This window comes from Stutzerimonas stutzeri KOS6 (assembly GCF_000307775.2).
GTDB lineage: Bacteria > Pseudomonadota > Gammaproteobacteria > Pseudomonadales > Pseudomonadaceae > Stutzerimonas > Stutzerimonas stutzeri_B.
Genome location: NZ_KK020676.1, coordinates 646596 through 704266 on the forward strand (window position 1 = coordinate 646596; position 57671 = coordinate 704266).

Here is a 57671-nt window from a genome sequence, read left to right on the forward strand (position 1 = left end):
CTACCTGGCACCGGATGCGGCGCGCCAGGTCGTCCATCTGGTAGCGCGTGACGAGTTCCGTCGAAATTTCGCGCTCAATGGCGTTTCCCCGCCGCACCGGGAAATCGTATTGCCTGGTGCCCACTCGGATCTGGGCGGGGGCTACCAGCCGCAGGCCAACGAGCGTCTCTATCTGACGCGGCCATACAGCAACTGGGTCTACCGCGATACCGATCCATACCGCACCGAAGCCTACCGGCACGCACGACTCGACACCGGATATGCTCGTCAAGCCAGCCTGCTGGATCCGGAGGACGCCACGGCCCGGCTGGATACGGATGTCTGGGAGTATTTGCCTCCATTCAGCGGCGGGCGTGGCGACCAGATGAAATACGTGCTGGCGGCTCCCTATCTGGAGCGCCGGGTCTATGGACATCTCTCGCGAGTGTATCTGCGGGTGATGCATGCGCTGGCGCTGGAAGCAGACGTCCCCTTCAACCGCATTCAGGAAAAAGATCCAGCTCTAGCGCTTCCGGAAGAACTGATGCCCATCAACGACAAGCTACTGGCCTGGGCGAGAAGCGGCAGCGGTGCGCTGGATGCGGAAGAGGAGCGCCTGCTGCGCCAGCGCTATATCCACCTCTCCGCCAACTGGAATGCCGCTGCGGGACGCGGTGGCAGCACTCTGGATGTGGTTTTTATCAATGCCCCGGCCGAACACCAACGAGTTCGGCATAGCGATGCCCCGCAGGAAGCGAAGCAATGAAAGCGACACTGTTCAGCTTGCTGATCCTGCTACTCACGGGCTGCGCCAGCGCCGAGAGAACCCCCGGCGGCCTGCCCTATCCATATTGGCGCCTTGGCTTTCTGGCCCCCGACTACATGGAGGTCTGGGTGGAGACCGCCGCCGTGGAGGACATCCGCGGCCGACAATTCTTCCATGTAGGCAGCGGCATAGTTGCCGTTCGCACGCCACCCGACGGCCAGGGAGATGCTGCCGGCTGGGGCGAACGCTTCGGCTGGGGCGCGGGCCGCCACGTCAACGGTGCCGACCTGCCCAAACGCATCTACGTACGCTGGCAGTCCCTGGCCGAACCCCAGACCTACCGGATAACCCTCGAGATACCCGAGCGCGCCCGGCAATTGATGAGCGAACGGCTCGATCCGCCTTGCCGCACCAGCGAGTACCGCCATGCCCTGGCCCTGGGGCTCGCGCCTGGCGGCGTGGTCAGGGGCTGGGTCATGAGCACCTGCGGCGGGCCCATCGAAATCCTGCGCGCCCAGGCGGAAATCGAACCCAAGGGGCCATATGGCGGGCAATCCGATGGCGAATACTACTTCCTTTCGAAAAGCTCCAAAGCCTATATCGAAAGACATGGCATTCCCTACGGCTCATGGTGAGCAGCGATCAAGCTACCGAGCGCTTCTCCTCGGCCGCTCCGTTGATGGCCCGCAAGTGAAAATATCATGGCAGCACTTTCTCGACATACAGGCTAAACGCTATCATCCCCCTCCTTTTCGAATGGACTTGACCGATCACCTGTCGTGATCGGCTTTACAGGAGGTTATCCATGCGTATTTCCCATCTTTTCTGCTGCGCCGCCCTCGCCCTTGGTAGCGCTTCGCTGCACGCCGCCACGACTGACGCCCAGGCGAAGTGCGAAGAGCAGCTGACGGCCCAGCAAGGCAACCTGGAAACCGGCAAGTTGCTTGGCCAGATGCTCGGCAACGAGAAGCTGAACAACGCCCTGGCCAAGGTCGAAAGCGGCTGCCAACAGTTGAATGCCGAAGGCCTGACAGCCAATGCCGCTGGCGATGACGCCGCGGCAGTCAACGAGAAGGTCCAGGCCGTGACCCAGGCCAAGGATGCCCTGATCGGCCTGGGCAAGATGTTCGGCAAGTAGGCCTCGATGCCGTAATGAAAGCGCCCGCATCGACCGTGTGAAAACGTAGCGAGCGATGGTCAGGCAAGGCAAAAACAGGCAAAAAAGCGCAATTTACGAGCTGTAAATGAGCATTTTGAGCGTGTTTTTAACGCAGCATGGCCGAGCGCAGTAGTGTTCACGCAGCCTGACCTGCTGGCGCTTTTTTTGTGGGCTAGCTCTTCAACCGATAGCCAGTCTTGAAGATCCACCACACCGCCAGCAGGCATGCTGCGAGAAAGCCGAGGATCATCGCCAGGCTGACACCGACGCTGATGTCCGAAACGCCGTAGAAACTCCAGCGGAAGCCGCTGATCAGGTACACCACCGGGTTGAACAGGGTGACCTTCTGCCACAGCGGCGGCAGCATCTCGATGGAATAGAAGCTGCCGCCAAGGAAGGCCAGCGGCGTGACGATCAGCGCTGGGACGATCTGCAGCTTCTCCCAGCCATCGGCCCAGATGCCGATGATGAAGCCGAACAGGCAGAAGGTGATGGCCGTCAGCACCAGGAACAGCGTCATCATTAGCGGATGCTGGATCTCGTAGTCGACGAACAGTCGCGCGGTAAGCAGGATGATCACGCCGAGCACCAGCGACTTGGTCGCCGCCGCGCCAACGTAGCCGATGACGATCTCGACATAGGACACCGGCGCCGACAGCACCTCGTAGATGGTCCCGGAATAACGCGGCATGTAGATGCCGAACGACGCGTTGGAGATGCTCTCGGTGAGCAGCGCCATCATGATCAGGCCGGGGATGATGAACGCGCCATAGGGGATGCCGTGCATCACCTCCATGCGTGCGCCGATGGCCGAGCCGAACACGACGAAATACAGCGAAGTGGATATCACCGGGGTGGCGATGCTCTGCAGCAGGGTGCGCCAGGTGCGCGCCAGTTCGAACAGGTAGATCGCGCGGATCGCGTAGAAATTCATGCGGGCTTTTCCTCAGCGACCGTGAACCAGGTTGACGAAGATGTCCTCCAGCGAGCTCTGGCTCGACTGCAGGTCCTTGAAATCGATGCCGTGCGCGGCCAGGCGTTTGAGCAGCTCGGCGATGCCGGTGTCCTCATGCTGGGCGTCGAAGGTGAACACCAGCTGGTTGCCGGCATCGGTCAGCTCCAGCGGATAACTGGCCAGCTCTGCCGGAATCTGCGCCAGGGGCCTTTGCAGATGCAGGGTCAGCTGCTTCTTGCCGAGCTTGTGCATCAGTACGTCCTTGTCTTCCACCAGGATGATCTCGCCTTTGCTGATCACGCCGATGCGGTCGGCCATCTCCTCGGCCTCCTCGATGTAATGGGTGGTCAGGATGATGGTCACCCCGCGTTCACGCAGCCCGCGGACCATCTCCCACATGTCGCGGCGCAGCTCAACGTCGACGCCGGCGGTGGGTTCGTCGAGGAAAAGGATCGACGGCTCGTGGGACAGCGCCTTGGCAATCATCACGCGGCGCTTCATGCCACCGGAAAGCTCCAGGATGCGTGCGTTGCGCTTGTCCCACAGCGACAGGTCGCGCAGCAGCTTTTCCAGGAACGCATCGTCGGGCGCCTTGCCGAATAGCCCGCGCGAAAACCGCACTGTCGCCCAGACGCTTTCGAAGCCTTCGTTGAAAAGCTCCTGCGGCACCAGGCCGATCTTGGACCGCGCCGCGCGGTAGTCATGGACGATGTCGTGGCCGTCGACCAGCACCCGCCCGCTGCCCGGATTGACGATGCCGCAGATGATGCTGATCAGCGTGGTCTTGCCGGCACCGTTGGGGCCGAGCAGGGCGAATATCTCGCCCTTGCGGATCGTCAGGTCGATGCGCTTGAGCGCCGGATGGCCGGAGGCATAGGTCTTGGTCAGGTGCTCGATGGCGATGACAGGTTGCACGATAGTCGCTCCGCTGGGATCGGTGGCGGATTGTAAGTGAAAAACGGGGTCGACCGGCTCGCCTGGGCAATTGCTGATCCCGATCATGTCGCTGCGCCTCCGGCCGGCGCATGCTCGGGACCAACCCCACTGGCTATGGGACAAACCGCATGCAACGAATCAAAGCGGCCTGCCTGGCCCTGCTGGCCGGCCTGAGCCTGCTCTGGTGGCTGGCCAACGACTTCACGACGGGCAGCTACTCCCGTTTCTGGCCGCTGCGGGCGGACATGGTTCAGTACACCGGCGTACTCGCCATCGCCGCAATGAGCGGCGCCATGCTGCTGGCGATCCGCCCACGGCGCATCGAAAGGCTTTTCGACGGTCTGGACAAGACCTATCGGCTCCACAAGTGGCTGGGTATCGCCGCGCTGGCGCTCGGCGTGGTGCACTGGGGCTGGGCACAGGTGCCTAAATGGCTGGTCGGTCTGGGCTGGCTCGAACGCCCGCTCCGGGCCGGAGCCGAGCAGGCCAGGAGCGGCCTTGCGGCATGGCAGCACAGCCAGCGAGGCCTGGCCGAAGACATCGGCGAGTGGGCGTTCTACAGCGCAGTCGTGCTGCTCAAGCGCATTCCATATCGCTGGTTCTTCAGAACCCATCGCTGGCTGGCGCTGGTCTACCTGGCGCTGGTCATTCACTCGCTGATACTGATGCAGCCTGCCTACTGGCGCAGTGCGCTCGGCCCGGTGATGGCGCTGCTGCTGCTCGCCGGATCGCTGGCCGGACTGGTTTCGCTTGCCCGCCGCATCGGTCGCAGGCGTCAGGTGATCGGGCACATCCACGCGCTGCATCATCATGCGGACAACCACGTCCTGCGCGTCGACATCACGCTCGACGGCCCCTGGCCTGGCCACCAGGCCGGCCAGTTTGCCTTCGTCACCTTCGACGAACGCGAAGGCCCGCACCCATTCAGCCTGTCCAGCGCCTGGTGCAATGACGGCAAACTGGCATTCGCCATCAAGGGCCTGGGCGATTACACCCGCACGCTGCCCGAGCGCCTCTCGGTCGGCGATCCGGTAAGGGTCGAAGGCCCGTATGGCTGCTTCGACTTCAAGGGTCGCAAGCGATCGCAGATCTGGGTCGCGGGGGGCATCGGCATCGCGCCCTTCATTGCCCGCCTGCAGGCCCTGGCCAATGGCAGCGCCGACGGCGGCGGCAATGTCGATCTGTTCTACAGCACCAATGCGCCGGACCAGGACTTCATCGAGCGCATCCGCCAACTTGCCGAACGCGCCCACGTTCGCCTGCACCTGATGATTGCCAGCGAGCACGGTCGCCTGACGCCCGAGCGCCTGCGTCAACAGATACCCCACTGGCTGGACTGCGACTTCTGGTTCTGCGGCCCGTCGGGCTTTGCCCGCGACCTGCGCCGAGGCCTGCAGGCACACGGACTGGCGCAGGGCGACTTCCACCAGGAACTGTTCAATATGCGCTGACGCACAGTCGTGCCGACACCTCACAGGCGACAATGGCGCCACGGCCGGCGACGGCCGTGGTCGCCAACCGGAGCAAGGATGCTCGCCATGCAACGTCTGATCGCCCTATCGCTATACCTGTTTTCCCACTGCGCCCTCGCCGCCTGCCCCGACTGGACAGCCGATCAGGCTGCGCGCGAAATCACTCATCTCAGCCAGCTGCTCGGCCAATGGGACGAGGCCTACCATGTCCACGGCCAGTCACTGGTCGATGACGAGGTCTACGATCAGAGCCGCGCGCGCCTGCAGCAATGGCGGCGCTGCTTCACGACCGCCAGCGCCGAACCCGACCCGTTGCAGGGCGCCGCCGGCACGCACCCGCATCCGGTGGCACAGACCGGACTGTCCAAGCTGCCCGACGAGCAGGCGGTCAGGCACTGGATGGCCCGGCGAGACGATCTCTGGATCCAGCCCAAGGTCGATGGCGTGGCGGTCACCCTGGTCTATCGCGACGGCATCCTGCAGCAGGCGATCAGCCGTGGCGACGGCCGCCGCGGCCAGGACTGGAGCGCCAGGGTCCGCCAGTTGCCGGCAGTCCCCCGGCAAGTGAACAGCTCTGCCGAAATCGTTCTGCAGGGCGAACTCTACTGGCGCCAGCCGGCTCACGTGCAGGCGCGGGACGGCGGCAGTGGTGCACGCGGGCGAGTCGCCGGGGCGATGGCAAGCCACCGACTGACAGCCGCAGAGGCCGCCAGCATCGGCCTGTTCGTCTGGGACTGGCCCAACGGCCCGAGCAGGATGAACGCACGCCTGGACGGGCTGGCAGCGCTGGGCTTCGACGATAGCCGGCGCTACACCCTGTCACTGGCCGGATTCGCCGAGGCACGCCACTGGCGCGAGCACTGGTACCGCCAGGCGCTGCCTTTCGCCAGCGACGGCGTGGTATTGCGCCAGGGTTCGCGCCCGGCAGGGGTGCGCTGGCAGGCCGAACCGCCGCACTGGGCCGTTGCCTGGAAGTACCCGTTGCGTACCGCGCTGGCCGAGGTTCGTCGGGTGGATTTTCGTATCGGCCGCAGCGGCCGGATCACCCCCTTGCTGGAGCTCGAGCCGGTGCAGCTGGATGACCGGCGCATCAGCCGCCTGAGCCTTGGCTCGCTGTCGCGCTGGGAGGCGCTCGATATCCGTCCGGGCGATCAGGTCACCATCGTGCTCGCCGGGCAGGTCATCGCGCAGTTGCAATCGGTGGCCTGGCGCAGCCCGGTCCGGGCATCGGTGGACACGCCGGACCCGTCCCGCTATCACACGCTGAGCTGCTGGCGGCCGGAGCCCGGCTGCCGGCAGCAGTACCTGGCCCGGCTCACCTGGCTTGGGGGCAAAAAGGGCTTGCGCCTGCCCGGCATCGGCAGCGGCACATGGGCCGCCCTGCTCGATGCGGGCCTGCTCGGTGAGCCACTCGCCTGGCTGCAGCTGGAGCATGAACAACTGGCCGGGTTGCCGGGCTTCGGCAAAGCCCGCACCGAGCGTCTGCTCAAGGCGCAGCGCCTGGCCCACCGTCGCTCGCTCGGCGCCTGGCTTGCCGGCCTCGGCATGCCCGCCGTCAGGCACATCGACACGACGCCGGGCTGGGAGGCGCTGGCCAGTCGCGGGGAAGCGGCCTGGCTCGCTCTGCCCGGCATCGAGCGGGCGACCGCACGGCGCTTGCAGGCCTTCTTCAGCGACCCTCACATCGCGGCCATCAGGCGCACGCTACAGTCCGCTGGAATTCCAGGCGCCTGATGGCACTTCGAGGGACCTCCATGGTCGACATCTGCTGGCTCAAGCAGACGGAGAAGATCGTGCCCAGTCGGTTCACCCATGCTGCCCTGATGGCGGCCTGCTTGCTCGCAAGCGCGCTCTGCAGTGCCGTGCAGACGACCGACCACCACTGCGAAGGGCAGCGCACCCGCTATGGCCATGAACTTCAGGAAGCACGCCTGAGCGGCGACAAGGTGCGCATGCAGTCGCTGGAAGAAACCTTGCAGCGACTGGCGGCGATCTGCCGGGGCGAGGTGCCTCCGGCCAAGCGTCCCGCATTCGAACAGGCCAGCCAGGAAGTCAACGAGCGTGAAGCCCAGCTGCGCGAAGCGCTGAGCCAGGGCGATCCGCTACTCACGGAGCGTCGCCAGCGCGCCCTCGCCGAAGCGCGGCGCCGGCTCGAGGCCACCCGCCGCTGAGCGTCACCCGGGCGGCGGCGATTTCATTCAGTAGGCACGAAATTCCTTGTGGCAGGCTTCACAGGCGTCCTCGACGCGCTGAAAGGCCGGGGCCACGCTCTCGGGTCGTGGTGGCGCTGCCGTGGTCGCCTCGACAAGCGCCGCAGTGCGGGCCTCAAGCTCGCGGGCCATTTCGTTGAAGCGCGCCTGCTGCTGCCAGACGTCATCACGGGCGTCGCTCTGTTCTTCCTTGACAGCGGGGTAATGCTGCCAGGGCTGGCGCGACAGCTCGTCGAGACGTGCAGCCCCGGCGACGAAGGCATCGGCATCGAACGGCAGACGCCCACGCAGCATGCCGCCAAGGTCCTCCTTGGTATCGAGCATCGCCTGGTAGATCGCCTTGCGCTTGCCGAGCGGCGAGTTCGGATCGACCCGGTCGCAGGCGATCAATGTCATCGCGGCAAACAGCGACAGGCTCAGCAGTCTCAGCTTCATGATTCAACCACTCGTCAATCAAAGCGCCGGATTATCCCCGGGACGACCCAGGAGGACAAATCCTCCGCCAGGCGCCCGCTAACGTGACCAACTGCCACCGGCGCTTTCGCAGTCGATTCTCGCCTGTGCCCGATCACTGGCGTGATAGTGGTAGGTGACGATGCGCGAAGCCTCGTCGATGGTGGTCGGCATCGGGCTGCTGCTCGCCTGCGAGCCGGTGGCGCGCTCGTTGGAGAGGGTTTCGGGCGTCATCGGCGCGGTGCAGATGCCAAAATGGCCGGCCGGGCAACTGTCGCGAATCTCACGCCGGGAATTCTTCACCGCCTCGTTGTCCTGGCAGACCCAGTCGATCGCTGAATCCTGCTCCATGCCGCGGAATTCGAAGCATTTTTCGGTGACCACCGGAGCCGGCACCGCACCGGACGTTTCGCTATGTACGTAACAGGATTTCGCCGCAGCGGGCAGGCTGACTGCCGCAACGACGAACATGGGCGCCAGGCGAAGCATCAGGTTCATCCGCGTTCCTCCCTAGACATTGGCCGACGCCATTTCGCCGGGCCTATCGTATTTGACCCGTGCCTGCCTGGCAGGTTCGGCCGACAGGCCGGCACCAAAGTCGCCGGGGCACGGTCCATCGAGACCCTGGTACGCAGCATCGATTTCAATCGCCTGCCCATGGACGGCATGCTTTCCTTCCTGCTGTTCGCCGGCGCATTGCACATCAACCTCGACGACCTTCGGGCGCGGCGCTGGTCCATCGGTCTGCTCGCCACCCTCGCTGGCACGTGGCGAGCCACCGAGCCCCGGCGAGGTGTCGGGACCGATCAGCATGGTCGTGGCCGGGCTGATTATCGGCAACCTGGCCAGACGCCACGCGATGTCCACGCACACCCGGGAAAATCTCGACAATTTCTGGGAGCTGCTCGACGATATCCTCAACGCCGTGCTGTTCGTCCTGATCGGCATGGAGCTGCTTCTGCTGCCGTTCAGCGCGCAGTACCTGCTGCTGGCACTGTGTGTGACCCCGCTGATCCTCGCCACCCGCCTCGCTGCGGTCGGCCCGCCGGTGCTACTGTTGCGCCGCCTGGGCCACTCGCTGCCGGCCGGGTCAGCATCCTCACCTGGGGCGGGTTGCGCGGTGGCATTTCCGTGGCACTGGTGCTGGCATTGCCACCCAGTGACGAGCGCAGCGTGCTGCTGAACGTCACCTACCTGGTGGTGCTGTTTTCCATCCTCGTCCAGGGTCTGAGCATCGGCAGGCTGGTGCGACGCATCTGTGCGGTATCGTCCGGGCAGGACTGACAGGCTTGGGCTTTGCCGGCAGGCCCGGCTATAATCGCCCGGCTTTCCGGTCGACTCCGCTTCGGCCGTGCCCGCCACCCGTCCGAGGGGCGCTGCAGCAGGCTGAAACCTGTTCTTGGATCTCGCAAGCCACCGTGCTTCCCTGCTTCACCGCAGTCGATCCAGATCAGGCTTCACCTGTCAGGCTCGGATGGGGCGTTTCCTGAAACGCATCAACGGCGCCCATTCGCACCTTTTACGAATGGAGAACTCTTCGATGAGTGCTGTCATGACGCCTGCCGGTTTCACCGATTTCAAGGTCGCCGATATTTCCCTGGCCGCCTGGGGCCGCCGCGAAATCATCATTGCCGAATCCGAAATGCCCGCGCTGATGGGCCTGCGCGGCAAGTACGCCGCCGAGCAGCCGCTCAAGGGCGCGAAGATCCTCGGCTGCATCCACATGACCATCCAGACCGCCGTGCTGATCGAAACGCTGATCGCCCTCGGCGCCGAAGTACGCTGGTCGTCCTGCAACATCTTTTCCACTCAGGACCAGGCCGCTGCCGCCATCGCCGCCGCCGGCATCCCGGTATTCGCCTGGAAGGGCGAAACCGAGGAAGAGTACGAATGGTGCATCGAGCAGACCATCCTCAAGGACGGCCAGCCGTGGGACGCCAACATGGTGCTCGACGACGGCGGCGATCTGACCCAGATCCTGCACGACAAGTACCCGCAGGTGCTCGAGCGCGTCCACGGCGTGACCGAAGAAACCACCACCGGTGTGCACCGCCTGCTCGACATGCTCAAGGGCGGCACCCTGAAGATCCCGGCGATCAACGTCAACGACTCGGTCACCAAGAGCAAGAACGACAACAAGTACGGCTGCCGTCACAGCCTCAACGACGCCATCAAGCGCGCCACCGACCACCTGCTGTCGGGCAAGCAGGCCCTGGTGATCGGCTATGGTGACGTGGGCAAGGGCTCGGCGCAGTCGCTGCGCCAGGAAGGCATGATCGTCAAGGTTTCCGAAGTCGACCCGATCTGCGCCATGCAGGCCTGCATGGACGGCTTCGAGCTGGTCTCCCCCTACAAGGACGGCATCAACGACGGCACCGACGCCAGCGTCGACGCCGCGCTGCTGGGCAAGATCGACCTGATCGTCACCACCACCGGCAACGTCAACGTGTGCGACGCCGGCATGCTCAAGGCGCTGAAGAAGCGCGCCGTGGTGTGCAACATCGGCCACTTCGACAATGAGATCGACACCGCCTTCATGCGCGCCAACTGGGGCTGGGAAGAGGTCAAGCCGCAGGTGCACAAGATCCACCGCACCGGCAAGACCGTCGACCCGACCAACGACGACTACCTGATCCTGCTGGCCGAAGGCCGCCTGGTGAACCTGGGCAATGCCACCGGTCACCCGAGCCGGATCATGGACGGTTCCTTCGCCAACCAGGTGCTGGCGCAGATCCACCTCTACAACGAGAAGTTCGCCGACCTGCCGGTAGCCGAGAAGAGCCAGAACGTCACCGTCATGGTGCTGCCGAAGAAGCTCGACGAGGAAGTGGCGCTGGAAATGGTCAAGGGCTTCGGTGGCGTGGTTACCCAGCTGACCACCAAGCAGGCCGAGTACATCGGCGTTGCCGTCGAAGGTCCGTTCAAGCCGGACAGCTACCGCTACTAAGCCGGTCACGCCACAGCCCACGAGCGCCATGCGCGCTCGTGGGCTGTGGCTTGCAGCTCAAGGAATTTCTGTATGACCTCTTCGAACCGCCCTTCCATCAGCTTCGAGTTCTTCCCCACCAAGACCGAAGCGGGGCATGAAAAACTGCTGAACGTGGCCCGCCAGCTGGCCGGCTATCAGCCCGACTTCTTCTCCTGCACCTACGGTGCCGGTGGTTCCACACGCGACCGCACGCTGAACACCGTGCTGCAGCTAGACGGCGAGGTGAAGATCCCCACCGCACCGCACCTGTCCTGCGTCGGCGACACCAAGACCGAGTTGCGCGAGCTGCTGAATCTCTACCAGAGCGCTGGCATCAAGCGCATCGTCGCCCTGCGCGGTGACCTGCCGTCCGGCATGGGCATGGCCAGCGGCGAGCTGCGCTACGCCAACGAGCTGGTGGAGTTCATCCGCGCCGAAACCGGCGATCACTTCCATATCGAGATCGCTGCCTACCCGGAAATGCATCCGCAGGCACGCAACTTCGAAGACGACCTGACGAATTTCGTGCGCAAGGCGCAGGCCGGTGCGGACAGTGCCATCACCCAGTACTTCTTCAATGCCGATTGCTATTTCTACTTCGTCGAGCGCGTGCGCAGACTCGGGGTGGAAACGCCGGTGGTACCGGGCATCATGCCGATCACCAACTACAGCAAGCTGGCGCGTTTCTCCGATGCCTGCGGCGCGGAAATTCCGCGCTGGGTACGCAAGCAGCTCGAAGCCTATGGCGACGACATGCAGAGCATCCAGGCCTTTGGCGAACAGGTGATCACCGAGATGTGCGAAAAGCTGCTGGCTGGCGGCGCACCGGGCCTGCATTTCTACACGCTGAATCAGGCCGAACCGAGTCTGGCGATCTGGAACAACCTCAAGCTGTCTGGCTGAGCGCAATCCGCTCCGTAGAAATACGGAGCTGGCTAATGAACGCCTGACCTGCGACACTGTCAGAGCAATGCGGCGTTGACAGGCTCTGTTATACTCCGCGCTTCCGCCAGGCTTACGCCCGGATGCCGCCCTTATTATCCGCGGCAGGACCGGACGGGATCGCACGCCAGTCGCGATTCAAGCCAGGCATGATCATCCCAGGGCCATGCCCCTAACAAGACAGGATTACTCATGTCCTTTGCTTCCCTCGGTCTCTCCGAGGCTTTGGCCGGTGCCGTCGAAGCTGCCGGTTACACCCAGCCTACCCCCGTGCAACAGCGGGCCATTCCCGCCGTGTTGCAAGGCCGTGACCTGATGGTCGCCGCCCAGACCGGAACCGGAAAGACAGGCGGTTTTGCCCTGCCGGTACTCGAACTGCTGTTTCCGGGTGGTCACCCGGACCGTGAACACCGCTACGGCCCGAAACAGCCGCGCGTGCTGGTGCTGACGCCGACCCGCGAGCTCGCCGCCCAGGTTCACGACAGCTTCAAGATCTATGCCCGCGACCTGCCGCTGAAAAGCACGGTGATCTTCGGCGGCGTCGGCATGAACCCACAGATCCAGGCTGTCGCCAAGGGACTCGACGTACTCGTCGCCTGCCCGGGCCGACTGCTCGATCTGGCCAATCAGAAAGCCATCGACCTGTCGCATGTGGAGATCCTCGTCCTCGACGAAGCCGACCGCATGCTCGACATGGGCTTCATCCATGACGTCAAGAAGGTCCTCGCCAAGCTGCCGGCCAAGCGCCAGAACCTGCTGTTCTCGGCGACCTTCTCCAAGGACATCACCGATCTGGCCGGCAAGCTGCTACACAACCCCGAGCGCATCGAGGTGACCCCGCCGAACACCACGGTCGAGCGCATCGAACAGCGCCTGTTCCGCGTCGCCGCCAGTCACAAGCGCGCCCTGCTGGCCCACCTGATCACCCAGGGCGCCTGGGAACAGGTGCTGGTCTTCACCCGTACCAAGCACGGCGCCAACCGCCTGGCCGAGTACCTGGAAAAGCATGGTCTGCCGGCTGCCGCGATTCACGGCAACAAGAGCCAGAACGCCCGTACCAAGGCCCTGGCCGACTTCAAGGCGAATCAGGTACGCATCCTGGTCGCCACCGACATTGCCGCGCGCGGGCTGGACATCGATCAATTGCCTCACGTGGTCAACTTCGAGCTGCCCAATGTCGAGGAAGACTACGTGCACCGTATCGGCCGTACCGGCCGTGCGGGACGCAGCGGTGAGGCCATCTCACTGGTGGCGCCCGATGAAGAGAAGCTGCTCAAGGGCATCGAACGCCTGACCAAGCAGCGCATTCCAGAAGGCGACCCGATGGGTTTCGATGCCAGCAGCATCGAAGCGGAGAAGCCCGAAGTACGCGAGCCGCGCCAACCGCGCCCGCAGCGCGGCGAGCGCAAGGCGCATGGCGAACGAGACAAGCCGGCCGAAAAGGGTGCCGAGCAGAAGGAACGCAATCGCCGCAGCAAGAGCAAGGCCCGCAAGCCTGCTCGCGACGGCGTGACCAGCGAAGCCCAAGCCATTTCCCGACCACCACAACTGCCTCCGGATCGTGCCCCGGACGAGTTCCTCGACGACGAAGTGGACAACTTCGGCAACCGGGTCGACTACGTCAGCCCGTACCAGAACAAGCAGAACCGCGGTCGGCGCCCCGGCGCCCCCGCCCAGCCGGGCGCCGCACCGCGCGCAGCCGGAGCCGGAGCCACTCGTACGGGTGGCGCGGGTTCGCCGGCCGGCAAGGGCAAGCGTCCGGGCCAGGGTCAGGCGGCACGCAGCGGGCAGCCGCGCAGCAATGGCCAGCCACGGCGCAAGAATGAAGGCCGGCGGATCGAGGAGCCTGCGGTGACGCGCCAGGAAGCCGCCAAGCCGCGTGAGAAGCAGCCGGTGATCATCCACAAGGAATCGAAGATCGACCGCCTGCCCAGCCTGGATCAGCTCGAGCAGTTGCCAACCCGCCCACGGGGTGAGAAGCCGGCCCTGCTGACGCGCAACCGCGAAGCCTGAGCCACAAACGAAAACGCCGCCCGATGGGCGGCGTTTTCGTTTCTGCCGAGTCGAAGACGCTGCTGGGCGCCTCCGGCGCCGTCAGTCCTCTACGGGCTGCGCCTGGGCACTCTCCCGCCAGCCACCGCCCAACGCCTTGAACAGATTGACTTCGCTGGTCATCTGCGCCAGCCGATCGCTGATCAGTTGCTGCTGCACGCTGAACAGCTGACGCTGCGCATCGAGTACGGTCAGGTAGCTGTCCACGCCGGTGCGATAGCGGCGCTCGGCCAGCTGGTAATAATCCTCGCTGGTCTGCAGCAGATCGCGCTGCGCCTGCACCTGGCGCACGTAGGTGGCCTGGGCGGCAAGCCCATCGGCCACTTCGCGGAACGCCGTCTGGATCGCTTGTTCGTACTGCGCCACCTGGATGTTCTTGCTGATCTGCGCGTAATCCAGGTTCGCCCGCAGTTGGCCGGCGTTGAAGATCGGCACGCTGATGCTCGGCGAAAAGCTCCAGTAACCGGAACCGCCGTCGAACAGGCCGGACAGCTCGCTGCTGGCCGTACCCGCCGCACCAGTCAGGCTGATGCGCGGGAAAAAGGCCGCACGCGCCGCGCCGATGCTGGCATTGATCGCCCTGAGCTGGTATTCGGCCTGGAGGATGTCCGGGCGCTGCTGCAGCAGGTCCGAAGGCAGCCCGACCGGCAATGTCGCCAGCTGGGTCCGCTCCAGGCCATCGCCCGACGGCAAGCCGGCCGGCAGGCCCTGCCCCAGCAACAGCGCCAGCGCGTTACGATCCTGCGCCACCAGCCGCGTGTACTGCTCGATGCTCACCCGCGCACTGTCGACGGCACTGCGCGCCTGGCGCAGCTCCAGCGCCGAAGCGACACCGACGTCGAAACTGCGCTGGGTCAGGCCGAAGCTCTCTTCGTAAGTCTTGAGCGTATCGCGGGTGACCTGCAGCAGGGCCTGATCGGCCTGCAGCGTCAACCAGGCGTTGGCGACGCTGGCGATCAGGCTGATTTGCGTACTGCGCTGCGCAGCCTCGCTGGCGAAGAACTCCTCCAGCGCCTGCTCGCGCAGGCTGCGCAGGCGGCCGAACAGATCCAGCTCCCAGGACACGCCGAAGGTAGCGCTGTACTGGCTGCTGATACCAGGCTCGCCGCTCATGTTCAGATCGCCCGGCGTACGACTGCGCGTGCCCGAGCCATCGGCACTCACGACCGGCAACAGATCGGCCCGCTGTACGCGATACAGCGCACGGTAGGCATCGACGTTGAGCGCCGCGGCGCGCAGGTCGCGGTTGTTCTCCAGCGCGACTTCGATCAATTGCTGCAGTGCCGGGTCACGGAAGAATTCACGCCAGCCAAGCACCCGCGCAGAGCTCTGCACAGCAGCTTGCGAGTAAGCCTCGCCTTGCGGCCAATCTGCCGCGACCGGGGCCTGCGGGCGCTGATACTCGGGTATCAGCGAGCAGCCGCCCAGCGCCGCGAAGAGGGCCAGGCTCAACAGGGACTTGTTCACAACGAATCCTCCTTCACAGCCTTGTCGGCGGATTTCGTGCGATCGAAGAACGAGCAGATCATCACGTAGAACAACGGAATCCAGAAAATTGCCAGCACCGCCGCAGTGAGCATGCCGCCGATGACGCCGGTGCCGATGGCGTGCTTGCTGCCTGCACCAGCGCCGGAAGCCAGCGCCAGCGGTACCACGCCGAGAATGAACGCCAGCGAAGTCATGATGATCGGCCGCAGACGCATGCGGCACGCCTGCAGCGCTGCATCGGCATAGCTCAAACCCTGCTCGTGCAGTGCCTTGGCGAACTCCACGATGAGGATCGCGTTACGAGCCGACAGGCCGATGGTGGTGACCAGGCCGACCTGGAAAAACACCTCGTTGGACAACCCGCGCAACAGCGTGAAGGCCAGTGCCCCGACGATACCGAGCGGCACGACCAGCATCACTGAGAACGGAATCGACCAGCTCTCGTACAGCGCGGCCAGGCAGAGGAAGACCACCAGCAGCGACAGGGCGTAGAGCGCAAGGGTCTGCGAGCCCGCCAGCCGCTCCTCGTAGGACTGCCCGGTCCAGGAGTAGCCGACTCCGGGCGGCAGCTGCGCAGCGATGCGCTCGACTTCCGCCATGGCATCCCCCGAACTGTAGCCGGGCGCCGGTTCACCGAGCATCTCGATCGCGCTGACCCCGTTGAAACGCGACAGCTTGGGCGAACCGTAGCTCCATTCACCGGTAGCGAAGGCACTGAAAGGCACCATTTCTCCGGCATCGTTGCGCACGTACCACTTCTGCAGATCCTCAGGGCTCATGCGCGCACCGGCGACGCCCTGCAGATACACCTTCTTCACCCGCCCGCGGTCGATGAAGTCATTGACGTAACGGCCACCCCAGGCGATGGACAGCGTACTGTTTACGTCCGCCAGCGAGATGCCCAGCACCCGTGCCTTCTCGTCGTCGATCAGCACCTGATACTGCGGCTCGTCACGCAAGGAGTTCGGCCGAACCCGGGTCAGCACAGGGCTCTGGCTGGCCAGCTGGAGGAATTTATCCCGCGCCTGCTGGAGCACTTCCTGCCCTACGCCGGCCCGATCCTGCAGATACAGGTTGAAGCCGGTGGCAGTACCCAGTTCCATGACCGCCGGCGGCGCGAAGGCGAATACCTGGGCGTCGCGGAAGCTGGCGAAATGCTGCTGCGCACGCTGAGCCAGCGCGAACACGCTGTCTTCCTCGTCGGTGCGCTCGCTCCACGGCTTGAGGCCGATGAAGGCGATACCCGAACTCTGGCCGCGGCCGGCGAAACTGAAGCCGGTCACGGTGAACACGGAGCGCACGATGTCGCCTTCCTCTTCCAGCAGATAGGTGCGCATGGCATCGATGCTCTGCTGCGTACGCTCGGCGGTTGACCCGGATGGAGTCATCACCTGGGCGAACAGTACGCCCTGATCCTCTTCGGGCAGGAACGCGGTCGGGATGCGGCTGAACAGCACCACCATCACGCCGACGATCAGCACGTAGAGCAGCAAGAATGGCGCCTTGCGCTTGAGCACGGCCCTTACGCCGCGCTCGTAGCCGTTGACGCTACGATCGAAGGTGCGATTGAACCAGCCGAAGAACCCGCCCTTCTCGTGATGCTCGCCCTTGTCGATGGGCTTGAGCAGTGTCGCGCAGAGCGCCGGAGTGAAGATCAGCGCCACCAGCACCGAGAGCACCATCGCCGAAACGATGGTGATGGAAAACTGCCGATAGATGACCCCGGTCGATCCGCCGAAGAAGGCCATCGGCAGGAGCACCGCCGACAGCACCACGCCGATGCCGATCAGCGCGCCCTGGATCTGGCCCATGGACTTGCGCGTGGCTTCCAACGGCGAGAGGCCCTCCTCGCGCATCACCCGCTCGACGTTTTCCACCACCACGATGGCGTCGTCGACCAGCAGGCCGATCGCCAGGATCATGGCGAACATGGTCAGCGTGTTGATGCTGAAGCCGAAAACCGCGAGCACGCCGAAGGTACCCAGCAGCACCACCGGCACCGCCAGCGTCGGCACCAGGGTCGCGCGGAAGTTCTGCAGGAACAGGTACATCACCAGGAACACCAGCACGAACGCTTCGAGCAGCGTTTGCATGACCCCGGTTATGGAGGCGGAGATGACCGGTGTGGTGTCGTACGGATAGACCACCTCGACGCCTGGCGGGAAGAACGGCTTGAGTTCGTCGATGGTCTTGCGCACGCCCTCTACGGTGTCCAGCGCGTTGGCGCCGGTCGCCAGCTTCAGCGCCAGACCGGCGGCCGGCTTGCCGTTGAAGTGAGCGCTGACGGAATAGTTTTCACCACCCAGCTCGACCTTGGCGACGTCGCCCAGGCGCACCTGCGAGCCATCGCTGTTGACCTTGAGCAGGATGTTGCGGAACTGCTCCGGGGTCTGCAGACGAGTCTTGCCGATAACCGTGGCATTGAGCTGCTGGCCCGGCAGCGCCGGCAAGCCACCCAGCTGTCCGGACGAGACCTGGACGTTCTGCGCCTGGATCGCCGCGCTAACATCCACCGGCGTCAGGCTGAAGTTATTCAGCTTGGCCGGGTCGAGCCAGATGCGCATTGCGTACTGGGAACCGAACACCTGGAAGTCCCCCACGCCCTTGGTCCGCGAGATCGGGTCCTGCATGTTGGCGACGATGTAGTTCGCCAGGTCACGCTGATCGAGGCGGCCATCGGTGGAGACCAGACCGATGATGATGAGAAAGTTGCGCACCGCCTTTGTGACGCGGATGCCCTGCTGTTGAACCTCCTGCGGCAGCAGCGGCGTGGCCAGCTGCAGCTTGTTCTGCACCTGCACCTGGGCGATATCGGGATTGGTGCCCTGGTCGAAGGTGACAGTGATTTCCATACTGCCGTCGGAGTTGCTCGCAGAGGAGATGTAGCGCAGCCCGTCGATGCCGTTGAGCTGCTGTTCGATGACCTGGACCACGGTGTCCTGCACCGTCTGCGCCGAGGCGCCCGGATAGGTCACGGAAATGCCGACCGCAGGCGGAGCGATGCTCGGATACTGGTTGACCGGCAAAGTTAGGATGGACAGGGCGCCGGCTAGCATGATCACCAGGGCGATCACCCAGGCGAAGATCGGCCGGTCGATGAAGAATCTGGACATGAACTAGGAACCCCTCAGCCTTCTTGGCCTTGGGGCTGTGCAGACGCCCCGCGGTTATCGACATTGCCCGCCGGGGCCACTTCGACCTCGACGCCCGGCTGGATGAACTGCAGGCCTTCGGTGATCACCCGATCACCCGGTTGCAGGCCTTCGCCGACCAGCCAGCGATTGCCCACGGCGCGCTCGGTCTTGATCGGACGCACTTCCACCTTGCTCTCGGCATTGACCACCATGGCGGTCGGATCCCCCTTGGTGTTGCGCGTGACGCCCTGTTGCGGCACCAGGATCGCCTCGCTCTTGAGACCGGCGACCAGCTGCGCACGGACGAACATGCCCGGCAGCAACACCTTGTCCGGGTTGGGGAACACGGCACGCAGGGTCACCGAACCGGTACCAGGGTCCACCGTCACCTCGCTGAATTCGAGCCTGCCCTCATGGCCGTAATCGCTGCCATCTTCCAGTTTCAGGCTGACCCGCGCGGCGTTCTCGCCGGACTTCTGCAGCCGGCCTTCGGCCAGATCGCGGCGCAGCGCCAGCAGGTCGCGGGCCGGCTGGGTCACATCGACATAGATCGGGTCGAGCTGCTGGATGGTTGCCAGCTCCTGCGCCTGGCCGTTGCTGACCAGCGCACCTTCGGTGACGGCGGAACGGCCGATGCGGCCGGAAATCGGCGCCAGCACCTTGGTGTAGCGCAGGTCGATGCGCGCCCGCTCCAGCTCTGCCTCGGCCTGCAGGCTGGCCGCACGCGCCTCGTCATAGGCCTGCTTACTCACCGCCTGGTCCTTGACCAGTTCGGCGTAGCGGTCGGCCAGCGACTTGCTGGACGCCAGGCTGGCCTGGGCACTTTTCAGGGTTGCCTCGTACACCGCCGCATCGATTTGGTAGAGCTGCTGCCCGGCCTTGACCTCGCTACCCTCGGTGAACAGGCGCTTCTGGATGATGCCATTGACCTGCGGACGGACCTCGGCGATGCGGTAGGCGCGGGTACGACCGGGCAGCTCGGTGGTTACCGCGAACGGCTCCGCCTGCAGGGTCACGACGCCCACGGTGGGCTTCTGCTGCGCCGGGGGCGCTGCTTCTTCCTGACAGCCGGCCAGGAAAACAGCCACGGCGAGAATGGACATCAGGGCAGCACTGGCTGACTTGATTGGCATGGAAAGACCTCTTGAAGACCTGGGCAGGCGGGAATGGGCAACGGCGCGGCGCAGACGCCGCGCATAGGGACCGAAATATACTTACATCCATGATTGTCTGTAAACGCCAAGGAGTCATCGCGTGAGCATAAAATGTTGCGAAACATTCGCAACGAACGCTCGGCGCGGATGCCCCGCGCATGATTCGCATCGCCCCAACACAGAACGCCGGTGGCGGCCGGCGTTCGCGCTTCACACGTCTGGGCTTACTTGCGCACGCCTTCGACCGAGATGATCAGGTCGACGGTCTGCGACGCCGGCCCCAGGTCCATCTTGATGTCGAAGTCCTTGAGGGTCAGGGTTGTGCTGCCCTCGAAACCGGCGCGGTAGCCGCCCCAGGGATCGTCGCCCTCCCCGATGAACTTGGCCGCGATCACCACCGGCTTGGTCACACCGTTAAGGGTCAGATTGCCGGTGATATCGGCGGTGCCTCCACCAGTGGACTTCACCGATGTCGATTCGAAGGTGGCCGTCGGGTGCTTGGCGACATTGAGGAAGTCATCGCTGCGCAGATGCTTGTCGCGCTCGGCATGATTGGTGTCGACGCTGGCGGTCTTCAGCGTGACGTTCACCTTGCTCTGCTCCGGCTTGGCCGCATCGAAGCTGAAGTCGCCGTCGAAATCCTTGAAGGTGCCCCACAGCCAGCTGTAGCCAAGGTGGCTGATCTTGAAGTTGACGAAGGCGTGCTGGCCTTGCTTGTCGATGGCGTAATCGGCGGCGAATGCCTGGCCGCCGACTAGGGCCGAGCCGAGGACCAGCGCTGCGAGCGTTTTCTTGAGCATCAATGACTCTCCTATCGGGGTGATTAATCGGTGCTGCGACCGAGCATGCGCATCAGCGTCGCGTCGCGATCGATGAAATGGTGCTTGAGCGCGGCGAGGGCATGCACGACGGCGAGGATCACCAATGCCCAGGCAGCGTATTCGTGAACCAGCCCGGCACTATCGGCCTGGTTGGGAATGGAAGTGATCAGCGCGGGCACTTCGAACAGCCCGAACACGCTGATCGCGCGGCCGTCGGCCGTGGAAATCAGATAACCCGAGAGCATCACCACGAACAGCCCGAGATAGAGCAGTCCATGGCCGAGCCTGGCGGCCGTTCGGGTCAGGCGGCCCTGGCTGGCCAGCGGTGCCGGTGCCGGGCTGACGAAGCGCCAGAGCACCCGTAGCAGCATGACCAGCAGCAACAGGATGCCGATACTCTTGTGCAGGTCCGGTGCGGTCCGGTACCAGCTGCTGTAGTAGTTCAGCCCGACCATCCAGAAACCCAGGGCGAACAGACCGAATACCGCCACGGCCACCAGCCAGTGCAACACAATGCTGGTCAGCCCGTAATGCGTCGGGGAATTACGCCAGTGCATCGAATCCATCCTTCAATTTCGAGGGGTAGAAGCCTAGCCGGTTACCTATCGGAATAGAGCGCATTTTTTCGCTTTGAAACATCGAGCAAATCGATAACTGATCGCATCGAGTGTCACTTGCAAGTTCTGCTAGGCTTCGCGACTCACTGCGGAGGACCAACCATGAGCCTGAACGACAGCTGGATGCAACGCGACCTCGCCGTGCTCTGGCATCCCTGCACCCAGATGAAGGACCACGAGCAGTTACCGCTGATCCCCATCCGCCGGGGCGAAGGCGTATGGCTGGAGGATTTCGACGGCAAGCGCTACCTGGATGCAGTCAGCTCCTGGTGGGTCAATGTGTTCGGCCATGCCAATCCGCGCATCAATCAGCGCATCAAGGATCAGGTCGACCAGCTCGAGCACGTGATGCTGGCCGGATTCAGCCACCAGCCGGTGGTGGAGCTGTCGGAACGGCTCGTTGCGCTGACTCCGGCCGGACTGGACCGGGTCTTCTATACCGACAACGGCTCGACCGGTATCGAAGTGGCGCTGAAGATGAGCTTTCACTATTGGCGCAACAGCGGACGAGGCCAGAAGCAGCGCTTCGTCACCCTGACCAACAGCTATCACGGCGAAACCGTTGCCGCCATGTCGGTGGGCGACGTCGCCCTCTTCACCGACACCTACAAGCCGCTGCTGCTGGACACCTTCAAGGTTCCGAGCCCGGACTGCTACCTGCGGCCCGAAGGCGTGAGCTGGGAAGAGCATTCGCGGCAGATGTTCGCGCACATGGAACAGACCCTTGCCGAGCACCACCAGGATATCGCCGCGGTCATCGTCGAACCGCTGATTCAAGGCGCCGGCGGCATGCGTATGTATCACCCTGTATATCTGAAGCTGCTGCGCGAGGCCTGCGACCGCTACGAAGTCCACCTCATTCACGACGAGATCGCGGTCGGCTTCGGCCGCACCGGCAGCATGTTCGCCTGCGAGCAGGCTGGCATCACGCCGGACTTCCTCTGCCTGTCCAAGGCCTTGACCGGCGGCTATCTGCCGATGGCCGCAGTGCTCACCACCGACCAGATGTACCGGGCGTTCTACGACGACTATTCGACGCTACGCGCCTTCCTCCACTCGCACACCTACACCGGCAACCCGCTGGCCTGTGCCGCCGCGCTGGCGACGCTGGACATTTTTGCCGAGGACAATGTCATCGAAGCGAACAGGGCCCTGGCCACGCGCATGGCCAGCGCCACCGCGCACCTGGTCGAGCATCCGCACGTGGCCGAAGTCCGCCAGACCGGCATGGCGCTGGCCATCGAGATGGTTCAGGACAAGGCCAGCCGCACGGCCTATCCCTGGCAGGAGCGCCGCGGCCTGAAGGTGTACCAGCACGCGCTGGAGCGCGGCGCCTTGTTGCGGCCGCTCGGTAGCGTGGTGTATTTCCTGCCGCCGTATTGCATCACCGAGGAACAGATCGACTTTCTCGCGGCGGTCGCCACCGAGGGAATCGATATCGCGACCCGAGATGCGAGCAGGGCCTCGGTAGCGACCGGCCCCTATCCGGGCTTCAGAGATCCGGGCTGATACGGAGCATCGGCAGCCTGCGAGTCAGGCTGTCGATGCTTTAGACTTGCCGCTTCCACTCGCCTCCTGCAGCTGCCTCCATGCGCCTATCCCGCTTCTTCATCGACGCCCCCCTCTCCCTTGGTCAGCACCTACTGCCTGACGCATCGGCCCACTACATCAGCCGAGTGCTGCGGCTTTCGGCCGGCAGCGCGGTTCAGCTGTTCGACGGCAGCGGCAATGAGTTTCGCGGCGAGCTGCTGGAGGTCGGCAAGAAATCCGTCATCGTCGAACTGCACGAGCGCCTGACCGGAATGCCGGAGTCACCACTACGGATCCACCTCGGGCAGGGCCTTTCCCGCGGTGAGCGGATGGATTGGGCCATTCAGAAGACCACCGAGCTCGGCGTGGCGCAGATCACCCCCGTCGTCAGCGAGCGGTGCGAAGTGCGCCTGAGCGATGAGCGTGCCGACAAACGTCTGGCTCATTGGCGGCAGATTGCGATTAGCGCCTGCGAGCAATGCGGCCGGTCGGTGCTGCCGGTCATCCATTCACCGGTGAGTCTGCGAGACTGGTTGACTGTGGAGGCAGACCTTAAGCTCGTGCTGCATCCAGTGGCCGAGCCGCTGACGAGCCATGCCAGGCCGCAGACACTGGCTTTTCTGATCGGGCCGGAAGGTGGTTTGAGCGAGAGCGAAGTCGAACAGGCAGCCAACCATGGATTCCAGCCTGCTCGACTCGGCCCGCGGGTGCTGCGCACCGAGACCGCTCCGGTGGTGGCACTGAGCGTGGCACAACAGCTCTGGGGCGATTTCTGACGATGGATCGGCAGGTGGCTTCGATCAGATCAGGCCAGCATCGGCGAGCTTCTGCTCCAGACCGATCAGGTCAGGAATTCGCGGCTGCACGTCACCAAGGTTGACCGCATCCAGTTCGAGCGGGGCAAGCGCGACATCCGCGCGCGCGAGGCTGGCGTCGACCTTGATTGAGTGCGGGATACCCTGCACCAGCAGCGCGATGAACTTGACGTGGTCGCGCCCTCCAACCGCGTTGAGCACGGCAACCCGCGCCGAGCTACCAACCGGTTGCGCCTGGCCGCTGGACGCCGCCTCGAACGACAGCAGCGGCAGGCTCAGGTCACGCCACTGCACCTGCCCGAGAAACCAGGCGGGCATGCCCTGCACCGGTTGCGGAGCGCGATAGGGGATAAGTTCGGCGACGGCCACGTTGGGCATCAGCAACACCCGATCGGCGAGCGGCATCAGCAGCCCGGTGAGGCTTTCCGCCTCCTGAGAAACGACCATTTGACTCATGAGTTATCCCGTTGAAAAGACGTGGCGGGCGTACCGACCTGACTGACCAGATGATTGACCAAGGCTTGCGCCAGCTCCCGAGGGTCACCGCTGTAGGAGCTGTAGCCGCCTTCGCGAAGATTGTCCGGCATGCTGGAGCAGGCACAGGAGTCGGCGCGCTGCGTCCAGACCCTGCCACCCTGACGCAGCACGTATGCAGCAGCCGCGCTGCCGTCACTGCCCATGCCACTGAAGGCGATCACCCCACAACGCTCGCCGAACTGCCGGGCCAGGTTGAGCATCATCTGGTCGATCGAAGGGCTGTACGGTTCTGGCCAGCAGCGGCCATTCAGACGCGTGCTGCCATCGGTTTCGAAACCCAGCTCCTCGCTGATGGGCGCGATGACGACTTCGCCGCAGCACACCGGCTCGCCCGGGCGAACCTGGCGGACCTGCCACTGGCTATGCCGACCCACCGCCTGGGACAGTGCCGATTCGAAACTGGCTTCGATGTGCTGGGCGTAGATGAAACCCACCGGCAGCCCCGCTGGCAGCGCATCCAGAAAGGCCTTCACAGCCTCCGGCCCGCCCAGCGACGCGGCCAGCAACCACACCTGCGCAGCCGGCTCGCCGGCTGGTGCCGTATCGGCCAATACCGAGGGCAGCGTCAGCCGCTCGGGGCGTTGCACTTCGCCTTGCAGCACATCAAGACGAGGGCCTACTGCACGTGACGGATCCCCCACCAGACGCTTGAGCTTGCTGAACAGGCTGCGCTCCCAGCGCGGGTAGAATTCCGAATGCCGCTCCGGCGCATGCCCTTCGCCGAAGAGCACACGCGTGGTGTCTCGCTCGAGCAATGCATCCACCAGCGGCGAATCTTCCGTCTGTGCGAGGTCGACCAGCCAGAGATCGGCTTGCGTAGTATCGAGATCGGCCGGCTCCAATCGCGCCGGGTCCTTGTTCAGCACCACCTGAAAACCGTTGCTCGTCAGTGCCTGCTGGAGCACGTGGCGCTGCAGCGAGGTATCGGCGAGAACCGCGATGCGTGCAGAGGCGACATCAGACATCGGCATGCACCAGTTGCTGGATGGCCTCGAGCAGCACCGATTCCTGATAGGGCTTGCCGAGGTACTCGTTGACGCCGATGGCCAGCGCGCGATCACGATGCTTCTCGCCGGTACGCGAGGTGATCATGATGATCGGCAGGTCCTTCAGATGTTCGTCATGACGCACCAGCGTGGCCACCTCGAAACCGTCCATGCGGGGCATCTCGATATCCAGCAGCATGATGTCGGGCTTGCGCTCCTGCAGCTGGCTGATGGCATCCACCCCGTCCTTGGCGGTCAGTACGTTCATGCCGTTGCGTTCCAGCAGGCGGCTGGTGACCTTGCGCACGGTGACCGAATCGTCCACCACCATGACCAGGGTCGGGCGCTCGCTCTCCGTCTCGGCCGGCTCCAGCGCCTCATCGCTCAGGCGTGGCTGTTGCTGCTGGGTGAGCTGATGCGCGTGGAGCACACGGATGGTGGCAAGCAGGTCGAGAATCACCACCACGCGACCATCACCGAGAATGGTCGCACCGGAAATACCATGCACGCCGGCGAACTGCGGACCCAGGCTCTTCACCACGATTTCCCGCGAGCCCGCCAGGCTGTCGACCTGCACTGCGACACTGTACTCTTTCGAGCGAACCAGGATCACCGGCAGCGGCAGGCTCTGTCCGACCAGCTTCGGCTTCTGCCCGTTGTTCAGCAGGTCACCCAGATAACGTAGCTCGTAGGCCTGCCCCGCATACTCGAATCGCGGCGCGTCCGGCTGATAGTAGGCTTCCAGCTCGTAAGGCGAGACCCGTACGATGCCCTCGATGGTGTTGAGCGGGATGGCATAAAGGTCTTCGCCGGAGTAGACCATCAGCGCCCGGTTGACCGACACAGTGAACGGCAGGCGAATCAGGAACCGAGTGCCCTGGCCAAGCGCCGATTCGATGCTCATCGAGCCGCCAAGCTGCTTGACCTCCGAATGCACCACGTCCATGCCCACACCGCGCCCGGATATCTGCGTAACGCGTTCCGCTGTGGAGAAGCCGGCCTCCAGGATGAACTGCAGAATGTCGTGTTCCGACAAATCGCTGCTGGCCGACATCATGCCGCGCTCGATGGCCTTGCGCCGCACCGCGTCCAGGTTGATGCCGCCGCCGTCGTCCGCCAGCGTCAGCACGATGTCGCCCCCTTCACGGGCCAGATCCAGCCGGATCGTGCCTTGCTCGGGCTTGCCGATGGCACGCCGACGTTCGGCCGACTCGATGCCGTGATCGACCGCGTTGCGCAGCATGTGCTCGAGTGGCGCGACGATGCGCTCGAGCACGCTGCGATCCATTTCGCCGGTGGCGTTGCCGACCCTGAACTCGACCTGTTTGCCGAGTTCGCCGGCCACCTGCCGAACGATGCGACGCAAACGCGGAACCAGGCGCTCGAAGGGCACCATGCGGGTACGCATGAGTCCTTCCTGCAGCTCGGTGTTGACCCGCGCCTGTTGCAGCAACAGGGTTTCCGCGTCGCGGTTACGCGCGGCCAGGGTTTCCTTCAGGTCGAGCAAGTCGGAGGCAGACTCGAACAGCGCACGCGACAGCTGCTGCAGTTGCGAGTGACGGTCCATCTCCAGGGGGTCGAAATCATCGTAACCGGCACGCTCGGCCTCGGCCTGGTAACGACTGAGAATCTGCGCCTGGGTTTCGGTATCTAGGCGGCGCAGTTGATCGCGAACACGCTCGATGGTCGCTTCCATCTCGCCAAGGGTGAAAGCGACATCGCTGACCTGCTGCTCGACGCGGCCACGGAAAATGGACGTTTCACCGGCGAGGTTGACCAGCCCTTCCAGCAGCTCGGCGGGAACCTTCACCAGTTCCTGCGGAGCTCGCCGCGCGGCAGCCTCCTGGGCCGCCTGCTGCGCGCGCCGAATGAACGGCAGCACCTTCGACACTGGCTGTGCGCTGGCGGCGATGATCGGCTGCGGTAGCGCCGGCGCATGATCTGGCACCGACTGCTCATGCTCGGCCGGCGCCGCTTGCGCCGCACCGACTCCTTCGGAGGCGAGGCCGGCGCGCAGCTGCTCGATGTCCTTCAGCAGCACGTCATAGCGCTGCTGTACATCGAGGAACAGGCTGTCCGGCCAGGGTGATCCCTGCTGCTGCGCTTCGTTCAGACGCTGTTCCAGGTCGTGCGCGAGGTCGCCAAGCGCACCCTGCCCGGCAAGCCGCGCGCCGCCCTTGAGCGTGTGCAGGACTCGCAGCACGTCAGCCAGGGGGGCGGCATCGTTGCGGCTGGCATCCCAGCGACCGAGAGCCGCCTCCATTTCTTCCAGCAGGTCGTCGGCCTCCTCGACGAAGATATCGAGGATTTCGGCTTCGGCAGCGTGCCGAGCATCGTCCTGAGCGGCTTTCAGCGAAACGCTGCCGGGCGTGCTCAGCTGTTCGTCAGGGCTGTTGCGAAAGCTTCTGATGGTCTCGATCAGGGCGTCGCCCGTCGGTACCGGCTGCGCTGCGCGAACGGCCTCGAGCATTTCGGACAGGCGATCCTGACAGCGCAGCAGAAGGTCGAACAGTTCGGGACTGGCGCGGTAGCTGCCAGCACACAGGCCCTCGTAAAGATATTCCAGCTCATGGGCCAGATCGCCGATCTCGCGGATATCAGCCATCCGCGCGCCGCCCTTGAGGGTATGCAGATCGCGCTGCAGACCTTCGAGTTCGAAGCTGTTATCGACGTCGACCATCCAGCGCTGCAGACCGCCGGCAGCGCTTTCGAGAAGATCGAAGCCTTCCTCGAGAAATATCTCGACCAGCTCCGGATCCCGCTCATCGCAGGCGTCGGTCGCTTCGACCCGCTTCGCCGGAGCATCGTCCATCCCAGGCAAGTCAAGTCCGGCATCGGCCGTGTCGATGCCGGGCTGGTCGTCAGCGAAATCCCTCGCTGTTGCCCCATCGCCCTGCTCGCCAGCGATTTCGTCGACTTCCGGCAGTGGCAGCTCCTGGGCGTCGGAAGGCTGCTTCGGCAGCGTATCGGCAGCCTCAGCCGTGCCCTGCGTCTGGCACTCCGGAGCTTGACGCTCATCAGCGCCGCCGGAGACCGACTCAGGCATTTCTTCATCCGCCGGAAATCTCGGCAGGTTCCCATGACGGAACGCGCGCATCGCATCGATCAGGGCCTCGGCACTACTCATCGGCAACTGACGTTGCAGTTGCTCGAGCTGCAGCGCCAGATGATCGTGACTGCGCTGGAGCAGCGCGGCCAACTCGTCCGAATGAACGTAGCGGCCGTCGGAAAGACCTTCGTAAAGTGATTCGAGTTCGTGGGCCAGATCGCCGATGGGCCGAATCGCAGCCATCCGCGCGCCACCCTTGAGCGTGTGCAGATCGCGCAGCAGCGCTGAAAGCGCCATCTGGTTGGACGGATCAGCGAGCCAGCGGTCCAGCGCATGGCCCGCGCTCTCCATCAGATCGACCGCCTCGTCGAGGAAGATATCCACCATATCCTGATCGACAACGTCCTGCGCTTCGTCCTGCAGTGAGCTGTCGACAGGCTCGGCTTCGGCTTCGGCTTCGGCTTCGGCTTCGGCTTCGGCTTCGGCTTCGGCTTCGGCTTCGGCTTCGGCTTCGGCTTCGGCTTCGGCTTCGGCTTCGGCTTCGGCTTCGGCTTCGGCTGACGAGTCTGCGGCGGCGCTCAGCTCAGCGTCCACCTCCACAGCCTGCTCCAAGGCCAGCGGATCGATGGCTTCGGCAAGCAAGGCCTCGAGTCGCGCCACCAGCTCCGACTGCTCGCTCACCTGCAATGCGGCAGCGACCTGGTCCATCATTCCGACCAACGCCTCATGGCCCTGCTCGACATCGTCGAAGAAGCGTTCACTGACCGCCAACCGGCCTTCCTCGACGACGCCGTACAAGCGCAACAACACCTCGCAGAGCGCTTCCATCTGCGGCAGATCAGCCAACCTGGCACCTTGCCCAAGGGTCGCCAGCTCCTCCAGCAATGCCGTCAGCTCCTGGCGCTCGGCGGGGTGTTCACGCCAGCTGCGCAACAGATCTTCGGCATCCAGCAGGATGTCCATACCTTCGGACAGGAACAACGCAATCATGCCGGGGTCCCGAGCCTCGCCAGCATCGCTCTGCTGACGAGCGCCCGCCTCGATCAGACGCGCCTGGTGCTGCGCCTGCACCCTTTCCAGGAACTCGCCAGCGCCATCGATTCGCGCAAGCGGCTGGTGGTCGAGATTGGCCAGGCCCTGACGCAGCAGCAACTCGGCCTCGTGCAGCAACTCAGCTTCCGCCAGATCCATGGGGACCAGGTTGGTCTTGAATTCCTTGACCATCTTCTCGAGCGGCGTCGCGATCTCCGCGATCGGCAGAATACCCGCCATATGGGCGCTGCCCTTGAGGGTGTGCAGCGCCCGCTGCAACGCATCGGTCACCGGCTGCGGCAGGCGCTGAGCGCAATCGGCGATAAAGCTGACCAGCGTGGTCAGATGGGACTCGGCCTCGTTGCGGAAAATCTCCAGCAGTTGCGGGTCCAATGCATCGTCATCGCTTTCTGCCGCGAGGTTCTGCGGTAGCTCGACAGGCGAGTCCGGCTGATCCCCCGAAAAAGGCAGCGCCGCGGGCTGACCCTTGGCCAATGCATGTGCTGCGGCGGCCAGGTTATCGACATCGTCTCGCTGGCGCTGAGCCTTGGCGGCGAACTCGTCGACCAGCTCCGGCATCAGCGCGACGACTTCACCCACCACCTGCCTGACCGGCGCGGCCGCCTCGATGCTGCGGTCCAGAACCCGGTTGAGAAGATTCTCGATCGACCAGGCGAGCTCGCCAATGACCAGCGCACGGACCATCCGGCCACTGCCCTTGAGCGTGTGGAATGCGCGGCGGACTTCGCCCAATGCGTTCTTGTCCTGAGCATCGGAGAGCCAGCGCGGAAGGTATTCGCCGATGGTTTGCAGAACTTCTGCCGCTTCCTCGATGAAGACTTCGAGCAGGTCCTCATCGACCGGCTCCTCATCGGCCGGCGGCGGCAGCAGGCTCGGCGGAACATCCTGGGCCGGTGGATTGATGGCTTCGACCGGAGCGGCCATTACCTGCTCGAGGCTCATCGTCGATTCGATGTCGGCGCCCTGGACAGGCTCGAGCTCGGCAAACTCCGGCAGCGCGACCTCCGGAAGATCGAGTTCGGCCAGCTGCGCCTCGCTCCAATCCTCCAGCGCCGGCTCCTCATCCATAGTGCCAGCGGCAGCGTCGGAGCCTGCCGCAAGCGCTTCCTCGGGCAGGCCAAGCACGATTTCCTCGTCTTCCGTCGTATCGTCGATCAGCGCCGACCCGCGTTCATCATCCGCATTGCTCGTATCGGACTCTGCCGGCTCGACCTGCAGCTCGGCTTCGGTCGCCAGCGGGTCCTGCTCCTGCGGACCGGGAATGAAGTCGAACGCAACGCCAGACTCCTCGGGCTCTTCCGGCAGCACTTCGATGTCATCCAGCGCGTCGGCAACCTCGGGCTCGGCCTGGAGCGGATCGGCCATCGGCTGCTGCAGCCCGCCCGGCGAATAGCCGAGGTCCTGCAGGCTTTCTTCGGCCACATCCAGAATCAGGTCGCCCTGGCTACCGCGGTCTTCGCTCAAACGCTCAAGGTAGTACTCGACGCTGGTGATCGCATCGGCCAGCGTATCCAGGCTCTGCCAGTCGGGCACGGCCTGGCGCGCCAGCAGCTGATCCTGAATATAGTCATTGCAGGCCCGCAGCAGCGCTGCGGCACGCTCCAGCGGGATCATCGCCAGGCCGCCGCGAACCTGCGTCAACAGCTCCGGCACGCGCGCCAGATGCTCATGGTTCCACTGCGAGGCAATGAACTCGATGATCGCATCCTTCGCCTGCTCCAGGCCGTTACGCGCCTCCCGGATGACCAGCTGATGAATCTGCGCCACATCGGTAGTGGGCAGTTGACTCTCTTCGCTGCGCTCTTCGGCCGGGCTGCCTACCATGCCTGCCAGCGTCGCCTCGACGTACAGCAGGGCACCGGCGATATCCATCAGCACGGCGTCATCCGGCGCACGCAGCCCCTGGCCGATCGATTGCACCAGTGCGATCTGGTCGATAATGATCTTGCGTGGCTGTGCAAAGCCGAGAACGGCCAGCGTATCGGCAATCTGCTTGAGCGGCACTTCGAGACTGGCGAGGTCGGCAATGACCTTGCGGTCGCTGCGCACGAACAGGTCGAGGCTGTCCTTTACCCGGACCAGCTCTTCGCACAGGGCCGCCACCACCGAGCGCATCGCGCCGCGATCGGGCCCGGCGAGCTGGGCCCGCTCCTGATCGACCACGGCACTATCGGGTAGTGCTTCGTCGAGGCGGTAACGCTGCTTGAGGGCCTGGATGCGTGGCGTCTGGCCGGGCGCCTTGGCGATGTAGAACAGCAGGTTCTTGATCAGCTCGTCCGGCGCGGCCTGATTGAGGCCATCGGCACCCTCCTCGACAAGACGCTTCAGCTGCTTGTCCACCTGGCGCAGCAGGGTACGTACCGAGGTGCCGTTGGTCACCCCGCCGCTGGCCAGCCCCTCGACCATACCCGACGCGATCTGCCACAGCTCGGATAGCGGCGCATCCTTGCCGAGCATCTCCAGCCGGGCAAACACCCGAGCCATGTAGCCCAGGTTGGTCGGCAGATCCTGGTTGCGAATGACGCCGACCAGAGCAACCTGCAGCATCTGTCGCAATTTGCGCAGCAGTCCCGGCAGTTCATCCGTGCGCAACTGCTCGACCGATTCCTGCGATAGCGCCGGGGTACGCCCGGAGAGGTCGGGGGAAAACAGGCTGGTTTCCGAAAGCAGCTTCTCGCCACGGGCGGCGCGCAGATCGTTGAGCAGCGGCAGGACCACCATCGGCAGGTCACGCCGCGCACTCTGGATGCGATCCAGATATGCCGGCAGCTGCAGGATGGCCTGCATCATGACCTCGAGCGCCTCGCCCTGATTGGCCACGCGCTCTTCCAGCAGCGCGCGCGCCAGCTGTTCCATTTCCTCGGCAAGCAATGCCGCACCGAAGAACTCAACCATCTGCAAGGTGCCGTGCACCTGATGCACGTAGGTCAGGCAAAAGCGCATCCGGGTCGAGTCCTGAGGATTCTCGACGAACGCTTCCAGCGCCTGGCGCGCCTGCTTAAGCGTTTCGGCAATCTCGCCTTTCACCCACTCCAAGGCGACATAATCGTGCCGATCACCCATAGCGACTCCGCTCATAAACTTTTCCGGGTAAATGCCAGAACCTGATCGTTGGCCACCGGAAGCAAGTCCGGATGCTGCCAACCGACGACTTCCCCTACACCGATCACCAACAACCCTCCCGGCACCAGGCAATCAGCCAGGCGATTGAGGATCTCTCGACGGCGCCAGCGGCGGAAATAGATCAGCAGGTTCTGACAGAAGATGACGTCCATGCCGGAGATCGGCGAATTCGCCAGCTCCAGCACATTGAGCCTTGCGAAGCACACGCGTGCGGCCAGGGCAGGAGTGACTTGGAACCGATCATCGGACGACGGCAGGAAGTAACGCTCACGCAACGTCGGCTCGACCTGCTCCAGCTTGCGGCTTGCATAGACGGCCGCACGGGATTTGGCCAGCGCGCTCAGGCTGATATCGGTACCGGTGACCCCGAAACCCTGTTCGGCTTCGCTCCTCGCCAGTGCTTCGGCAACCGTCATCGCCAGCGAATAGGTCTCCTCCCCGCTAGCACAACCCACGCTCCAGAGCGCCAGAGGCCGCTTTGGCACGCCCTGTTCCAGATGCCGGCACAGATGGGTTTCGAGCAACTCGAAGGAAGCACGGTGGCGAAAGAAGCGCGTCTCCTGCACCGTCAGCCTGTCCATGAGCGTCGACCATTCAACTGCACCGCGGGGGCCGGAGGTGACCTGCCGATAGTAGCTGGCATAGTCGGGGGCACCGACCTCGCGCATGCGCGCACTCAGGTTGGTCTGAAGGAAGCTGCGTCTGCGTTCGCTGACGACCATGCCGGAGCGCTCCTCGAGGAGCGCCTGCCAGGCATTGAATTCCGCCGGCGACATTTCGGCCAAGGGCTCCAATGCCCAGTCAAACCTTGGCTGCATGCCCTGCCCCTCGCTCGTGATCATCGGCGACAGCCTTCAGTTGACTGTCGCAATCGTCATGTCAGGCTTGATCTGGCCCATCCGGCAGGGTAAAGCCGGAAACGGAGTGGCGCATCTCGTTGGCCATCTTGGCCAGGTTACCGATGCTCTTGGCCGTGGCTGTGGTACCCGATGAGGTCTGCGAGGTGATCTCCTGGATCACGTTCATGGTGTTGGAGATATGGCCGGCCGAAGACGCCTGCTGGCGCGCCGCGTTGGAGATGTTCTGGATCAGTGCGGCAAGCGTCTTGGATACCTTTTCGATCTCCTCGAGTGCCACACCAGCGTCCTGGGCCAGACGCGCACCGCGCACTACCTCGGAGGTAGTCTGCTCCATCGAGATCACCGCCTCGTTGGTATCGGTCTGAATGGTCTTTACCAGCGCTTCGATCTGCTTGGTTGCCGCTGAGGATCGCTCCGCAAGACGCTGCACCTCATCGGCAACCACCGCGAAACCTCGACCGGCGTCACCGGCCATGGACGCCTGGATGGCGGCATTGAGTGCGAGAATGTTGGTCTGGTCGGCGATGTCGTTGATCAGGCTGACGATGTCACCGATTTCCTGGGAGGACTCACCGAGACGCTTGATTCGCTTGGACGTGTCCTGAATCTGCTCGCGGATGTTGTCCATGCCGGTGATGGTGTTGTGCACCACCTCGTTGCCCTTGTTGGCGATGGCTACCGAGCGTTCCGCTACCGCCGAGGATTCCGCTGCGTTGGCCGAGACCTGGTCGATGGAGACCGCCATCTCGTTGATGGCGGCAGAAGCCCCGGCGATTTCCTGGGCCTGATGCTCGGAAGCCTCGGCAAGGTGCATTGCGGTTGCCTGAGTTTCCTGTGCAGCTCCCGACACCTGTACCGCTGTCTGGTTGATGGTCACTACCAGTTCACGCAACTGGTCGATGGAGTAGTTGATCGAGTCGGCGATCGCTCCGGTGAAGTCTTCGGTCACCGTCGCCGCGACGGTCAGGTCACCATCAGCGAGGTCACCGATTTCGTCGAGCAGTCGCAGAATCGCGGTCTGGTTGCGCTCGTTCTTCTCGGCGGTTTCACTGAGGCGACGGCGCGCCTCCTGGACCATCACCAGACCGATCAGGATGATCGCGGCCAGCGCCAGGCCACCCAGCACATAGCTGAGGATGGTATTGAGATAGCGGGCATCGGCACGATCCTGCAGGCCTTGTGACAATGCAGAGGTCTTCTCGAGCAGGGTCTGGGAGACCTCGAAGATGCTGTTCGCCGACTCGCGTACCTGAAAGAGTTCCGGTGACGTTTCGAGGATTTCGTCCACCGAGCCCGACACGAACTGGAACAGTTCGGCGATCTCGGAGAGGCGGTCCAGCGCTTCTTCGTCAGCCACGGCAGTAATGCCCATGGCGACGTTGCCTTCGATCATCGCGTTCAGGACTCGTCCGAACAGGCTGGCATCGCGACCAAACATGTCGGCCGCCTGGACCGAGTCCTGGTCGCCGGACAGCACCTTGTTGACGGAGCCGAGGATACGTTCGGCCAGCAGCGACTGACGCTGGGCCACTGAAACCTGAGCCGCTGGCGCGCCGCTTTCCAGCAGGATATCGACGACTTCCTCGTATTCGACCTGCAGCTGCGGGATGGTTTCGGCCAGGGTGCTGGCCACCTGATGCAACGAGAGCACGGTCTGTTCACTGGAAAGAATGGCATCGGTGTCGCGACGCAGCGTATTCCAGTCCTGCTCCACCGCATCGACTTCGCTGCGCAATGATTCGGGCACTGCCGGCAGCCCGATGTTCTCGTCACCCTGCGATAGATAGCCCCAGCGCTGGTCAAACTCGTTCCGGGCCTGCTTCAGGGACGCGAACGCTTCTTGCGTACCCGCTGCCGCCTCCACGGCGTCCTTGGCGATCTGCTGGGACAGTACGCGCAGCTCTCCTGCGTGAGCGATGTACTCGTTATCGTGATCCGCCTGGGTGTTGACGTACGCGAAGTTCGCGAACAGCGACACCATCGAAACGATCAACACGATAAACAGGCCGGTGATCAGCGTGCTGCTGCGCACCCCGCTCAACAAAGCATTAGCATTCATTTTGTTCATTATCCGGCCCCCGCCTGGACCCCCTTGCGTTTCCATCCAAGAAGCAAAAGGCCGACATCGGTCGGCCCACCCTCAATTAATAAGCGACATCCAGAAACGCCTGATGCGTAGCCAGCGCGTGCGGACTGAAGACCAGCCAGGGCTGCTCGCGCTGGAACACACCGTGAATGAATGGCTGAATCGACGCCTCGACCGGAGGCAACTCCTCCGAGAAGGCTTCCACCGGAAAATGCTGCATGCCGAAGACCTCGTCGACGGTCAGTCCGGCGAATACTTCCTGATGGTCAACCACCAGCACCCTGCGCTGCTTGCGCAAGGCGGAGAGCTCCAGACCGAAATAACCGCAAAGATCCATCACCGGGAGCAACCTGCCACGCACGTTCGCCACGCCCCGCACCCAGCTCTTGACGCCGGGAAGCAGTGTGTAGCGCGGCTCGTGCAGGACTTCTCCGACTTCGCCCATCGGAGCGACGAACAAACGCCCTCCCATGCGGAAGCCGATCCCTCCCCAGGTCTGTACGGCTTCCTGCTGTGAAGGCAGGCCCGCCGCATACATGCGGCATCGTTTGTCCAGCTCCAGCAACAGCTGAAACGGCGTTTGCGTGTCAGGCATGCTGGCCGAGTCCCTTTGTCCGAGTGTTGGCTACCCCGGGCGTCAGCCCGCCAGAACGGCGTTCAGGGTTTTCAGCAATGTGGCTTCGTCCACCGGCTTGGTCAGGTAATCCTTGGCCCCCTGGCGTTTGCCCCAGACCTTATCGGTTTCCTGGTCCTTGGTGGTAACGATGATCACCGGAATGTGACTGGTTTCAGAATCTTTGGTCAGCTGGCGCGTTGCCTGGAAACCGTTCAACCCAGGCATGACGATGTCCATCAGCACGGCGTCAGGCTTTTCCTGGCGTGCCAGCGCAACGCCGTCGGCGCCATTCTCGGCCTTCAACACCACGTGACCGTGCTTTTCCAGCATGGCGGTGAGCTTGTACATTTCGGTCGGCGAATCATCAACAATCAGAACGCGAGCCATGATTTCTCCATAGGGAAGGCGTCAGCGGCAAACAATGCCGAACTCAGGATGCTTGCTCCAGCGGCACGAAATCAGGGACATGCGCCTTGATCGCACCGAGCAGCTCTTCTTTGCTGAACGGCTTGGTGAGGTATTGATCGGAACCGACGATACGCCCCTTTGCCTTGTCGAACAGCCCATCCTTGGAAGAAAGCATGATCACCGGAGTCGACTTGAAGGAGCTGTTGTTCTTGATCAGAGCGCAGGTCTGATAACCGTCCAGCCTGGGCATCATAATATCGACGAAGATGATACGGGGATGGGTATCCGCAATCTTGGCGAGCGCATCGAAACCGTCGACCGCGGTGATGACATCGCAACCTACCTTCTTCAGCAGGGTTTCAGCGGTGCGACGAATCGTCTTCGAATCGTCGATCACCATGACCCTCAAGCCCTCGGAGTGCTGTTCCATTTCGCCCTACCATCGCCTCGGTGAGTCGTAGTTTATCGTTATGTCAGTGCGCCGGAGGCCCTGCCACCGATGGGCTGCACCCAATCGCCGGACCTTTTTAGCACACTGCTCAGGCACACGCTATCAACCGGAAAAGCATCCCGATTTTCCTTGACCCAGTGCACAAGCGCAGCCAATCTGCAGCGACATTTTTGAGCCACAGGCCGCGCAATGCTGCCCCATGCCGGAGAAATTCTCATGACCGTTCGCGTCGGGATCATCATGGACCCTATCGCGCAGATCGCCTTCAAGAAGGACAGCTCGCTGGCCATGCTGCTGGCTGCCCAGGCGCGAGGCTGGACGCTGTTCTACATGGAGCAGCGCGACCTTTACCAACTCGGAGACCAGGCACGCGCACGCATGTGTCCGCTGCGAGTGTTCAACGACGCCCAGCACTGGTTCGAGATGGATGAGGCGTTCGACGCGGCTCTCGGTGAGCTCGACGTCATCCTCATGCGCAAGGACCCGCCCTTCAATAGCGAGTACGTCTACGCAACCTATCTGCTGGAGCTGGCCGAGAAAGCGGGAGCGCTGGTCGTCAACCGCCCACAGAGCCTGCGCGACTGCAACGAGAAGTTCTTCGCCACGCAGTTCCCGCAATGCACGCCGCCAACGCTGGTCAGCCGGCGCTCGGACATTCTCCGCGAGTTCGCCAGCGAACACCGTGACATCATTCTCAAACCCCTGGACGAGATGGGCGGCGCATCGATCTTTCGCCACCGCGAGGGCGACCCCAATCTTTCCGTGATTCTGGAAGTACTGACTGAACATGGCGCCCGGCAGATCATGGCGCAGCGTTATATTCCCGCCATCAAGGATGGCGACAAGCGCATCCTGATGATCGATGGCGAGCCGGTACCCTACTGCCTGGCACGAATCCCGGCAGCCGGCGAGACGCGCGGCAACCTGGCCGCCGGAGGCCGAGGCGTCGCTCAGCCGCTGTCCGATCGTGATCGCGAGATCGCCTCGATCGTCGGGCCGGAACTGCGCAAGCGCGGCCTGCTCTTCGTCGGCCTGGATGTCATCGGCGACTACCTCACCGAAATCAACATAACCAGCCCGACCTGCATCCGCGAAATCGACAATGCTTTCGATACTCGCATCGGCGAACGCCTCATGGACGCGATCGCGGCCAAGCTGCAAGCTTGAACCAGCTAACAGCTTTGCGCCTGGAGCTTGCGACTCCGAGCGCAAAGCCGGCAGACTGCGCGGCACTTCGAGCCGACCCGACCTGCGATGAACGCCGCCACCCGCGATACCCCGCCTGAAACTACCCGAGTCCGTCCGGCGGACAGACTCGGCTTCACGCTGTTCCTGGCCGCGGCGCTGCACCTTGCCCTGATACTCGGCCTGGGGTTCACCCTGAGCGAGCCGAAGCAGATCAGCAAGACGCTGGAGATCACCCTCGCGACCTTCAAAAGCGAAGAGAAGCCGAAGGAAGCCGACTTCCTCGCGCAGGACAACCAGCAGGGCAGCGGCACCCTGGAACACAAGGCTTCGCCGAAAACCACCGAGCAGGCGCCATTCCAGGACACCGAGGTACGCAAGGTCGCACCGCCAGCGGCACCGCCACAGAGCACCCGATCGGAGCCGGCCAAGACGGCCGTGGCGACCCGCAGCCCGCAACCGGAGAAGACCGAGGTCAGGCAGCAGGCTCAGCCGCAACCCAAGCCGCAGGCAGCGCCGGCGTTCGACAGCTCGCAGCTGAGCGCCGAGATTGCCAGCCTGGAAGCTGAACTGGCGCAGGACGTGGAGCGCTACGCCAAGCGCCCCAGGGTCAGCCGGCAGAACAGCGCTGCCACCATGCGCGACATCAGTGCCTGGTATCGCGACGAATGGCGCAAGAAAGTCGAGCGCATCGGCAACCTGAACTATCCGGACGAGGCCCGTCGCCAGCAGATCTATGGCAGCCTGCGCATGCTGGTCACCATCAACCGTGACGGCACGGTACAGGAACTGCGGGTGATCGAGTCTTCCGGCCAGCCGGTGCTCGACGACGCCGCGCTACGCATCGTGCGCCTGGCCGCGCCGTTCGCGCCTTTCACCGGCGAGCTGGCGCAGAAGTTCGATCAGGTGGAGATCATCCGCACCTGGCGCTTCGAGCGCGGCGACAGGCTTTCGAGCCGCTGAGCCGGTCACCGTGGCCAGCCGTCGAAGCTGTAGCCGGAATGTGGTGCAACGCTTAAGCTAGCGCGCATGAAGACCACCGCTCCCAGTTACCTCAAGCATCATTTTCTGATCGCCATGCCGCAGATGGCCGATCCGAATTTTGCCCAGACGCTGATCTACCTGATCGAGCATGGCGCGGAAGGCGCCATGGGCCTGATCGTCAACCGCCCAAGCGGGCTGAACCTGGCCGACGTGCTCGAACAGTTGCGCCCGGACGAGCCGATACCAGCGCTTTGCGATAGCCTGCCGATCTTCTCCGGCGGCCCGGTGCAGACCGATCGCGGCTTCGTTCTGCATTCGCCCGACCAGCAATTCCAGGCCACCCTTTCCCTCGGCCCGCTGGGCATGTCCACATCGCAGGACGTGCTGTTCGCCATCGCCGATGGCCAGGGTCCGCGGCGCCACCTTGTCGCCCTTGGCTATGCCGGCTGGGAAGCAGGCCAGCTGGAAGCCGAGCTGGCGGACAACGCCTGGCTGAGCTGTCCCGCCGATACGGAGATCCTGTTCGACCTGCCGTACGACCAACGCCTGCATGCAGCAGCAGCGTCGCTCGGCGTCGACCTGCGCCTGCTCAGCACTCAGGTCGGCCACGCATGAGTGCGCCGCGACTGCTGCTCGGCTTCGACTATGGCACCAAGCAGATCGGCGTCGCCGTTGGCCAGGTCATTACCGGGCAAGCACGTGAACTCTGCGTGCTCAAGGCGCAGAACGGCGTGCCGGACTGGCAACAGATCGAGGCGCTGATGCGCGAATGGCAACCCGACGCGCTGGTCGTCGGCCTGCCGCTGAACATGGACGGCACGCCCAGCGACATGAGTGCCCGGGCGGAGAAGTTCGCCCGCCGACTCAACGGTCGCTTCAACCTGCCGGTGCACACCCACGACGAACGCCTGACCACGTTCGAAGCCAAAGGCGAGCGTCTGCGCCAGGGCCAGCACGGCGGCTATCGCGATCGCCCGGTGGATGCCCTGGCCGCCGCCCTATTACTGGAAGGCTGGCTGAGCGATCACCCTGCCGCCTGATCCGGACCTGTAAGGAGACCCCATGATCCTGCCCAATCCCGAACAGCTGCTGCCCGAGATGGTCGCCGCGCTGAAGCAACACCTGATTGACCGCGACATCCAGGAGCCGCGCTTCATCGGCATCCGCACCGGCGGCGTCTGGGTGGCCCAGGCGCTGCTCGCGGCTCGCGGGCAGAACGAACCGCTCGGCATTCTCGACGTGTCCTTCTATCGCGACGACTTCACCCAGAAGGGCCTGCACCCGCAGGTGCAGCCATCGGAGCTGCCATTCGAGATCGAAGGCCAGCATCTGGTGCTGATCGACGACGTACTGATGACCGGCCGCACCATCCGCGCCGCGCTCAATGAACTGTTCGACTACGGTCGGCCGGCCAGCGTAACGCTGGTCTGCCTGCTCGACCTGAACGCCCGCGAACTGCCGATCCGCCCTGACGTGGTCGGCGCCACCCTGTCGCTGGCACCCGAGCAACGCATCAAGCTACTCGGTCCAGCGCCGCTGGCCCTGGAACCACAGCAGATGGAAGCCAACCAGCCCTGAGCAGGCCCGGCAACTTCCACCCAAGAGTCCATCTCCCGCCGCCAACCGAGATCCTGCGATGACGCCCACCGACGCCAAGCGCCCGCTACAGCTGAACGACCAAGGACAGCTGCGCCATTTTCTCTCCCTCGACGGTCTGCCCCGCGAGCTGCTCACCGAGATCCTGGACACCGCCGATTCCTTCCTCGAAGTCGGCGCCCGGGCAGTCAAGAAGGTTCCGCTGCTGCGCGGCAAGACCGTCTGCAACGTGTTCTTCGAAAACTCCACGCGCACCCGCACCACCTTCGAACTGGCGGCGCAGCGGCTGTCGGCGGACGTCATCACACTGAACGTCTCGACCTCCTCCACCAGCAAGGGCGAGACCCTGACCGACACCCTGCGCAATCTCGAGGCCATGGCGGCGGACATGTTCGTGGTACGCCATGCCGACTCCGGCGCCGCACATTTCATCGCCGAGCATGTCTGTCCCGATGTAGCGGTGATCAACGGCGGTGACGGACGCCATGCCCATCCGACCCAGGGCATGCTCGACATGCTTACCATCCGCCGCCACAAGGGCAGCTTCGAGAACCTCTCCGTCGCCATCGTCGGCGATATCCTGCATTCGCGCGTGGCGCGTTCGAACATGCTGGCGCTGAAGACCCTGGGCTGCCCCGACATCCGCGTGATCGGTCCGAAAACGCTGTTGCCCGAAGGCATCGAGCAATACGGTGTGCGCATCTTCAACGACATGAACGAGGGCCTTCGTGATGTCGACGTGGTGATCATGCTGCGCCTGCAGCGCGAGCGGATGCAGGGTGGCCTGCTGCCCAGCGAGGGTGAGTTCTACAAGCTCTACGGCCTGAACACCCAGCGTCTGGCATTTGCCAAGCCGGACGCCATCGTCATGCACCCGGGCCCGATCAACCGCGGCGTGGAGATCGAGTCGGCGGTAGCCGACGGCCCGCAATCGGTGATCCTCAATCAGGTCACCTATGGCATCGCCATTCGCATGGCCGTGCTGTCCATGGCGATGAGCGGCCAGGCGGCCCAGCGCCAGATCGATTCTGAATCCGTATCCGAGGAGCAGCAGTGATGGTGGCAACCCGAATTCTCGGCGCACAGGTGATCGACCCCGTCAGCGGGCGCGACGAAGTCGCCGATATCTTTCTGCAAGACGGCAGGATCGCCGCCATCGGCCAGGCGCCGGCCGGCTTCGAAGCCCAGCGGACGATCGAAGCCCAAGGGCTGATCGCCGCGCCCGGCCTGGTCGATCTCGCCGTGGCACTGCGCGAGCCCGGTTACAGTCGCAAGGGCAACATCGCCAGCGAAACCCTGGCCGCTGCCGCCGGTGGCATCACCAGCCTGTGCTGCCCGCCACAGACTCGCCCGGTACTGGATACCGCGGCGGTGACCGAGCTGATCCTCGATCGCGCCCGTGAATCGGGCCATGCCAGGGTGTTTCCCATCGGCGCGCTGACCCGCAACCTGGCCGGCGAACAACTATCCGAACTGGTCGCGCTGCGCGAGGCCGGCTGTGTTGCCTTCGGCAACGGCCTTACCGAGTTCGCCAGCAACCGCAACCTGCGCCGCGCGCTGGAATACGCCGCCACTTTCGATCTGACGGTGATCTTCCATTCCCAGGACAGCGATCTCGCCGAGGGCGGGCTTGCCCATGAAGGCCCGACCGCCAGCTTCCTCGGCCTGGCAGGAATACCGGAAACCGCCGAGACCGTGGCATTAGCGCGCAATCTGCTGCTGGTGGAGCGCTCCGGCGTGCGCGCCCATTTCGCCCAGCTGACCAGCGCGCGTGGCGCGGAGATGATCGCCCAGGCCCAGGCCCGTGGCCTGCCGGTCACCGCCGATGTGGCGATGTATCAGCTGATCCTCACCGACGAAGCGCTGCACGGATTCTCCAGCCTGTACCACGTGCAGCCGCCACTGCGCAGCGCAGGTGATCGCGAGGGCCTGCGTGAGGCATTGAAGGCCGGCGTGATCTCGGCGATTTCCAGCCATCACCAGCCACACGAGGCCGACGCCAAACTGGCGCCGTTCGGCGAAACCGAACCGGGTATCAGCAGTGCCGAAATCCTGCTGCCACTGGCACTGACATTGGTGGACGACGGCTTGCTTGACCTGCCGACCCTGTTGGCTCGTCTTACCAGCGGTCCAGCGGCGGCCCTGCAACTGCCGGCCGGCACGCTGCAAGCCGGCCAGGCGGCAGATCTGGTGCTGTTCGATCGACACAGTTCGACGCTGGTTGGCGAGCGCTGGTATTCCAAAGGCCGCAATTGTCCGTTCATGGGCCACTGCCTGCCCGGCACGGTGCGCTACACCATCGTCGACGGCCACATCAGCTTCGAAGGCTGATGCGGAAGATCTGCGCAGGCTGGACATCTATCCGTCCATGCCTGCCGGATTTCTAAAGCGTCCCCCCTACCCGTTCAGCTCCGTGCCAGATTGCGCTCGGATATCTGCGAGTTCAGCGTCCAGAAGTCGTAAAGCACACCGATGAAGAACAAGCCGCCGGTGAACAGGTAGAGGATGCCGGTGATCCATTTGCCCTGGTACATGCGGTGCACACCGAATACCCCGAGAAAGGTCAGCAATATCCAGCCGACCGTGTAGTCGATGGGCCCCGGCTGAAAACGCAGGTCGGCTTCACGGTCCATCGCCGGGATCAGGAACAGGTCGATGATCCAGCCAATAAAGAACAGGCCGAGGGTGAAGAACCAGATGGTGCCGGTGACGGGCTTGCCGTAGTAGAAACGGTGGGCGCCGAGAAAGCCGAAAATCCAGAGGAGATAGCCGATCAGCGTGCTGTGAGTGTTCTGTCGCATCCGAACCTCGATGTGCGATTGATGGATGGCGTCCAGCTTATCCGATAATCGGTCCGAACCATCCCGCCAGATTGGCATTGCCGGTTCGGGCAGCCATGATACTGTATATAAAAACAGTATCATGGTTATCATCATGCAGTTGATCGACAAACTCAGCGTGCTCGCCGACGCGGCCAAGTACGACGTTTCCTGCGCCAGCAGCGGCGCACCGAAACGCAGCTCGAAAGGCAAGAGCGGACTCGGCGCCACTAACGGCATGGGCATCTGCCACAGCTTCACGCCGGACGGTCGTTGCGTGGCACTGCTGAAGATCCTGCTGACCAACTTCTGCCTGTATGACTGTCAGTACTGCGTCAATCGCCGTTCCAGCGACGTGCCGCGTGCCCGCTTCACGCCGGAAGAAGTGGTCAGCCTGACGCTGGATTTCTATCGCCGCAATTGCATCAGCGGCCTGTTTCTCAGCTCCGGCATCATTCGCTCGGCCGACTACACCATGGAACAGCTGGTGCAAGTCGCCAAACTGCTGCGCGAGGAGCACGAATTCCGCGGCTACATCCACCTCAAGACGATCCCCGACGCCGATCCGCTGCTGATCGCCGAAGCTGGCCGCCACGCCGATCGCCTCAGCGTGAACATCGAACTGCCGACCGAAGCGAGCCTGATCCGCCTGGCGCCGGAAAAGCAGGTCGTGACCATCAAACAGGCCATGCACACCATCCACCAGGGCGAAACAGAGGCCAGCGCGGAAAGGCGCGCGCCTCGTTTTGCCCCGGCCGGACAGAGCACGCAGATGATCGTCGGCGCCGACAACACCGATGACCGCACCATCCTGCACACCGCCCAGTCACTGTATGGCAGCTACCGGCTGCGCCGGGTCTACTATTCGGCCTTTAGCCCGATTCCGCACAGCCCTGCCAGCGTCCCGTTCGCGGCACCACCGTTGCTGCGCGAGCATCGGCTCTATCAGGCCGACTTCCTCATGCGCGGTTACGGCTTCCAGGCCAACGAACTGCTGAGCGGGCCAGGCAACCTGGCGCTCGATGTCGACCCGAAACTGGCCTGGGCGCTGGCCCATCGGGAGCATTTTCCGGTCGACCTGAACCGCGCCGAGCCAGCGATGATCGCTCGCGTACCCGGTATCGGCATGCTCAGCGCGAAACGCCTGGTGGATCTGCGCCGGCACAAGCGCATCCGCTTCGAAGACCTCACCCGCCTGCGCTGCGGCCTGGAGAAGGCTCGGCCCTTCGTCGTCACCCAGGATTACCGGCCGACCCAGGTTGACCAGGAATCGACGGTGCTGCGCCAGCATTTGCGCGACACACCGGCCCAACTGGCGCTCTGGTAATGCTCACGGCTCGCTTCGACGGAAGCTTTCAGGGTTGGAGAAATTGCGCGCGACTGCTGCTGCAGGAGCAGATCGCGCCGCATGAGCTGAACTGGGCAAGCGCTAACGAAGCAGCCGGACTGTTCGATGATCCCTCCCCCTTGCCGCCCTCCCATGATGGCAAGCGGATTCGCGTGTCCCGGCAGCTTCTGGACGAACTGGAAATGGCCGCCCGCTATCGCATGGATGATCGCTGGAGCCTGCTGTATCGCGTGCTCTGGCGTTTCTCGCAGGGCGACGCGAGCGCCAGGCTGGTGGGTGATGTGGACGGCAGCGAACTGCATGCACGGCTCAAGGCGGTACGCCGTGAAGCCCACCACCTGCACGCGTTTATTCGCTTCTGCCCGACCGAGGCAGGCGATGGACCGCAGCATGTCGCCTGGTTCGAACCCGCGCATGACGTACTGCCCTGGGCAGCGGGACACTTCGCCGAACGGATGGGCGGCAACAGCTGGCTGATCGCGACGCCGGAAGAAGGGGTTTGCTGGGATGGCCAGGAGATGCACTACACCCGTCCCTGCCCGCCGCAGTGGCGGCAGCTCGCGCAAAACGCGGCGGACCCCGGCGGCGAGCTATGGAAGGCGTATTACGAAAGCACGTTCAACCCGGCCCGGTTGAACCGCGGCGTACTGGAGAGCAACCTGCCTGTGCGCTTCTGGAAGAATCTGCCCGAAGGCATGTTGATCCCGCAGTTGATGAGCCGCGCACGTGCCGGTGCGCAGCGTGACGGCCAGGCCGAGCGCGTCGCCGCCAGGAGCGGCAAGCGCATCGGCCGGCAGTCAGGGCTGGTCGACTAACGGAAATTGCGCCCCGGCTCCTCGTCGCTGATCTCCAGGCTCAGTCCCTGCGACACACTGGTCAGGTGCTCGCCATCGGTTTCCGAACCCAGCTTGATCAGCAAGCGCAGGTCGTTGGCCGAGTCGGCGTGCAGCAAGGCGTCCTCATAGGTGATCTCGCCCTGTACGTAAAGGTTGTACAGCGCCTGGTCGAAGGTCTGCATGCCCAGCTCGGTAGAACGTTTCATCAGCGACTTGAGCTCATGCACCTCGCCCTTGCGGATCAGATCGGCCGCCAGCGGCGTGTTGATCAGCACCTCGATCACCGCGCGGCGCCCCTTGCCGTCGGGCGTCGGTACCAACTGCTGGGCGACGATGGCCTTGAGGTTGAGCGACAGGTCCATCCAGACCTGGTTGTGCCGGTCGGGCGGGAAGAAGTTGATGATGCGGTCCAGCGCCTGGTTGGCATTGTTGGCATGCAGGGTCGCCAGGCACAGGTGGCCGGTTTCGGCGAACGCCACGGCGTAGTCCATGGTTTCACGGGTTCGGATCTCGCCGATGAGGATCACGTCAGGCGCCTGGCGCAGGGTGTTCTTCAGCGCCACCTCGAATGAGCTGGTGTCGATGCCGACCTCGCGCTGGGTGACGATGCAACTCTGGTGCTGATGGATGAATTCGATCGGGTCCTCGATGGAAATGATGTGCCCGCTGGAATTCTTGTTGCGGTAGCCGATCATCGAAGCCAGCGACGTCGACTTTCCGGTACCGGTCGCCCCGACGAACAGCACCAGGCCACGCTTGGTCATCGACAGTTTCTTGAGGATATCCGGCAGCTTCAGCTCTTCGATGGTCGGAATATTCGTCTCGATGCGACGCAGCACCATGCCGGCGAGATTGCGCTGGTAGAAGGCGCTGACGCGGAAGCGACCGATGCCGCGGGCGCTGATGGCAAAGTTGCATTCATGGTTTTCGGTGAACTCGCGGCGCTGCTGCTCGTTCATCACGCCATGCACGGTTTCCCGGGTCATTTCCGGCGACATCGCGGTCTTGCTGACCGGCATGATCTTGCCGTTGACCTTCATCGAAGGCGGCACGCCGGCGGTGATGAACAGGTCGGAGCCGCCCTTTTCCACCATCAGGCGCAGAAGTTTCTCGAATTCCATCGTCGTACTCGCAATCGTGGCAAGGCCGCATCAGCGGCGTTCCGTTTTTTTCAGAGCCCGTTCACCATCTTGCGAGCTAGGGCCATGCAAGGCAAAAACAGGTTAGCAAGCGGTGTTTACTGGTGTAGATGGGCATGACTCGCTTCGCTCGCCCTTACGGGCCGCAGTTCGTTAGGCGCGCGGGCTTGCCGAGCCTGTTTTCAACGCAGCAGGGCCGACGCGCAGCAGATCGTGAATAGGCTCTCAGAAGTTTTCCGGCTGCTTGGCCTTCTCCCTGGCGCTGTCGCGACTGATCAGCCCCTTGGCGAGCAGCCCCTTGAGGCACATGTCGAGAGTCTGCATGCCCAGCGAGCCGCCGGTCTGGATCGAGGAATACATCTGCGCCACCTTGTCCTCGCGGATCAGGTTACGGATCGCCGGGGTGCCGATCATGATCTCGTGGGCCGCCACGCGACCGCCGCCGACCTTCTTCAACAGCGTTTGCGAGATGACCGCCTGCAGCGACTCGGAAAGCATCGAGCGGACCATGGATTTCTCTTCCGCCGGGAACACGTCGACCACGCGGTCAATCGTCTTGGCGGCAGAGGTGGTGTGCAGGGTGCCGAATACCAGGTGACCGGTTTCCGCCGCGGTCAGCGCCAGGCGGATGGTTTCCAGGTCGCGCATCTCGCCTACCAGAATGATGTCCGGGTCTTCCCGCAGCGCCGAACGCAGCGCCTCCGAGAAGCCATGGGTATCACGATGCACCTCGCGCTGGTTGACCAGGCACTTCTTCGATTCGTGGACGAATTCGATCGGGTCCTCAATGGTGAGGATGTGGTGATACTTGGTGCTGTTGAGGTAATCGAGCATCGCCGCCAGGGTGGTCGACTTGCCCGAGCCGGTGGGCCCGGTGACCAGCACCAGTCCGCGCGGAACGTCGGTGATCTTGCGGAACACCTCACCCATGTTCAGGTCTTCCATGGTCAGTACCTTGGAAGGAATGGTCCGGAACACCGCGCCGGAGCCGCGGTTCTGGTTGAAGGCGTTGACGCGGAAGCGCGCCACGCCCGGCACCTCGAACGAGAAGTCGGTTTCGAGGAATTCCTCGTAATCCTTGCGTTGCTTGTCGTTCATGATGTCGTAGATCAGCGCATGCACCTGCTTGTGGTCCATGGCCGGCAGGTTGATTCGCCGGACATCGCCATCGACGCGAATCATCGGCGGCAGGCCGGCGGAAAGATGCAGGTCCGACGCGCCCTGCTTGGCGCTGAAGGCCAGCAGTTCTGTGATATCCATGGGACTCCCCAATTACAAGCAAGCAGGTAGAATGCCGCGCAGACCCCAAGGCGGCGGGCGCAAGTAATGTCCACGATAGAGAAGAATATTGCAAAGGTCGCAGCGCGCATCCGTGCGGCGGCGCAAGCTGCGCAGCGCGACCCTGCCAGCGTCGGCCTGCTGGCCGTGAGCAAGACCCAGCCAGCCGCCGCCATGCGCGAAGCGTTCGGCGCCGGGGTACGCGATTTCGGCGAAAACTACCTGCAGGAAGCGCTGGACAAGCAGGCCGAGCTTGGCGACCTGGGCCTGGCCTGGCATTTCATCGGCCCCATCCAGTCGAACAAGACCAAACCCATCGCCGAGCATTTCGACTGGGTGCATTCGGTGGATCGCCTGAAGATCGCCCAGCGCCTCTCCGATCAGCGTCCCGCCACGTTGCCAGCGCTGAACGTCTGCCTGCAGGTGAACGTCAGCGGCGAGGCCAGCAAGTCCGGCTGTGCGCCCGAAGACCTGCCTCAGCTGGCGCGGGCCGTCGCCGCGATGCCGCGACTGCATCTGCGCGGCCTCATGTGTATCCCCGCGCCCAGCGACGATCCCGACGAGCAACGTGCCGCCTTCGCCCGTCTGCGCGCGCTGCGCGACGAGCTGGCCCTGGAGCTGGATACCCTGTCGATGGGCATGAGCCAGGATCTGGAAGCTGCCATTGCTGAAGGCGCGACCTGGGTCCGCATCGGCACCGCCCTGTTCGGCGCCCGTGACTACGGACGCCCCCACTAAAGGAATTGCTATGACCTCTCCCCGCATCGCCTTCATCGGCGCCGGCAACATGGCCGCCAGCCTGATCGGCGGGCTGCGCGCCCAGGGCGTCGCAGCGGATGCCATCCGCGCCAGCGATCCCGGCGCCGAGCAACGTGCGAAGCTCAGCGCCGAGCACGGCATCCAGACCTTCGCCGGGAATGCCGAGGCGCTGGCCGATGCCGATGTCGTGGTGCTGTCGGTCAAGCCGCAGGTGATGCAGGCGGTATGCCGCGAGCTTGCTCCGCATCTCGACCACGCCCCACTGATCGTATCCATCGCCGCAGGCATCAGCTGCGACAGCCTGCAGCGCTGGCTCGGTCCACGCCCACAGGCGATCGTGCGCTGCATGCCCAACACGCCGGCGCTGCTGCGCCAGGGCGTCAGCGGCCTGTTCGCCAACGGCCAGGTCAGCGCCGCGCAGAAGCTGCAGGCCGAGCAGCTGCTGTCGGCCGTCGGCCTGGCCCTGTGGCTCGAAGAGGAGCGCCTGATCGACGCGGTAACCGCCGTTTCCGGTAGCGGTCCTGCCTATTTCTTCCTGCTGATCGAAGCGATGACGGCAGCTGGCGAGCAGCTCGGCCTGCCCCGCGAAACCGCCGCGCAACTGACCTTGCAGACCGCCCTCGGGGCCGCGCGCATGGCCTGTGAGAGCGATGTCGACGCAGCCGAACTGCGACGTCGCGTCACCTCGCCGAACGGAACCACCGAAGCGGCGATCAAAGCCTTCCAGGCCGGCGGCTTCGAACAACTGGTGCAGCAGGCGCTGAACGCCGCCGCGCTACGCTCGGCCGAGCTGGCCGAACAACTGGGTCAGTAAGGTCTGTTGACGTTTCGTTCGCGGTCGCGCCGGCGCCTGTTTTTTGCGCGGGGCAAGACATGAGGAGAGAAGCCTGGTCACTCCCAACGAACGACGAATAACGCCGCACCGCGCAAAAACAGACCCGGCCCTTCGGGTTGCGCGGCAAATGGCGCCATGCGGCGTTGCGGGACTTGGCAAGGGAACACCATTACCTGCGCCCCGCGCCTTGCCTGACACCATTTGTCGCGGCAACGCGGCTCGCGACGAAACATCAACAGCCCCTTAAGGAGCATTCATGTCCCAACTCTCGCAAGCCCTGATTCTCGTCATCCAGACCCTGGGCAGCCTGTACCTGCTGATCGTGCTGCTGCGCTTCATCCTGCAGCTGGTACGCGCCGACTTCTACAACCCGCTCAGCCAGTTCATCGTCAAGGCAACGCATCCGTTGCTGCGGCCGATGCGCCGTATCATCCCCAGCGTCGGCACTCTGGACCTGTCCTCGCTGATCCTCGCGCTGATCGTGCAGATGGTGCTGATGGCGCTCATCCTCCTGATCGCCTACGGCACCACCGGCAACCCCCTGCTGCTGCTGGTCTGGGCGCTGATCGGCATTACCGGGTTGTTCCTCAACATATTCTTCTGGGCCCTGATCATCAGCGTCATCCTGTCCTGGGTGGCGCCGGCCAGCCATAACCCGGGCGCGCAGCTGGTCAGCCAGCTCTGCGAGCCGGTGCTGATGCCCTTCCGCCGCCTGCTGCCGAACCTCGGCGGGCTGGATATCTCGCCGATCTTCGCCTTCCTGGCAATCAAGCTGCTGGACATGCTGGTCGTCAACAACCTGGCCACCATGACCCATATGCCGAACATTCTGCGCATGTTCATCTGAGACGCCGTTCATAATTTGCTGTCGGCGCGGCAACGAGGCACGAGAAGCACCTCGGATTGCCGCTCGACAGCACGTAGACTCCAGCGTCTCGGCTGTTCCATTCCGTCTCGCACATGGCGCGCGGGGATGTGAACGAGGCCATCGACACGCCTTCGAACCCACGACGACCATTCGTGCGCACTGCTCGCCCGTTCGGCTGCAACTGGCTGCCTGCTGAATTGACGACACGCCGGCGGGCTCGATAATTCGCGGTATCACAGGTCCAGGGGCTGGATGAGCATGGAACGACTCGACCGACAAGTGGATGCCTACGTCGCCTGGAAGCGCGATCTGATCCGTGAAATCACTCGTTACCGCAGCTGGCTGGCACATAACCGGCTCAGCAACGACGATATCGAGGCCCGCCTGGAGCGCGCCCTGCGGGTGCTGCGCACCGATCACATCACCCTGGCGTTCGTCGGCGAGTATTCGCGGGGCAAGACCGAGCTGATCAATAGCCTGTTCTTTTCCAGCTACGGCCAGCGCATCCTCCCCTCGCGGGCCGGGCGCACCACGATGTGTCCAACCGAGTTGCTGTTCGATCCGCGCTCGGAACGCTCCTGCATCCGCCTGCTGCCCATCGAGTCGCGGCTGGAAGACACCAGCATCGCCCAGCTCAAGCGCACCCCCCGGTTGTGGCTGAACCTGCCGCTCGACCCGCAGGACCCGCCAGGCATGGCCGAAGCCTTCGCCCAGATCGCACTGACCAAGTCCATGCCGGTGGAACAGGCGATCCAGCTCGGTTTCGACCCCGCCGCCCTGGAAAGCGCCGGCAGCAGCGACACCGTGCGGGTTCCCGCCTGGCGCCATGCCATGGTCAACTTCGACCACCCGCTGCTGCGCCAGGGCCTGCGTATCCTCGACACACCCGGACTCAATGCGCTGGGCAGCGAACCGGAGCTGACCCTGTCGATGCTGCCCAACGCCCAGGCGATCGTCTTCCTGCTATCCGCCGACACAGGCGTCACGGCCAGCGACATGCAGATCTGGCAACAGCATATCCGCCAGCTCGGCGACGACACCCGGAACAACCTGTTCGCCGTGCTGAACAAGATCGACGTGCTCTGGGACGACGTGGCCGGCGAGGCCTTCGTGCGGAACGCCATCGAACAGATCAGGACGAGCACGGCGCAGCAACTGGGCATCGACAGCGCCGACGTGCTGCCGCTGTCGGCCAAGCAGGCGCTTATGGCGAAGATTCGTGGCGATCAGGCGCTGCTCGAGCGCAGCCAGCTGGAACAGCTGGAACGTTTACTCGGCGAGCGCCTCCTGTCGCACAAGGAGCAGCTGCTCGAGGAACAGGTGGTGCAACAGGTGCTGACGCTGCTGCAGAACAGTCAGCACGCACTCAGGCTGCGCCTGGACAAGGTCGTAGAGCAGCGCGACGTGCTGGCCAGCCATCAGCAGGGCAGCGGGCAGATGCTGCTGGAACTCACCGCCCGCACCCGTCACGACCACAACCGTCACCACAAGCGCTTGCTCGACCTGAAGACCAATCAGCGTCTACTGCAACGTCAGGGCAACCTGCTGCGCACGGCGATCCGTGCCGAGCGCCTGGAAGAACACCTGGCCCGCCTGCGTCGCGGCCTTACCGGCAGCCTCACCACGCTGGGCATCAATCTCGCCATCCTGCACTTCTTCCGGTCAGTGGAGCAGGACCTGAGCATCCTCGAACAGGAAGCCGAACGCGCGAACAAGATGGTGTCGGCCATCTATCGTCGGCACAGTGAAGAAAACCCTCTGCAAGGAATCGACCCCCCCTCGTTCCAGCTGCAGTCGTACCAGCGTGAACTGCGGGCGCTGCAGAGCAAGGCCGATCAGTTCCGCCTGCAACTCAAGACGCTGCTGACCGAGCAGCGCGCGTTGACGCGCCGGTTCTTCGCCACCCTGGTACAGGAAGTCATCGGCCTGCACCAGCGGCTGCGCCAGGAGGCCGAGCAGTGGGCGGGCGAGGCCCTGACGCCGTTGCTGCAATTCTCCCTAGAGCACAAGCAGCAACTGGAAACCCACATCCTGCGACTCAAGGCCCTGGCCAGCGAAAGCCAGCAGAACAGCCAGCGCGGCCAGTTGCTGACTCGCTATTGCGGCGAACTGGAGCAGCAGCTGGCGCAGGCCACCGAAATGCTTCGGGCGCTGCGACGGCCAGCGCCGATACGCCGTCAGGGCAAGGTGGTCAGCCTGAGCAACGCGCAGCTCAGCGGTTAGGATGGCTGACGGCGTTGCCAGTCCGCTCACTGCGACAAAGAGTCCCAGGCAGGACGCGGACCTCCCCCGCTCAGGCCTTGCACGAACCCCGTCGGCGCACGCCAGCATTTGATGCGCCATCCAGGCCACCTCGAGGGCAGCGCCAAGCCGCCGTTGCGATTCAGGATGAATTGCAGCGCGCATACCTTTAGACTTTGCCGCCTTCTTCAAGCTAGAGCCAGGGTCGATGCCCACTGCAATTCCCGCCGATTCCGTTGGCCTGGTGAGTCCGCAGGTCGCGCATTTTGCCGAACCACTGACACTCGCCTGCGGCCGCACGCTGGCCGATTACCAGCTGATCTATGAAACCTACGGCGAGCTGAACGCCACGCGCAGCAACGCCGTGCTGATCTGCCACGCGCTTTCCGGCCACCATCATGCCGCCGGCTACCACAGCGCGGACGACCGCAAACCCGGCTGGTGGGATTCGTGCATCGGCCCGGGCAAGGCCATCGATACCGAGCGCTTCTTCGTCGTCAGCCTGAACAACCTCGGTGGCTGCAACGGTTCGACCGGCCCCAGCAGCACCAATCCGGCCAGCGGCAAGCCCTACGGTGCGGATTTCCCGGTGGTCACCGTGGAGGACTGGGTGCACAGCCAGGCGCTTCTGGCCGACCGGCTCGGCATCGCCCAGTGGGCGGCGGTGGTCGGTGGCAGCCTGGGCGGCATGCAGGCACTGCAGTGGACCATCAGCTACCCCGAGCGGGTGCGTCACTGCCTGGCCATCGCCTCGGCACCCAAGCTGTCGGCGCAGAACATCGCCTTCAACGAGGTGGCGCGCCAGGCGATTCTGTCCGATCCGGAGTTCCACGGCGGTCATTTCCAGGAAATGGGCGTCATCCCCAGGCGCGGACTGATGCTGGCACGCATGGTCGGGCACATCACCTACCTGTCCGATGACGCCATGGGCACCAAGTTCGGTCGCGGACTGAAGAGCGAGAAGCTCAACTACGACTTCAACAGCGTGGAATTCCAGGTCGAGAGCTACCTGCGCTATCAGGGCGAGGAATTTTCCGGACGCTTCGACGCCAACACCTACCTGCTGATGACCAAGGCACTGGATTACTTCGACCCGGCTGCGGCCAACGACGATGATCTGGCGAAAACCTTCGAGACAGCCCAGGCCAGCTTCTGCGTGATGTCCTTCACCACCGACTGGCGCTTTTCGCCGGAGCGGTCACGGGAAATCGTCGATGCCCTGCTCGAGGCGCGCAAGAACGTCTGCTATCTGGAGATCGACGCGCCACAGGGACACGACGCCTTTCTCATTCCCAACCCTCGCTACCTGCAAGCCTTCCGCGGTTACATGAACCGCATAGCCGTATAAGGAACGAAGATGCGCGCCGATCTGGACATCATCCAAGAGTGGATTCCGGCCGGCAGCCGAGTACTCGACCTCGGCTGCGGCAACGGCGAGCTACTGGCCTGGCTGCGTGACCACAAGCAGGTCAGCGGCTATGGCCTGGAGATCGACCCGGACAATATCGCCGCCTGCATCGACAAGGGCGTCAACGTCATCGAGCAGAACCTCGATCTGGGTCTGGGCAACTTCGCCAGCGACAGCTTCGACATGGTGGTGATGACCCAGGCGCTGCAGGCCGTGCACTACCCCGACAAGCTGCTCAAGGAAATGCTGCGCGTCGGCCGTGAATGCATCATTACCTTTCCCAACTTCGGTCACTGGCGCTGCCGCTGGTACCTGGCGAGCAAGGGTCGCATGCCAGTATCGGAGTTTCTCCCATACACTTGGTACAACACACCGAACATCCACTTCTGCACCTTCGAGGATTTCGAACGGCTCTGTCAGGAGCGGGGTGCCCGGGTGCTCGAGCGCCTGGCCGTCGATCGCGACCACAAGCATGGCTGGGCCAGCCGCCTGTGGCCGAACCTGCTGGGCGAAATCGGCATTTACCGCGTCACGGGGCCGTCCCGCTGAGCGACTCAACGCTGGAGGTAACACCATGAAACGTGTCCTTGTCTGCTTCCTGACCGCAATGCTCGCATTGCCGGTACTCGCCGAACGCAAGCACAGCGTCGGTGAATACGACATCCATTACAGCGCCTTCAATTCAGGGTTCCTGCAGCCCGACATCGCCTCCGCAGCGGGTCTGGTGCGCAGCAAGACCCAGGGGGTGATCAACGTCTCGGTACTCAAGGCCGGCAAGCCGGTCGTAGCGCAAGTCAGCGGCACGGTGAAGAACCTGCTCGGACAGGACCGGCCGCTGAGCTTCAAGCAGCTCAAGGAAGGCGACGAGGCGATCTATTACCTCGCGCAATTCCCCTTCGACTCGCAGGAAACCCTGCGCTTCAGCCTCACCGTACAGCCGACCGGCGCCAAGCCTTTCAGCTTCGATTTCAACCAGGAATTCTTCCCCGACCGATGATGCCATTCCCCGAACTGGTGCTGGCCAGCCACAACGCCGGCAAACTCAAGGAACTGCAGGCCATGCTCGGCGCTGCCGTACGCGTGCGCTCGGTCGCCGAGTTCAGTGCGGTCGAGCCGGAGGAAACCGGCCTTTCCTTCATCGAGAACGCCATTCTCAAGGCGCGCCATGCTGCCCGCATATCCGGCCTGCCGGCCCTGGCCGACGATTCCGGCCTGGCGGTGGACGCCCTTGGCGGCGCACCGGGCATCTACTCGGCGCGCTATGCCGACGGTCAAGGTGATGCCGCCAACAACGCCAAGCTGCTGGATGCCCTGCGCGAGGTTCCGGATGCCGAGCGCGGCGCACAGTTCGTCTGCGCCCTGGCGCTGGTGCGCCACGCCGACGATCCGTTGCCGATCATTTGCGAAGGGCTCTGGCATGGCCGAATCCTGCATGCGCCGCGTGGCGAGCACGGCTTCGGCTATGACCCGCTGTTCTGGGTACCCGAATGCGACTGTTCCAGCGCCGAGCTGCCCGCCGCGCAGAAGAACCAGCTCAGCCACCGTGCACGCGCCATGGCCCTGCTCAAGCAGCGGCTGGGGATATGAAAGCAGCAGACTCAGCACCGCGAAGCACTAACGACGGCAAGCACGGTGCGCCGACGACGGCAGGTTTCGAACTGCCTCCGCTGGCGGCGTACGTCCATATACCCTGGTGCGTGCGCAAGTGCCCGTACTGCGACTTCAATTCCCACGCAGCCGGACCCGAGCTGCCCGAAGACGCCTATGTCGCCGCACTGCTGGCCGATCTTCGCGCCGATCTCGAGCACGTCCAGGGCCGCCGACTGAGCTCGATCTTCTTCGGTGGCGGCACGCCAAGCCTGTTTTCCGCCAAGGCACTGGCGGCGATCGTCGACGGACTGGATCGGCTGGTCGGCTTTGCCGAGGATATCGAGATCACCCTGGAGGCCAACCCGGGAACGTTCGAGCAGGCCAAGTTCCGCGACTATCGCCTGCTCGGCATCAACCGGCTGTCCATCGGCGTGCAGAGCTTCCAGGCCGACAAGCTCAAGGCGCTCGGTCGCATCCACGATGGCGACGAAGCCATCCGTGCGGCAGACATGGCACGCGCCGCCGGCTTCGACAATTTCAACCTCGACCTCATGCATGGCCTGCCCGGGCAGAGCCTGGAGGATGCGCTGAGCGACCTGCGCACTGCCATCGCCCAGCAGCCGACGCACCTGTCCTGGTACCAGTTGACGCTGGAGCCGAACACGGTGTTCTGGAGCCAGCCGCCGCAACTACCGGAGGACGATATCCTCTGGGACATCCAGGAAGCCGGCCAGGCGCTGCTCGCCGAACACGGCTACCGCCAGTACGAAACCTCGGCCTATGCGCAGCCCGGCCGGCAGGCACGGCACAACCTGAACTACTGGACCTTCGGCGACTTCCTCGGCATCGGCGCTGGCGCCCATGCCAAACTCAGCCATGCCGACGGACGCATCCTGCGCAGTTGGAAGACCCGCCTGCCAAAGGACTACCTCGACCCGGCCAAGGCATTCCGCGCCGGAGAAAAGCGCCTGGCGGCCGAGGAGCTGCCCTTCGAATTCCTGATGAATGTGCTGCGCCTCACTGACGGCGTGCCGGCCATGCTGTTCACTCAGCGCACCGGGATGGCGCTGGATGTGCTTGCCGACTCCCGGCGCGACGCCGAAGCACGCGGCCTGTTGTCAGCCGACCCCGCGCGCCTGGTCGCCACGCCCAAGGGTCAACTGTTCCTCAACGACCTGCTACAGAGCTTCCTGCCTTAAGGACACCGCATGGATCTGCTACTCGACCTGATCGTCACGCTGTCGCGCTGGAGCCGCAGTCACCTGTCCGACATCTCCCTGGCGCTCATGGCCACGCTGTTCGTGCTGTTCGGACCGCAGCTCAACGCCTGGGTAAAACGCACGGTCAGCAGCCTCAACTTCTTTCTGCGCACGCTGATCTTCGTGCTCGTCTGCGCACTGGGCTACGGCCTGGCCATCGTCTTTCTGACGCCCTGGATGACACAGGGCCTGGCCCAGCTGAACAACTACAGCCTGGCGCCGGTGCTGTTGCTGATCTTCTTCCTCATCGGAGTGATCGCCGACCGCAACTAGGCTCTGTACGAAAAGTGCCTGCGCTGGGTGATGCTTCGTTAAAAACGGGTTCGGAATGCTCATTTACAGCAGGTAAACTCCGCTTCCTCACCCGTTTTTGCCTCGCCTGACCTTCGCTCGACGACTTTTCGTACAGAACCCGCTCAACCCTCAGACGGCTGAACCCGGCATGGCGTGGCTTCGCTCAGTCGACGCGCTGGAACTTCAGGTCCCAGACGCCATGTCCGAGGCGCTCGCCACGACGTTCGAACTTGGTCACCGGCCGCTCCGCAGGGCGCGCTACGCAGCGCCCATCTGCGGCCAGATTGCGGTAGCCCGGGGCCACGTTCATCACCTCGAGCATATGTTCGGCGTAGGGCTCCCAGTCGGTGGCCATGTGCAGCACGCCGCCGATCTTCAGCTTGCTGCGCACCAGTTCGGCGAAGGCCGGCTGAACGATACGTCGCTTGTGGTGGCGGCTCTTGTGCCATGGATCAGGAAAGAACAGCAGGACCCGGTCGAGACTGGCATCGGCCACACAATCGCGCAGCACCTCCAGAGCGTCGCAACTGTAGACCCGGACGTTGCTCAATTGCTGTGACACAAGTCCGCTGAGCAACGCGCCAACACCCGGTTTATGCACCTCGACGCCGA

51 protein-coding genes, 1 pseudogene and 1 riboswitch (2 of these 53 cut by a window edge) are annotated in these 57671 nt (G+C 63.9%); of the genes and pseudogenes, 31 read left to right on the forward strand and 21 right to left on the reverse strand.

The window, feature by feature from the left end:
• The 3 genes from B597_RS31320 to B597_RS31330 form a co-directional block, all read left to right on the forward strand.
• A protein-coding gene (locus B597_RS31320; RefSeq protein ID WP_003294061.1) for a PAAR domain-containing protein crosses the window boundary here: on the forward strand, positions 1-745 show its final stretch. The gene continues 1160 nt to the left of window position 1, outside the view; 745 of the gene's 1905 nt are visible here — the last part of the coding sequence; its start codon lies beyond the left edge, outside the window; the stop codon is at positions 743-745.
• Complete coding sequence (locus tag B597_RS31325) at positions 742-1380, forward strand: DUF2931 family protein (protein ID WP_003294062.1); 639 nt, start codon at positions 742-744, stop codon at positions 1378-1380. Before B597_RS31320 ends, B597_RS31325 begins: the two co-directional genes overlap by 4 nt.
• Positions 1381-1550: 170 nt before the next feature.
• Positions 1551-1883 carry a hypothetical protein gene (locus B597_RS31330; protein ID WP_003294063.1) on the forward strand — a complete coding sequence of 111 codons (333 nt, stop codon included), beginning with the start codon at positions 1551-1553 and terminating at the stop codon, positions 1881-1883.
• Positions 1884-2076: 193 nt separating this feature from the next.
• Here B597_RS31330 and B597_RS31335 read toward each other — a convergent pair whose 3' ends face one another.
• Together B597_RS31335 and B597_RS31340 are read right to left on the reverse strand one after the other, a co-directional pair.
• Positions 2077-2838, reverse strand: a complete 762-nt coding sequence (locus B597_RS31335) for an ABC transporter permease (RefSeq protein WP_003294065.1) — start codon at positions 2836-2838, stop codon at positions 2077-2079.
• A gap of 12 nt (positions 2839-2850) precedes the next feature.
• Entirely contained in the window at positions 2851-3774 is a 924-nt protein-coding gene (locus B597_RS31340) for an ABC transporter ATP-binding protein (protein WP_003294066.1), read from the reverse strand.
• A gap of 149 nt (positions 3775-3923) precedes the next feature.
• Here B597_RS31340 and B597_RS31345 point away from each other — a divergent pair, with 149 nt between their 5' ends.
• The 3 genes from B597_RS31345 (at position 3924) to B597_RS46045 (ending at position 7438) form a co-directional block, all read left to right on the forward strand.
• Positions 3924-5246: a ferredoxin reductase family protein gene (locus tag B597_RS31345; protein WP_003294067.1), complete on the forward strand. Its 1323-nt coding sequence runs from the start codon at positions 3924-3926 to the stop codon at positions 5244-5246.
• Positions 5247-5333: 87 nt separating this feature from the next.
• Positions 5334-7001: an NAD-dependent DNA ligase LigB gene (gene ligB / locus B597_RS31350; protein ID WP_003294068.1), complete on the forward strand. Its 1668-nt coding sequence runs from the start codon at positions 5334-5336 to the stop codon at positions 6999-7001.
• A complete protein-coding gene (locus B597_RS46045) occupies positions 7001-7438 on the forward strand; it encodes a DUF1090 family protein (RefSeq protein WP_082321486.1) in 438 nt (145 codons plus the stop codon). Before ligB ends, B597_RS46045 begins: the two co-directional genes overlap by 1 nt.
• Positions 7439-7465: 27 nt before the next feature.
• On the opposite strand, the gene B597_RS31355 is transcribed toward B597_RS46045, so the two are convergent.
• Together B597_RS31355 and B597_RS31360 are read right to left on the reverse strand one after the other, a co-directional pair.
• Complete coding sequence (locus tag B597_RS31355; protein WP_003294071.1) at positions 7466-7912, reverse strand: c-type cytochrome; 447 nt, start codon at positions 7910-7912, stop codon at positions 7466-7468.
• A 78-nt stretch (positions 7913-7990) separates the two neighbouring features.
• Complete coding sequence (locus B597_RS31360) at positions 7991-8428, reverse strand: hypothetical protein (protein ID WP_003294072.1); 438 nt, start codon at positions 8426-8428, stop codon at positions 7991-7993.
• Positions 8429-8545: 117 nt separating this feature from the next.
• On the opposite strand from B597_RS31360, the pseudogene B597_RS46305 reads away from it, so the two are divergent.
• The 4 genes and pseudogenes from B597_RS46305 to B597_RS31385 form a co-directional block, all read left to right on the forward strand.
• Positions 8546-9214, forward strand: a pseudogene (locus B597_RS46305) (cation:proton antiporter); the annotation flags it as partial.
• Positions 9215-9292: 78 nt separating this feature from the next.
• A riboswitch (S-adenosyl-L-homocysteine riboswitch) is annotated at positions 9293-9445 on the forward strand.
• A 25-nt stretch (positions 9446-9470) separates the two neighbouring features.
• Complete coding sequence (ahcY, locus tag B597_RS31375) at positions 9471-10877, forward strand: adenosylhomocysteinase (RefSeq protein WP_003294076.1); 1407 nt, start codon at positions 9471-9473, stop codon at positions 10875-10877.
• Between the two features lie 72 nt (positions 10878-10949).
• Positions 10950-11801 (forward strand): methylenetetrahydrofolate reductase [NAD(P)H], encoded by an 852-nt coding sequence (gene metF / locus B597_RS31380; protein WP_003294077.1) that lies wholly within the window; start codon positions 10950-10952, stop codon positions 11799-11801.
• Positions 11802-12032: 231 nt separating this feature from the next.
• Positions 12033-13853 (forward strand): RNA helicase RhlE2, encoded by a 1821-nt coding sequence (locus B597_RS31385; protein ID WP_024161848.1) that lies wholly within the window; start codon positions 12033-12035, stop codon positions 13851-13853.
• 81 nt (positions 13854-13934) lie between these two features.
• Here the strand turns inward: B597_RS31385 and adeC are convergent, their stop codons facing one another.
• From adeC to B597_RS31410, 5 genes are all read right to left on the reverse strand, one after another.
• Positions 13935-15359, reverse strand: a complete 1425-nt coding sequence (gene adeC / locus B597_RS31390) for an AdeC/AdeK/OprM family multidrug efflux complex outer membrane factor (protein ID WP_003297231.1) — start codon at positions 15357-15359, stop codon at positions 13935-13937.
• Positions 15356-18493, reverse strand: a complete 3138-nt coding sequence (locus B597_RS31395; protein WP_003297230.1) for an efflux RND transporter permease subunit — start codon at positions 18491-18493, stop codon at positions 15356-15358. Before B597_RS31395 ends, adeC begins: the two co-directional genes overlap by 4 nt.
• Before the next feature lie 14 nt (positions 18494-18507).
• Positions 18508-19647, reverse strand: coding sequence for an efflux RND transporter periplasmic adaptor subunit (locus B597_RS31400; RefSeq protein WP_003297228.1), 1140 nt, complete (start codon positions 19645-19647; stop codon positions 18508-18510).
• A gap of 245 nt (positions 19648-19892) precedes the next feature.
• Complete coding sequence (locus tag B597_RS31405) at positions 19893-20468, reverse strand: YceI family protein (protein ID WP_003297227.1); 576 nt, start codon at positions 20466-20468, stop codon at positions 19893-19895.
• Between the two features lie 23 nt (positions 20469-20491).
• The gene (locus B597_RS31410) at positions 20492-21046 is read right to left on the reverse strand and encodes a cytochrome b (RefSeq protein WP_003297226.1); all 555 of its coding nucleotides are present in this window, start codon (positions 21044-21046) and stop codon (positions 20492-20494) included.
• A 162-nt stretch (positions 21047-21208) separates the two neighbouring features.
• Between B597_RS31410 and B597_RS31415 the strand changes: the two genes are divergently transcribed.
• On the forward strand, positions 21209-22615 hold the full coding sequence (locus tag B597_RS31415) for an adenosylmethionine--8-amino-7-oxononanoate transaminase (RefSeq protein ID WP_003297225.1): 1407 nt from the start codon (positions 21209-21211) through the stop codon (positions 22613-22615).
• Between the two features lie 80 nt (positions 22616-22695).
• Positions 22696-23412: a 16S rRNA (uracil(1498)-N(3))-methyltransferase gene (locus B597_RS31420; protein ID WP_003297224.1), complete on the forward strand. Its 717-nt coding sequence runs from the start codon at positions 22696-22698 to the stop codon at positions 23410-23412.
• A 24-nt stretch (positions 23413-23436) separates the two neighbouring features.
• Here B597_RS31420 and B597_RS31425 read toward each other — a convergent pair whose 3' ends face one another.
• The 8 genes from B597_RS31425 to pilG form a co-directional block, all read right to left on the reverse strand.
• A complete protein-coding gene (locus tag B597_RS31425) occupies positions 23437-23907 on the reverse strand; it encodes a chemotaxis protein CheW (RefSeq protein ID WP_031323320.1) in 471 nt (156 codons plus the stop codon).
• Positions 23904-24953 carry a chemotaxis protein CheB gene (locus B597_RS31430; protein WP_031323321.1) on the reverse strand — a complete coding sequence of 350 codons (1050 nt, stop codon included), beginning with the start codon at positions 24951-24953 and terminating at the stop codon, positions 23904-23906. The genes B597_RS31425 and B597_RS31430 overlap by 4 nt, the downstream gene beginning before the upstream one ends.
• Complete coding sequence (locus tag B597_RS31435) at positions 24946-32139, reverse strand: Hpt domain-containing protein (protein ID WP_024161850.1); 7194 nt, start codon at positions 32137-32139, stop codon at positions 24946-24948. Before B597_RS31435 ends, B597_RS31430 begins: the two co-directional genes overlap by 8 nt.
• A gap of 11 nt (positions 32140-32150) precedes the next feature.
• Entirely contained in the window at positions 32151-33017 is an 867-nt protein-coding gene (locus B597_RS31440) for a CheR family methyltransferase (protein WP_003297221.1), read from the reverse strand.
• Positions 33018-33078: 61 nt separating this feature from the next.
• Entirely contained in the window at positions 33079-35127 is a 2049-nt protein-coding gene (locus B597_RS31445; RefSeq protein ID WP_003297220.1) for a methyl-accepting chemotaxis protein, read from the reverse strand.
• Between the two features lie 76 nt (positions 35128-35203).
• The gene (locus B597_RS31450; RefSeq protein ID WP_003297217.1) at positions 35204-35740 is read right to left on the reverse strand and encodes a chemotaxis protein CheW; all 537 of its coding nucleotides are present in this window, start codon (positions 35738-35740) and stop codon (positions 35204-35206) included.
• A 42-nt stretch (positions 35741-35782) separates the two neighbouring features.
• Positions 35783-36148: a twitching motility response regulator PilH gene (pilH, locus tag B597_RS31455; protein ID WP_003297216.1), complete on the reverse strand. Its 366-nt coding sequence runs from the start codon at positions 36146-36148 to the stop codon at positions 35783-35785.
• A 43-nt stretch (positions 36149-36191) separates the two neighbouring features.
• Positions 36192-36599, reverse strand: a complete 408-nt coding sequence (pilG, locus tag B597_RS31460) for a twitching motility response regulator PilG (RefSeq protein WP_003297214.1) — start codon at positions 36597-36599, stop codon at positions 36192-36194.
• Between the two features lie 237 nt (positions 36600-36836).
• Between pilG and gshB the strand changes: the two genes are divergently transcribed.
• From gshB to B597_RS31495, 7 genes are all read left to right on the forward strand, one after another.
• A complete protein-coding gene (gshB, locus tag B597_RS31465) occupies positions 36837-37787 on the forward strand; it encodes a glutathione synthase (RefSeq protein ID WP_003297212.1) in 951 nt (316 codons plus the stop codon).
• Between the two features lie 87 nt (positions 37788-37874).
• Positions 37875-38768: an energy transducer TonB gene (locus tag B597_RS31470; protein ID WP_003297211.1), complete on the forward strand. Its 894-nt coding sequence runs from the start codon at positions 37875-37877 to the stop codon at positions 38766-38768.
• 66 nt (positions 38769-38834) lie between these two features.
• A complete protein-coding gene (locus B597_RS31475; protein ID WP_003297209.1) occupies positions 38835-39404 on the forward strand; it encodes a YqgE/AlgH family protein in 570 nt (189 codons plus the stop codon).
• Positions 39401-39829, forward strand: coding sequence for a Holliday junction resolvase RuvX (gene ruvX, locus B597_RS31480; RefSeq protein ID WP_003297208.1), 429 nt, complete (start codon positions 39401-39403; stop codon positions 39827-39829). Before B597_RS31475 ends, ruvX begins: the two co-directional genes overlap by 4 nt.
• A gap of 22 nt (positions 39830-39851) precedes the next feature.
• Positions 39852-40367, forward strand: a complete 516-nt coding sequence (pyrR, locus tag B597_RS31485) for a bifunctional pyr operon transcriptional regulator/uracil phosphoribosyltransferase PyrR (protein ID WP_003297207.1) — start codon at positions 39852-39854, stop codon at positions 40365-40367.
• Between the two features lie 58 nt (positions 40368-40425).
• The gene (locus B597_RS31490; protein ID WP_003297206.1) at positions 40426-41442 is read left to right on the forward strand and encodes an aspartate carbamoyltransferase catalytic subunit; all 1017 of its coding nucleotides are present in this window, start codon (positions 40426-40428) and stop codon (positions 41440-41442) included.
• Positions 41442-42716: a dihydroorotase gene (locus tag B597_RS31495; protein ID WP_003297204.1), complete on the forward strand. Its 1275-nt coding sequence runs from the start codon at positions 41442-41444 to the stop codon at positions 42714-42716. Before B597_RS31490 ends, B597_RS31495 begins: the two co-directional genes overlap by 1 nt.
• A gap of 74 nt (positions 42717-42790) precedes the next feature.
• On the opposite strand, the gene B597_RS31500 is transcribed toward B597_RS31495, so the two are convergent.
• Entirely contained in the window at positions 42791-43186 is a 396-nt protein-coding gene (locus B597_RS31500; RefSeq protein ID WP_003297203.1) for an NINE protein, read from the reverse strand.
• Positions 43187-43319: 133 nt separating this feature from the next.
• Here B597_RS31500 and B597_RS31505 point away from each other — a divergent pair, with 133 nt between their 5' ends.
• Together B597_RS31505 and B597_RS31510 are read left to right on the forward strand one after the other, a co-directional pair.
• The gene (locus B597_RS31505; RefSeq protein WP_003297202.1) at positions 43320-44531 is read left to right on the forward strand and encodes a putative DNA modification/repair radical SAM protein; all 1212 of its coding nucleotides are present in this window, start codon (positions 43320-43322) and stop codon (positions 44529-44531) included.
• A complete protein-coding gene (locus B597_RS31510; protein ID WP_003297201.1) occupies positions 44531-45367 on the forward strand; it encodes a TIGR03915 family putative DNA repair protein in 837 nt (278 codons plus the stop codon). Before B597_RS31505 ends, B597_RS31510 begins: the two co-directional genes overlap by 1 nt.
• Here B597_RS31510 and B597_RS31515 read toward each other — a convergent pair.
• Together B597_RS31515 and B597_RS31520 are read right to left on the reverse strand one after the other, a co-directional pair.
• Positions 45364-46509: a PilT/PilU family type 4a pilus ATPase gene (locus B597_RS31515; protein WP_003297200.1), complete on the reverse strand. Its 1146-nt coding sequence runs from the start codon at positions 46507-46509 to the stop codon at positions 45364-45366. The two genes, B597_RS31510 and B597_RS31515, sit on opposite strands and share 4 nt — an antisense overlap.
• Before the next feature lie 243 nt (positions 46510-46752).
• On the reverse strand, positions 46753-47787 hold the full coding sequence (locus B597_RS31520; protein WP_003297198.1) for a type IV pilus twitching motility protein PilT: 1035 nt from the start codon (positions 47785-47787) through the stop codon (positions 46753-46755).
• A gap of 66 nt (positions 47788-47853) precedes the next feature.
• On the opposite strand from B597_RS31520, the gene B597_RS31525 reads away from it, so the two are divergent.
• The 10 genes from B597_RS31525 to B597_RS31570 all read left to right on the forward strand — a co-directional run bounded on the left by B597_RS31525 (position 47854) and on the right by B597_RS31570 (position 57038).
• Positions 47854-48543: a YggS family pyridoxal phosphate-dependent enzyme gene (locus tag B597_RS31525; RefSeq protein ID WP_003297196.1), complete on the forward strand. Its 690-nt coding sequence runs from the start codon at positions 47854-47856 to the stop codon at positions 48541-48543.
• 10 nt (positions 48544-48553) lie between these two features.
• A complete protein-coding gene (proC, locus tag B597_RS31530; protein WP_003297195.1) occupies positions 48554-49378 on the forward strand; it encodes a pyrroline-5-carboxylate reductase in 825 nt (274 codons plus the stop codon).
• Positions 49379-49655: 277 nt separating this feature from the next.
• Positions 49656-50246 (forward strand): YggT family protein, encoded by a 591-nt coding sequence (locus B597_RS31535; RefSeq protein WP_003297194.1) that lies wholly within the window; start codon positions 49656-49658, stop codon positions 50244-50246.
• Between the two features lie 273 nt (positions 50247-50519).
• Complete coding sequence (locus B597_RS31540; RefSeq protein ID WP_003297193.1) at positions 50520-52490, forward strand: dynamin-like GTPase family protein; 1971 nt, start codon at positions 50520-50522, stop codon at positions 52488-52490.
• Between the two features lie 226 nt (positions 52491-52716).
• The gene (gene metX, locus B597_RS31545; RefSeq protein WP_003297192.1) at positions 52717-53856 is read left to right on the forward strand and encodes a homoserine O-succinyltransferase MetX; all 1140 of its coding nucleotides are present in this window, start codon (positions 52717-52719) and stop codon (positions 53854-53856) included.
• A gap of 9 nt (positions 53857-53865) precedes the next feature.
• The gene (gene metW / locus B597_RS31550; RefSeq protein WP_003297191.1) at positions 53866-54465 is read left to right on the forward strand and encodes a methionine biosynthesis protein MetW; all 600 of its coding nucleotides are present in this window, start codon (positions 53866-53868) and stop codon (positions 54463-54465) included.
• Between the two features lie 25 nt (positions 54466-54490).
• Positions 54491-54913: a DUF4426 domain-containing protein gene (locus tag B597_RS31555; protein WP_003297190.1), complete on the forward strand. Its 423-nt coding sequence runs from the start codon at positions 54491-54493 to the stop codon at positions 54911-54913.
• Entirely contained in the window at positions 54910-55503 is a 594-nt protein-coding gene (gene rdgB, locus B597_RS31560) for an RdgB/HAM1 family non-canonical purine NTP pyrophosphatase (protein WP_003297189.1), read from the forward strand. Before B597_RS31555 ends, rdgB begins: the two co-directional genes overlap by 4 nt.
• The gene (gene hemW / locus B597_RS31565) at positions 55500-56705 is read left to right on the forward strand and encodes a radical SAM family heme chaperone HemW (protein ID WP_003297188.1); all 1206 of its coding nucleotides are present in this window, start codon (positions 55500-55502) and stop codon (positions 56703-56705) included. Before rdgB ends, hemW begins: the two co-directional genes overlap by 4 nt.
• Before the next feature lie 9 nt (positions 56706-56714).
• Positions 56715-57038 (forward strand): DUF3392 domain-containing protein, encoded by a 324-nt coding sequence (locus tag B597_RS31570; RefSeq protein WP_003297186.1) that lies wholly within the window; start codon positions 56715-56717, stop codon positions 57036-57038.
• Between the two features lie 184 nt (positions 57039-57222).
• Here the strand turns inward: B597_RS31570 and trmB are convergent, their stop codons facing one another.
• Positions 57223-57671 carry the 3' portion of a tRNA (guanosine(46)-N7)-methyltransferase TrmB gene (gene trmB / locus B597_RS31575; protein WP_003297185.1) on the reverse strand. The gene runs 268 nt beyond the window's last position, so 449 of the gene's 717 nt are visible here — the last part of the coding sequence; its start codon lies off the right edge, out of view — the gene reads right to left on this strand; its stop codon occupies positions 57223-57225.

Excerpts from the sequence above, each read along its gene's own strand:
- B597_RS46045 (WP_082321486.1), top strand. The coding sequence starts at position 7,001 with ATGGCACTTCGAGGGACCTCCATGGTCGACATCTGCTGGCTCAAGCAG.
- B597_RS31360 (WP_003294072.1), bottom strand. The coding sequence starts at position 8,428 with ATGAACCTGATGCTTCGCCTGGCGCCCATGTTCGTCGTTGCGGCAGTC.
- B597_RS31505 (WP_003297202.1), top strand. The coding sequence starts at position 43,320 with ATGCAGTTGATCGACAAACTCAGCGTGCTCGCCGACGCGGCCAAGTAC.
- ahcY (WP_003294076.1), top strand. The coding sequence starts at position 9,471 with ATGAGTGCTGTCATGACGCCTGCCGGTTTCACCGATTTCAAGGTCGCC.
- B597_RS31395 (WP_003297230.1), bottom strand. The coding sequence starts at position 18,493 with ATGTCCAGATTCTTCATCGACCGGCCGATCTTCGCCTGGGTGATCGCC.
- B597_RS31335 (WP_003294065.1), bottom strand. The coding sequence starts at position 2,838 with ATGAATTTCTACGCGATCCGCGCGATCTACCTGTTCGAACTGGCGCGC.
- ligB (WP_003294068.1), top strand. The coding sequence starts at position 5,334 with ATGCAACGTCTGATCGCCCTATCGCTATACCTGTTTTCCCACTGCGCC.
- B597_RS31355 (WP_003294071.1), bottom strand. The coding sequence starts at position 7,912 with ATGAAGCTGAGACTGCTGAGCCTGTCGCTGTTTGCCGCGATGACATTG.
- gshB (WP_003297212.1), top strand. The coding sequence starts at position 36,837 with ATGACCGTTCGCGTCGGGATCATCATGGACCCTATCGCGCAGATCGCC.
- B597_RS31445 (WP_003297220.1), bottom strand. The coding sequence starts at position 35,127 with ATGAACAAAATGAATGCTAATGCTTTGTTGAGCGGGGTGCGCAGCAGC.
- B597_RS31555 (WP_003297190.1), top strand. The coding sequence starts at position 54,491 with ATGAAACGTGTCCTTGTCTGCTTCCTGACCGCAATGCTCGCATTGCCG.
- metX (WP_003297192.1), top strand. The coding sequence starts at position 52,717 with ATGCCCACTGCAATTCCCGCCGATTCCGTTGGCCTGGTGAGTCCGCAG.
- B597_RS31415 (WP_003297225.1), top strand. The coding sequence starts at position 21,209 with ATGAGCCTGAACGACAGCTGGATGCAACGCGACCTCGCCGTGCTCTGG.
- B597_RS31450 (WP_003297217.1), bottom strand. The coding sequence starts at position 35,740 with ATGCCTGACACGCAAACGCCGTTTCAGCTGTTGCTGGAGCTGGACAAA.
- rdgB (WP_003297189.1), top strand. The coding sequence starts at position 54,910 with ATGATGCCATTCCCCGAACTGGTGCTGGCCAGCCACAACGCCGGCAAA.
- B597_RS31425 (WP_031323320.1), bottom strand. The coding sequence starts at position 23,907 with ATGAGTCAAATGGTCGTTTCTCAGGAGGCGGAAAGCCTCACCGGGCTG.
- pilG (WP_003297214.1), bottom strand. The coding sequence starts at position 36,599 with ATGGAACAGCACTCCGAGGGCTTGAGGGTCATGGTGATCGACGATTCG.
- B597_RS31440 (WP_003297221.1), bottom strand. The coding sequence starts at position 33,017 with ATGCAGCCAAGGTTTGACTGGGCATTGGAGCCCTTGGCCGAAATGTCG.
- B597_RS31510 (WP_003297201.1), top strand. The coding sequence starts at position 44,531 with ATGCTCACGGCTCGCTTCGACGGAAGCTTTCAGGGTTGGAGAAATTGC.
- B597_RS31325 (WP_003294062.1), top strand. The coding sequence starts at position 742 with ATGAAAGCGACACTGTTCAGCTTGCTGATCCTGCTACTCACGGGCTGC.
- B597_RS31515 (WP_003297200.1), bottom strand. The coding sequence starts at position 46,509 with ATGGAATTCGAGAAACTTCTGCGCCTGATGGTGGAAAAGGGCGGCTCC.
- B597_RS31430 (WP_031323321.1), bottom strand. The coding sequence starts at position 24,953 with ATGTCTGATGTCGCCTCTGCACGCATCGCGGTTCTCGCCGATACCTCG.
- B597_RS31400 (WP_003297228.1), bottom strand. The coding sequence starts at position 19,647 with ATGCCAATCAAGTCAGCCAGTGCTGCCCTGATGTCCATTCTCGCCGTG.
- B597_RS31385 (WP_024161848.1), top strand. The coding sequence starts at position 12,033 with ATGTCCTTTGCTTCCCTCGGTCTCTCCGAGGCTTTGGCCGGTGCCGTC.
- metF (WP_003294077.1), top strand. The coding sequence starts at position 10,950 with ATGACCTCTTCGAACCGCCCTTCCATCAGCTTCGAGTTCTTCCCCACC.
- B597_RS31410 (WP_003297226.1), bottom strand. The coding sequence starts at position 21,046 with ATGCACTGGCGTAATTCCCCGACGCATTACGGGCTGACCAGCATTGTG.
- B597_RS31540 (WP_003297193.1), top strand. The coding sequence starts at position 50,520 with ATGAGCATGGAACGACTCGACCGACAAGTGGATGCCTACGTCGCCTGG.
- B597_RS31495 (WP_003297204.1), top strand. The coding sequence starts at position 41,442 with ATGGTGGCAACCCGAATTCTCGGCGCACAGGTGATCGACCCCGTCAGC.
- B597_RS31535 (WP_003297194.1), top strand. The coding sequence starts at position 49,656 with ATGTCCCAACTCTCGCAAGCCCTGATTCTCGTCATCCAGACCCTGGGC.
- proC (WP_003297195.1), top strand. The coding sequence starts at position 48,554 with ATGACCTCTCCCCGCATCGCCTTCATCGGCGCCGGCAACATGGCCGCC.
- B597_RS31345 (WP_003294067.1), top strand. The coding sequence starts at position 3,924 with ATGCAACGAATCAAAGCGGCCTGCCTGGCCCTGCTGGCCGGCCTGAGC.
- B597_RS31500 (WP_003297203.1), bottom strand. The coding sequence starts at position 43,186 with ATGCGACAGAACACTCACAGCACGCTGATCGGCTATCTCCTCTGGATT.
- B597_RS31405 (WP_003297227.1), bottom strand. The coding sequence starts at position 20,468 with ATGCTCAAGAAAACGCTCGCAGCGCTGGTCCTCGGCTCGGCCCTAGTC.
- B597_RS31525 (WP_003297196.1), top strand. The coding sequence starts at position 47,854 with ATGTCCACGATAGAGAAGAATATTGCAAAGGTCGCAGCGCGCATCCGT.
- B597_RS31475 (WP_003297209.1), top strand. The coding sequence starts at position 38,835 with ATGAAGACCACCGCTCCCAGTTACCTCAAGCATCATTTTCTGATCGCC.
- metW (WP_003297191.1), top strand. The coding sequence starts at position 53,866 with ATGCGCGCCGATCTGGACATCATCCAAGAGTGGATTCCGGCCGGCAGC.
- pilH (WP_003297216.1), bottom strand. The coding sequence starts at position 36,148 with ATGGCTCGCGTTCTGATTGTTGATGATTCGCCGACCGAAATGTACAAG.
- ruvX (WP_003297208.1), top strand. The coding sequence starts at position 39,401 with ATGAGTGCGCCGCGACTGCTGCTCGGCTTCGACTATGGCACCAAGCAG.
- B597_RS31435 (WP_024161850.1), bottom strand. The coding sequence starts at position 32,139 with ATGGGTGATCGGCACGATTATGTCGCCTTGGAGTGGGTGAAAGGCGAG.
- B597_RS31570 (WP_003297186.1), top strand. The coding sequence starts at position 56,715 with ATGGATCTGCTACTCGACCTGATCGTCACGCTGTCGCGCTGGAGCCGC.
- B597_RS31470 (WP_003297211.1), top strand. The coding sequence starts at position 37,875 with ATGAACGCCGCCACCCGCGATACCCCGCCTGAAACTACCCGAGTCCGT.
- B597_RS31330 (WP_003294063.1), top strand. The coding sequence starts at position 1,551 with ATGCGTATTTCCCATCTTTTCTGCTGCGCCGCCCTCGCCCTTGGTAGC.
- B597_RS31520 (WP_003297198.1), bottom strand. The coding sequence starts at position 47,787 with ATGGATATCACAGAACTGCTGGCCTTCAGCGCCAAGCAGGGCGCGTCG.
- B597_RS31490 (WP_003297206.1), top strand. The coding sequence starts at position 40,426 with ATGACGCCCACCGACGCCAAGCGCCCGCTACAGCTGAACGACCAAGGA.
- hemW (WP_003297188.1), top strand. The coding sequence starts at position 55,500 with ATGAAAGCAGCAGACTCAGCACCGCGAAGCACTAACGACGGCAAGCAC.
- B597_RS31420 (WP_003297224.1), top strand. The coding sequence starts at position 22,696 with ATGCGCCTATCCCGCTTCTTCATCGACGCCCCCCTCTCCCTTGGTCAG.
- pyrR (WP_003297207.1), top strand. The coding sequence starts at position 39,852 with ATGATCCTGCCCAATCCCGAACAGCTGCTGCCCGAGATGGTCGCCGCG.